The following is a 50,601-nucleotide window of genomic DNA, read 5'->3' as shown; positions in this document are numbered from 1 at the left end:
GCCGCGCTGGCGGCGCTGGCGGCGAGCTGGGAATCGCGGCTGGAAGCGGCCGGTCCGGCGGAGGCCGGCGCGCTGGCCCGCGGCGCTGCCCGGCACCGGGACCTGCACCCGCACCGGTTGGTGCTGCGCGGGCCCGATGGTCCGGCGCTCGCCGCCGGCCTGGCCGATTGGCGGCATGCGGCGCCGAAGGCGCGGGCGGTCTCGGGCCTGGCCGCGGCCTCCGGCGGGTTGTGTTTCGTGTTCAGCGGCAATGGCGCGCAGTTCGCCGGCATGGGGCGCATCGCGCTGGCCCATTCGGTGCCGTTCCGCGCCGGGATGGCCGCTGCCGATGCCGCGCTGGCGCCGCTGCTCGGCTGGTCGCCGCTGGACATGGTCGAGGGCGGCGTGACGGCGGAGCAGCTGGCGGCGACGGATATCGCCCAGCCGCTGCTGTTCGCCATCCAGGTGGCCAGTCTTCAGGCGCTGGCGGCGGAAGGCCTGCGGCCGGATCTGGTTCTCGGCCATTCGGTCGGTGAGGTCGCCGCCGCCCATGCCGCGGGGTTGCTGGATCTGGCCGCCGCCGCGCGGCTGGTCGTGGCACGTTCGCGCCAGCAGCACCGCACCCGCGGCCGGGGCCGCATGGCCGCGCTGGGCGCCACCGCGGCCGAGGCCAAGGCGCTGATCGCCGCCGCCGGCCTGGAAGGCCGCGTCGAGATCGGCGCGCTGAACGGCCCCGCCGCGGTCACGCTGGCCGGGCCGGAATCCGACCTCGCCGTGCTGCGGCAGGCGGCGGAGGCACGGCGGCATGCCTATGTCGCGCTCGACCTGGATTATGCCTTCCACAGCGCCGCCATGGATGCGGTGCGGGATGGGCTGCTGGAGGAGCTGATCGGCCTCACCGGCCAGCCCGGCAGCCTGCCGATGATCTCGACGGTCACCGGCGAAGCCCTGACCGGCGACGCACTCGGCCCGGTCTATTGGTGGCGCAACCTGCGCCAGCCGGTGAAGTTCGAGCCGGCACTGCGCAATGCCATCGCCCAGGGCACCCGGCTGTTCCTGGAAATCGGCCCCAACCCGGTGCTGCAATCCTATCTGCGCGAGACCGCCCGTGCGGCGGGGGTGGAGGCGGCGAATCTCGTCAGCCTCAGCAAGCGCGATGTGGAAGGCGCGGACCCGTTCCCGGCCATCGCCGATCGCGCCTTCGCCGCTGGCGCAGATTTGCGCGGCGGCCCGGCCTTCGCCGGCCCCGCCACCACCCGCCTGCCGCTGACCCCCTTCGACCGCAAGCCGGTCTGGCAGCCGGAGACGGTGGAAGCGATCCGGCTGGTGGATGCGGTGCAGGATCACCCGCTGCTCGGCTTCCGCCGGGGCGCGGAGCCAGGCGTCTGGACCGTGTCGCTGGATACCGAGCAATCGCCCTGGCTGGCCGACCACCGGCTCGGCCCGGATGCGGTGCTGCCGGCCTCGGGCATGCTCGACATGGCGCTCGCCGCAGCCCGCGCCCGCACGCCCGACGCGGTGGCGCTGGAGGTGGGGGAATTCCGCATCCTCCGCGCCGTGCAGCTGGAACACGGCCGGGCACGGGAATTGCGCTGCACGCTGGATGCCGCCACCGGCCTGTTCCGCATCGAGGGCCGCCGTCGCCTCTCGGAGGAAGCCTGGGCGCTGCACGCGGAAGGCGAGCTGCGGGTTGCCACCGCCGCGGCGCTGGACCCGCCCGGCCTGCCATCCGGCCCGCGTGGCAGCCTGGGCGGCAGCCCCGCCGCGCTGGATGGCGCGGCATTGCGGGCCTTCGCGGCGCGTCTCGGCCTGACCTATGGCGCGGCCTTCGCCGCGGTGGACAGCGTGGCGCCGACCGCCGTGCCCGGCCAGGTGCGGGTGCGGCTTTCGCTGCCCGAATCCGCGCCGCCGGATGCGGGCTACCTGTTGCATCCCTCGCGCCTCGATGGCGCCATGCAGGGGCTGTTCGCGCTGCTGGCGGAGACACCGCCGCCGCCCGGCACGGGCCTGGTGCCGGTGCGCTTCGGCCGGCTGGTGGCGCTGGCCGGCGCTGCGCCCGCGGTGAGTGCCGATGTCACGCTGACCCGTCGCGGCGTGCGCTCCGCCACCGCGCGGATGGTGCTGCGCGATGCGGTGGGGCGCATCGTCGCACGCATCGAGGATGCGGTGTTCCAGCGCTTTGCCCTGCCGGGCGCGGCCAGCGCGGAGGATGCGGTCTATCGCATCGGCCTGGCACCTGCCGCGGATGGCGCGCCGCCCGCCCCGGCACTGGCGCCCGCGCTGGAGGCCGCCCGCGCCGCCGCCGCCGCGCTGGACCTGACCGAGGCGTCCCTGCTGCTGGAGGCGCATGTCGCCGCCGCCGCCCAGGGCCTCTACGCCGCCGAGCCGTCGCTGCACGAAGCCGCGCCCGAGGCTTCCGCCTACGAAGCGTTCCTGCGCCGCGCGCTGGTGGAGGATGGCGCGGCGGAGCCGGTGCAGAAGGGCAGGCCGGGCGGCATCCGCCTGCTGCCCGACAATGCGCTGCCCGACGCCGCCGAGATCTGGCGATCGGTCCTGGCCGAACAGCCGGCGCTGGCGCTCGACCTCGCCTGGATCGCCGAAGCCGCCGAACGCCTGCCGGATGCGCTGCATGGCTGCCTGCGCGACCCGGCGCCGCCCCCGGCGCAGGGGGAGGGCATGGCCCGGCTGGCGGAGGCGCTGGCCGCGGCCGTCGGCGCATTGGCCGCCGCCTGGCCGGAAACCCGGCCGCTGCGCATCCTGGAAGTGGGCGCCGCTGGCGGCGTGCTGGCGCGGCGCGTGCTGGCGCGGCTGGCGCCGATGGGCCGTGCGCTGGTCTATGTCGCGGCCGGGGAAGGGCGGGTGCCGCTGCCCGAATTGCCGGAGGGCATGCCGGCGGGCAGCGAGATCCGTGGTGTGATCTGGGACCCGCTGGGCGATGCGCCGCCGCCGCTGGTGGCGGACCTGGTCATCGGCCTGGCGCCGGCCGCCCGCGCCAAGGCCGGCACCACGCTGGCCACCGCGCTGCGCCCGGCGCTGGCGGAAGGCGGCGCGCTGCTGCTGGTGGAACCGCTGCCGGGCCGCGTCTGGACTTTCGTCTGTGGCCAGGACCCCGCCTGGTGGACCGGCCTCGGGCCGGATGCGGCGGGTGGCTCGGCGGGTGGGGCGCTGCCGGATGCGGCGCTCTGGCTCGGCCGGCTGGCGGAGGGTGGTTTTCGCGCCTCCGTCGCCGAACCGCTGTCCTGCGCCCCCTGGCCGGCGCTGCTGCTGGCCGCGGAACAGCCGCCGCCCTCCGCCGCCGCGCCGCCCGCGCCGCCGCGCAGCCTGCTGCTGGCCGATGCCGAATCCGCGCCTCTGGCCGATGCGCTGGCCGCCAAGCTGCGGCGTCGTGGCGCGGTGGTGGAGCGGGCCGGGCTGGACGAGGTGCCCGATACGTCCCGCCTGCGCGGCGCAAGGCTGCTGGTGCTCGCGGCGCCGGAGGAACCGGCGCTGGCCGCGACGCTCGCCGCCGTGACCCGGCTGGCGGAAGCCGCCACCGGTATCGCCGCCGGTTTCGTGCTGGTGACGCAGGGCGGGCTGCAACCGCCGGAGGGCTGCCACGTGCCGCAGGCCGCCGCCTTGCTCGGCCTGGCCCGCGTGCTGACGAACGAGATGCCGGCGCTGCGCCCGCGGCGGATCGACCTTGCCCCCGGCCTGGCGCCGGAGGCCGCGGCGCGGCGCCTGGCGGCGGAACTGGCCCAGATGGAGTCGGTGACGGTGCCGGAGCCGGAGGTGACGCTCGGCCCGGATGCGCGGCTGGTGCCCCGCCTGCAACGCGGCCTGACCACGCCCGCGCCCGGCGGGCCGCTCGCGCTCGGCATCGGCCAGCCCGGCCGCCTCGGCACCCTGCGCTGGGAAGCCGCGCCGCCGCGCGCGCCCGGGCCGGGTGAGGTGGCGCTGCGCGTCGAAGCCGCGGGGCTGAATTTCCGCGACCTGATGTGGGCGCAGGGGCTGCTGCCGGAGGAAGTGCTGGAGGCAGGCTTCGCCGGCCCGACGCTTGGCATGGAATGCGCCGGCATCGTCGAACAGGCCGGGCCGGGCGTCGCGCTGCGCCCCGGCACCCGCGTCTTCGGCTTCGCGCCGGGCGCGCTGGCTGCCCGCGTCATCACCCGGGTGGAGGCGATCGCGCCGCTGCCGGAGGGGCTGGACCCGGTGCAGGCCGCGACCATCCCGGTCGCCTTCATGACCGCGCTGCATGCGCTGGAGACCTGCGCCGACCTGCAACAGGGCGAGACGGTGCTGATCCATGGCGGCGCCGGTGCCGTCGGGCTCGCCGCCTTGCAGGTGGCACAGTCCATCGGCGCGCGCATCGCGATGACCGCCGGCAGCGCCGCCAAGCGCGCCTTCCTGCGCGCCGCCGGCGCCGACCTGGTGCTGGACAGCCGCGACCCCGGCTTCGCCGATGCGCTGCGTGCCGCCTGGCCGGAGGGTGTAGATGTGGTGCTGAACTCCCTGGCCGGCGAGGCGATGGAGAGGTCGCTCGGCCTCGTGAAGCCGTTCGGGCGCTTCGTCGAGCTGGGCAAGCGCGACTATGTCGAGAACCGCCGCGCGCCGATCCGCCCGCTGCGGCGCAATGCCAGCTACTTCGCCGTGGATGTGGATGAACTGCCGCGCGCCCGCCCGGGCCAGGCCTCCCGCCTGCTGGGCCAGGTGCGCGACCGGCTGCAGGACGGCACGCTGCGGCCGCTGCCGCATGCGCTGTTCGGGCCGGAGGAGGTGGAGGCCGCCTTCCGCACGCTGCAGGCCTCCGCCCATATCGGCAAGCTGGTGATCCGCCCGCCGGCAGAACGCCCCGCCACCGCCGCGCCCTGGGCGCCGCCGGCCGGCCAGACCATCATCGTGGTCGGCGGCACGCGTGGCTTCGGCCTGGCCACCGCGCGCTGGCTGGTCGGGCAGGGGGCGAAGCACCTGGCGCTGATCGGCCGCAGCGGCGGGGAGGAGGCGGCCGCCGCGCTGCGCGAGCTTTCGGCGCTCGGCGCCCGCCCCGCGTTGCATCAATGCGATGCGGCGGATGCCGAAGCCCTGGCGGCGACACTGACAAAAATCCGGGCGGCGCGGCCGATCGGCGGCGTGGTGCATTGCGCGGCGGTGCTGGATGACGGCGCCGCCACGGCGATGGATGCCGCCCGTTTCCGCCGTGTGCTGGCGCCGAAGCTGCGGGCGGCGGAGAATCTGGACCGGCTGACCTCGGGCGACAAGCTGACGCTGTTCCTGCTGTTCAGCTCCGCCACCACCACCTTCGGCAATCCCGGCCAGGCCAATTACGTCGCCGCCAATGCGGCGCTGGAGGCGTTGGCGCGACGCCGCCGTGCCGCCGGCCGCCCGGCGCTGGCCATCGGCTGGGGGCCGATCGCCGATGTCGGCATGCTGGCCGATGACCGGGAGAAGGCGGAGAAGCTGAACCGCCGCCTGGGCGTGACGGGCATGACGGCCGCCGAATCGCTGGCCGTGCTGCCGGCGCTGCTGGCCGCCTCGGATGCCGCGCCCCTGCTGGTGCGCCTGTCCAGTGGCGAGGGCCGCATCGCCCTGCCGATCATGGCGGAGCCGATGCTGGGGGCGCTGGCCGGCGTCGAGGCGCCCGCTTCCGCCGACGATCTGCGCGCCCGCCTGCCCAGCCTGCCGCGGCCGGAGGCGGAGGCGCTGATCCTGCGCCTGGTGACGGAGGAGATCGCCCGCATCCTGCGCCTGCCGGCGGAGGCGGTGGCGGCGGATGCCGCGGTCACCGGTTTGGGGCTCGACAGCCTCGGCGCGCTGGAGTTGCGCGGGGGGCTGGAACAGCGCCTCGGCGTGCAGGTGGCACTCGCCGCACTCACGGAGGAGTTGACGGTGGGGGCCTTGGCGCGGCAGATCGCAGATGCGGCCTTGGCGCCGGCGGGCGACGAGGCGACCATCTCCACCCTGATGGAATCCTTCGAGCCCAGCGCCGGGGCCATACGCGCGGCCGAATAGTGGCCGGCGGAGCAGTCAGGGATCAGCACGTCAGCATGAGTCGCGGTCAGGGATTCGGCCTCTCCAACGCCGCACGGCTTGCTCTGGTGCAACGCCTGGCGCGGCGGCGGGAGGGGCAGGATGCGCAGGCAGCCTCCGACCAGAAGGGCTTCGGCGCCATCCAGGGCCTGCGCGATTTCGGCCTGATGCAGGAAGCGATGGGCGCGCTGTCCATCGAAAGCCCCTTCTTCCGGGCGCATGAGGGCAGGGCCGGCGCGCACAGCCTGGTCGGCAATCGCGAGGTCATCAATTTCGGCTCCTACGACTATCTCGGCCTGAATGGCGACCCGCGCCTGCACAAGGCGGCCGCCGATGCCATGGCGCGCTACGGCATCTCGGCCAGCGCCTCCCGCCTGGTCTCCGGCGAAAGGCCGGTGCATGGCGAACTGGAACGGCGGCTGGCGGCGCATTACGGCCAGCAGGCGGCGCTGGCCTTCGTCAGCGGCCACGCCACCAATGTCACGGTCATCGGGCACCTGATGGGGCCGCGCGATGTCATCGTGCACGACGCTGCCATCCATAATTCCTGCGTCGAGGGCGCCAGGCTTTCGGGCGCGCGGCGCGTTTCCTTCGCCCATAACGACGTTCGCGCGGCGGAACGCGAGATGGCCGCCGTGCGGCGCAGCGCCGGGCGCGCGCTGCTGCTGGTGGAGGGGCATTACTCGATGGATGGCGACGTGCCGGACCTGGCCGCGCTGGTCCGCATCGCCCGCAAGCATGATGCCTGGCTGATGGTGGATGACGCGCATGGCCTGGGCTGCGTCGGCGCCACCGGCAAGGGGGTGTTCGAGGCCGCGGGCGTCGATCCGGCCGAGGTCGACATCTGGATGGGCACCCTGTCCAAGACGCTGTGCGCCGCCGGGGGCTACATCGCTGCCCGCGGCGACCTGATCGACTGGATGCGCCACACCGTGCCGGGCTTCGTCTATTCGGTGGGCCTCGCCCCGCCGCTTGCCGCATCCGCCGCCGCGGCGATGGATGTGATGGCGGCGGAGCCCTGGCGGGTGACCAAGCTCCAGGCCAATTCGACGCTGTTCCGCGACCTGTGCCGGGCGCGCGGCTTCGATACCGGCAGTTCGGAGGGGTTGGGCATCGTGCCCGTGGTGCTCGGCAGTTCCGTGCGCGCCATCCGCGTCTCGGCGGCGCTGCTGGAGCATGGGGTGAACGCGCTGCCCATCGTCTTCCCGGCCGTGCCGGAGAAGCTGGCGCGGCTGCGCTTCTTCATCTCGGCCGAACACTCCGAGCAGGATGTGCGGGACGCCGTGGCGGCGCTGGTGGCGGCGACGGATGGCGTGGCGCCGGCCGATCTGGCCGGGTGAGCCTGCACACCCGACCTGTCGCCACCACCGCCGAGGCGCGCGCCTTCCACGCCCTGCCGGCGCGGCTGCGCCACCTCGGCTGGTCCGTGCCGCTGCGGTGGGAGGAGGCGCGGATGTTCGATCCGGGCTTCTTCAAATTCCTCGCCGATCATCACGTGGCGCGCTTCCTGGCCTGGCGCGATGGCACGCCGGTCGGGCGCATCGCCGCCTGCGTGCCGCACGATGCCACCGCGCCCGCCAGCTTCGGCTTTCTTTGCGCGGAGCGTGACCCGGCGGTGCTGGCGGCGCTGCTGGAGGCCGCGCGCGGCTTCATCCGCGGGCAGGGCCGGGATTCCATGACCGGGCCGCTGTCCTTCACCATCAACCATGAGGTCGGCGCGCAGGTCGGCTTCCACGACCGGCCGCCGATGCTCCGCATGCCCGGCACGCCCGCGTGGCTGCCGGCGATGCTGGACGCCGCCGGGCTGGACCCGGTGCAGGATGTGCTGGCCTGCACCCTGGATGTGGTGGCGGAGCGCCATTCGGCGCGTTTCGCGGCGCTGGCGCTGAAGCGCCCGGCCGATATGGCGCGGCTGCGGCTGCGGGTGATGGACCGGCGCGATTTCGCGGGCGAGGTCCGCCGGATCGCCGATCTCTACAACGATGCCTGGGGCGCCAATTGGGGCGCGGTGAAGCTGCGCCCGGCGGAGGTGGAAAGCCTCGGCCAGCTGCTGCGCCCATTGCTGTGGTCGGGGGAGGTGATCTTCGCCGACTGGGACCGCACCCCGGTCGGCCTGGTCGCCGTGGTGCCGAACCTGGCCGCTTCCATGCCGGCGGATGGCAGGTTGCTGCCATTGGGCTGGCCGCGCCTGGCGGGCGCGCTGGCCGGCCGGGTGGGCTCCGCACGGGTGCCGATGCTCGGCATCACCCAGGCCTTTCGTGGCCACCCGGCCAGTGCGCTCGCGATGGGCGCGCTGCTGCGGGAGGCGATTGGCCTGGCCGGGCGGCGCGGCTGGCGGCAGCTGGAGATTTCCTGGATTCTCGAAGCCAATGCGGCGATGCGGAACGCCATGGCGCGGCTGCCGGCACCGGTCACCGGGCGCTGGCGGTTGTGGCAGGGCACGGTGGTGTGAAACCGGTTGAAACCGTCCCGGGTCCCGGCGGCATTGACAGTTTCGGCACTGGTGGTGGCTATGGGACGCACATGCCGCCGCCTCACTCTCATGCGACTCCTCCGGATCGGATTGTGGTTCCCCAGGCCGGGTCCGGACCCCGGTCAGGTCCCCGCCGCTTCCTGTTCCTCCAGGGGCCGATCAGCCCGGTCTTCTACGAGGTTGCGGGTGGGCTCGCACAGCGCGGCCATGTGGTGCATCGCATCAACCTCTCGCTCGGGGATCGGCTGTTCTGGCGGCAGATGCCCGGCGTGCGGCCGGCCGTGGACTACCAGGGCACGCCGGCCGCCTGGCCGGATTTCATCGCTGGCTACCTCGATGCCCATGGCATCACCGACATCCTGCTGCTGGGTGAACAGCGCGCCTACCACCGTGCCGCGATCGCCGCGGCGCATCGGCGCGGCGTTGCCGTGGCGGTGACGGATTTCGGCTATTTCCGGCCGGATTGGGTGACGCTGGAACGCGACGGCATGGGCGGGGACAGCCATTTCCCGCGCGACCCGGCCGCAATCCGCGCCCTGGCCGCGGGCCTGCCGCCAGCCGACCTGACCGAGCGCTTCCGCGACGATTTCCGCCTCCAGGCCCAGTGGGACGTGGCCTACCACCTGGCGAATCTCGCCCCCTGGCCCTTCCCCCGCTACGCCAGCCACCAGCTGCACCACCCGGTCTCCACCTATCTCGGCATCGCCCTGCGGCTGCTGCGGCGGCGCGCGGAGCACCGGGAGGGTCTGCGCGCGCTGGAGGCCATCGGCACCGCGCCCTTCTGGTTGTTCGCCATGCAGATGGAGACGGATTTTTCCGTCCGCGCCTATTCGCCCTATCCCGACCTCGACACCCCGATCGCGGAGGTGCTGGACAGCTTTTCCCGCCTCGCGCCGCCGGAGGCGCATCTGCTGGTGAAGGTGCATCCGCTGGACCCCTGCGTGAAGCGCTGGGGCCGGCGCGTCGGTGCCATGGCGCGGCGCGGCGGGCTGCAGGGCCGGGTGCATGTGGCGCATCACGGGCCGCTGGACGCCATGCTGCTGCGGGCGCGCGGGCTGATCACCATCAACAGCACGGTGGGGCTGCGCGCCCTGGCGCTTGGCCGCCCCTGCAAGGCGCTGGGGCAGGCGGTGTGGAACGTGCCGGGCCTGGCCCATCAAGGCCCGCTCGACCGCTTCTGGAGCGAAGCCGCGCTGCCGGATCTGGAACTGCGCGACGCCTTCCTGGCCGCGCTGCAAGCCACCACGCAGCTTCGCGGCGTGTTCTATGGCACCGAGGGCCGCGCCGCCGCCGTGCAGGCCATCGTCCAGGCGCTGCACGCCGACCGGGTCGGCCCCGCCATGCCGGCGGCGGCGCTGCCCGGATTGCGGGCCGGGTAGGCCGGCACGGCCGGTTCGCGGAAGGCGGCGCTGCCGCCTGCATCCTACCCCTCGGGACTGACCCGGAAGCGCATCCGCCGGCTGGCCCAGTCGCCGAGGCGGGGTGGCAGCAGGGCCAACAGGCGCAGCGTCAGGGCCAGCGGCCAGGGGAAGGCGGCGGCGGGCTGGCCGGCGCGGAGCGCCTTGTGGACGCGGTCGGCGGCCTGGTCCTGGCTCAGCAGGAACAGGCGCGGGCCGTGGAATCGTTCGCCCATGGCGCTTTCGAAGAAGCCGGGGGTGATGAGGGTGACGCGCAGGCCACGCGGGCCTTCCGCCGCGCGCATCCCCTGGCCCCAGGCGATCAGCCCGGCCTTGCTGGCGCAATAGGCCGGGAAGTCGGGCAGGCCGCGAAAGCCGGCGACGGAGGCGATCAGGCCGATGCGCCCGGCCCCGCGCGCCCGCATGCCGGGCAGCAGCGGGCCGATCAGGTTGATGGCGCCGATCAGGTTCACCGCGACCTGGCGGGTGGCGGCGGCGGTGTCTTCCGGGGTGCCATCCGGCGCGGTACCGGCGGAGGTGCCGGCATTGGCGATGACGAGGTCGACCGGCCCCGTGGCCTCAAAGGCGGCCAGGGCTGCGGCAATTCCGGGTGCGTCGGTGATGTCGAGGGGGGCGGTGGTCACGCCGGCGCCGCGCGCCCGGCATTCCTCGGCCACCGCCTCCAGCGCGGCGGCGGAACGCGCGGTCAGCAGCAGCCGCGTGCCGGGCGCGGCGAAGCGCCGGGCGAGCGCCGCGCCGAGGCCGCGGGAGGCGCCGCTGATGACGATGCTGTGGATCGGGGCAGCGGTCATCGCCAGCCGCGCAGCCAGGCGATGCCGCGGGTGACGAAGCCCTGGACTGCGCGGAGCCGGGCGCGGCGGCCGGGGGGAAACAGATCGGGGCGGTCCATGCGCTCCAATAGCACCTCCGGCGGGCAGGGCAGGCGGGTCAGCGGGTCGATGCAGCGCGGATAGAGGATCAGCGCGCCGGCCACCATCTCGTCCAGAGTCAGCTTGCGGGTGCGGGGCGGGGTGGCGGGGGGGCCGCGATCCTCGGTCAGGCCCCAGCCGGCATAGAAGGGGGTGCCCCAGCAGGTGACGGGCAGGCCGCGCAGCAGGGCCTCGAAGCCGGTGAGGGACGTGATGGTATGGACCTCGTCCACCAGCCCGAACAGCGGGGCCATCGGCACGCCGCGCAGCACCTGGTCGGCGAGGCCCGCAAGCTCCGCCCCGGCGATGCGGCCGCGGCGGAAGCCTGCCTCGATGTCCGGGTGCGGCTTGTACAGGATGAAGGCGTCCGGCGCCGCGGCCCGCACGGCGCGCAGCAGGTCCAGGTTGCGGCGGACGTGCCCGGCGCCGTGGCGGATCGAGGCATCATCCTCCACCTGGCCCGGCACCAGGATGCGGCGGCGGCCGGGCGGGGCGGCGATCTCCGGCACATTGCCGCCGAGATTGTATTTGGTGACCCCGCGCGCGACCACGGCCTGGCGCAGGGCGCGGGCGCGGGCCAGCAGGGCGGGGGGGAATTCCGCGGTGGCGAGCAGCCGGGCGAGATCACTCTCCCGCGCCGGATCGTAGTAGGGGCCGCGCTGATCGAGGGCGAAGGACGCCCCGGCACGAAAGGCGGCGCCGAGGCCGGCGGAGCGGATGAAGCCATCCTCCAGCCAATGCAGGGGCACGCCCGCGGCGGCGCAGCGGGCCGGCAGATCCTCCGGCGCGCTGGCCGACCAGGCGAGCAGCGCGCCGCCGCGCTGGGCGGCCCGCACCACGGCGCGGCCAGGGCTGCCGAGGAAGGCGGGCGGCGGCGCATCGGAGGCCAGCAACTCCCGCACCCGTTCCCGCTTGTAGGGATGGATGCCGAGGCAGGCGGCGAAGGAACGTCCCTCCGCCTGCCGCGCGCACCACAGCGCCAGGATCTCCACGCCCTGTTCGATGCCGCAGGGCGCGCCGCGAAACGGGTCGGCGGCGCGGGTCGCGGCGAGGAGCGCGGCCCAGGTCGCCGCGGCATCCGCACCGGCCAGCGGGCCATCGGCGATCGGCACGCCGGCGGCCAGGGCCAGCAGCGCAAGGTCGCGGCTGGCGCCGTGCAGCGTCAGGCCAAGGTCGAGCAGGCACCAGGGGTCGGTTGCCGGCAGGCTGCCGGGCAGGACCGGGGCACCCTCGGCGAAAGGGTCCTGCATCAGCAGTACCGGCGCGCCCGCCACCTGCAAGGCATGCAGCGTGGCGAGCGCGGCGCCGCGCCGCGCCGGGTCGCAGGGGTCGAGCAGGATGTGGCGCGCGGCGCCGGACGCAGGATGCTGCCGGGGCAGGCCCGCCGGGGCGCCGATGCGGCCAGCCGCGATCGCCGCCATCACCTGGCGCGCCCGCTTCAGGTCCAGCGCCGGTGGCGGCGCCGCGAGCGCCATGCCCACGGGGTCCGGCCCGCTGGCCACCACCAGCAGCACGGGCACCTGCCGCGGGCCGAGGCGCGGTGAGCGGAAGGGACCCTGGGCGTAGTACAGCACCCCGGCCTCCGCCGTTCCGTCGCTTGCGCCAGTCAGCAGCCGGGTGCCCGGGAAGAACGCCTGCAGATCCGGCAGGGTCGCCAGTGAGGCCTGCGGCAGCCGGATCGGCGGCAGCGCGGCATCAGCCGATGGGGGCGTGAGGTGCCCGGCTTGCATGGGTCGCTGCATACATTTGCATTTTGCCTAAGCCGGGGCCTTCGGCTAGTGTCCGAGGCCATGATGCATCGCACACAGGCGCCGGCCATGCCGGCCGGCTCGTTTTCCGGTCCCCTGCTCCGGCGCGCCATGGTTGTGCTGGTTGGCGTGCTTGCCCTGTCTGGTTGCGCCCGACTCGGGGCGGATGGGCTGGGCAGCCGCCCGGCGCCGCCGGCAGGCGCCGCGGCTTCGACGGACCCGCTGGTGGTCTGGGCCGGCCGCGCACAGCCCGGCGCGGTGGAGCGGGTGACACTGGCGGATGGGCAGACGGCACAGGTGCGGATGGTGCGCGCCTACAACGCCGCCAGCGGCCGCGAATGCCGTGAGTTGCTGGTCGGCTCCGGCATGGTGGAGCGTGCCCGGCTGGTCTGCGCGGTTCCCGGTGGCTGGGTCGAGGCCCGGCCGCTGCTTCGCGGTGGCGGGGCAGCCAGGCCGTGAGTGCCGCGACCGGCGGCCCCGGCGGGCTGCCCAAGGGGCTGCCGGATGGCATGCCGGCACCGCGGAGCCAGTTCGAGCAGACCATGGAAGGGCTGCGGGTGCAGGGGCGGGTCATCCACGCCCTGCTGCTGCGCGAATTGCAGACGCGCTTCGGCCGCGGGCATCTGGGCTTCCTGTGGCTGTTCCTGGAGCCTTTGCTCCTGGCCAGCGCGATCGGCATCCTGAAGTCGTTGTTCAGCCCGGGTGGGACGGGCGCCGTGCCGACCTTCCTGTTCGTGGTTGTCGGCTATGCGCCGTATTTCGCGTTTCGCGCCATCATCAACCGCGCCACGACTGCATTCCAGGCGAACATGACGCTGATGTACCATCGGCAGGTGCGGCTGTTGGACATCATGGTGGCGCGCAATCTGCTGGAAATGTCAGCCGTCACCTGCGTGCTGTTGCTTGTGATTGCCAGCACGTCCTGGCTCACCAGCTTCGCGCCACATAATCTGCCGACGATGATGTTGGCGCTTCTGCTGCTGTTCGGCTTTGCCAACGGCCTGGCGCTGCTGATTGCCGCCGGCGCCGCGCGGTGGGAGGTGGTGGACCGGATCGTCCCTCCCATGACCTACATTTCCCTGCCCTTCTCAGGCGCGCTCTTCGCCCTGCATTACCTGCCGCGGGGGTGGCGGGAACTGCTGCTTTGGAACCCGCAGGTTCATATGCATGAGATGCTGCGCGACGGCATGTTCGGCGACCTGATACCTGCCTATTACAGCACGCCCTATCTTCTCGCCTGGGTGCTCGGCCTGAACCTGCTCGGCCTGGCGGCGGTCCGTGCGGTTCGCACACGGCTTGAATTCTGATGATCTACTTCGACCGGGTCTCCAAGCACTACGATCTGCGCGGTGGCACCAAGAAGCACGTTCTGCGCAACGTGTCCGGCATCATCCGGCCGGGCGATGCGCTGGGCATCCTCGGCCGCAACGGCGCCGGAAAATCCACGCTGGTGCGGATGCTGGCCGGGGTGGAGCATCCCAATTCCGGGCGCATCGAGCGCCGCATGACCGTATCCTGGCCGTTGGCGCATGGCGTGGGCCTGCAGAATTCGATGTCGGGTGCGGACAATGCCCGCTTCATCGCCCGCATCTACAACCAGCCGATCAAGAAGGTGCTCGATTTCGTCGAGGATTTCGCCGAACTCGGGCCGTACATGAACATGCCCGCCAAGACCTATTCGGTCGGCATGATGGGGCGGTTGCTGCTCGGGCTGTCCTTCGCGGTCGATTTCGACTGCTACCTGATCGATGAGGTGACGGCGACCGGCGACCAGCGCTTCGTGCAGCGCGCGCAGGCCCTGCTGGCGGAAAAGACCCGCGGCCGATCCCTGGTGCTGGTCAGCCATGTGCCGGAACACCTGAAAATGTATTGCCGCTCCGCCGCGGTGCTGAATGAAGGCAGCCTGACCTTCTTCGAGGATGTCGATGAAGCTGTCGCCACCTATAAGGCCCTCTGAGGCCGCCACCACCTCCGGCATGGACGCGCCGTTGCCGCAGGCGCGGCAGCGGCCGAAGCGCAGCCTGTTGGCAAGGCTGCGGCCGAAAGGCGTGCTGGGCTGGTATGTCCTGCTGGTGCTGCTGCCGACGGCGATCGTCGCCGGCTACTACATGACCTATGCGGCGGACATGTATGAGGCGGAGGCCCGCATCCTGGTGCGCGGTCGCCCCGGTGCCAGCGGCGGTGGCGGTGCCGGCGGGATCGCCAGCATCCTCGGCGGCTCGGCCGGTGCGCTTCGGCCGGGAGCGGAGGAGGCGCAGGCGGTGACATCCTTTGTCGACAGCCTGGATGCCGTGGCCGGACTGAGCCGCCAGTTCAACCTTGCCGAGATCTGGCGCCGTCCGGAAGCCGACCGTTTCTCCCGCCTTTGGTACGAGGAGCCGGAAGCCGAGCGGCTGCTGCGCTACTACCGCCGCCGCGTCACCGCCACCTTCGACCTGGAGACCAGCATCGTCACGCTGAAGGTGCTGGCCTTCCGGCCCGAGGATGCGCGCGGGATTGCCGAGGCGCTGCTGGGGCTGTCCGAGGACCTGGTGAACCGCTTCTCCGCCCGCACCTCCGAGGACACGCTGCGTGTCGGGCGGGAGGAGGTTGCAATCGCGGAGCGGCGCGTGGTCGAGGCGCGGGCGGCACTGACCGCCTTCCGTGAGCGCGAGCAGACGCTGGACCCGACCGCGGCCGTCGGCTCCGCCGTGCAGACGATCGGCCGGCTGGAGGCAACGCTGTCAGCGGCGCGGACGGAGCTGCAGGAAAAGCAGGCCTTCATGCGGCGCGACAATCCGCAGATCCAGGTGCTGAACAACCGCATCGCGGCGCTTCAGGCGCAGATCGCGACGGAACGGCAGCGGCGGACCAGCGGCGAGGAGACGCTGACCCAGCAGCTTTCGGGCTATGAACGCCTGCAGCTCGAGCGGGAGTTTGCCGAGCGGGTCTATTCCTCGGCCATCGGATCGATGGAAGCCGCCCGCGCGGATGCCCAGCGCCAGCAGGTCTTCCTGATGCGGGTGGTCGAGCCGAACATGCCGGAACGCGCCACATTCCCGAAGGCGATGTTCAACACCATCACGCTGCTGGTGGCGCTGACGGTGCTGTTCGCAATCGGCTGGCTGATCATGGCAGGCGCCCGCGAGCACGCCAGTTGAGGCGGCCGCGGCGGCATGGCCTTTTCCGTCCGGCCAGGACAATCTGACCACTGGGTTTAATCGCTGGCCGGCCTCGCGCCGGCCCATTCCACGGATTCCGCCCGATATGCCAGACTTCGCCCGCCGCCTGACCCGATACTGCTTCCGCCGGATGGCGCCCCGGCTGGTTCTGCTGGCGGGGCTGCTGCTGCCGGGGCTGGCGAGTGCACAGATCCAGGCACCCGGGATGCCCAATGCGGGGCAGTCCCTGCGCGGCCCGGCGATTGGCAGCCTGCCCGCGCTGCTCGGCAATACCGGTGACACCATCAGCACCGCCCGCGCCGGCACCGCCACCGCGGCGGAGGGCGGACCGGTTGCCGTTGGCCCGATCGGCGACCCGGCGCGCGCCGCAGGCCCCGCCACCGTGGTGTTCGGCGCGGCGTTGTTCACCCGGGCGCCACCCTCGGCCACCGATTCGCCCAACCCGAACTATGTGATCCGGGCGGGCGACCGCGTCTCCGTCACCATCTGGGGTTTCATCGAGGCCTCGGTCGTCGGCGTGGTGGACCCCGAGGGCAACCTGTTCCTGCCGCAGATCGGCCCGGTCCGGCTGGCCGGCACCCGCGCCGGCGATGTGCAGCGCGTGGTGGAAGCCGAGGTGCGGCGCGTCTATTCGCAGCAGGTGCAGGTCTATGCCGTGCTGCTGAACGCCAGCCAGGTGGGCGTTTTCGTCACCGGCTATGTGCGCCTGCCGGGCCGGCACATGGGTGCCGGTTCCGACAGCATCCTGGACTACCTGACCCGCGCCGGCGGCGTGGATCCGGGCCGCGGGTCCTATCGCGACATCGTGGTGAACCGCGGTGGCCGCACCGTGGCGCGGGTGGACCTGTACCGCTTCCTGCTGACCGGGCAGCTGCCCAACATCACGATGCAGGAGGGTGACACCGTGGTGGTGGCGCCGCAGGGTGCCATGGTCGGCGCCGATGGCGCGGTCCGCAACAACTTCCTGTTCGAGGTCAGCGGCCGTTCGATGCCGGGGCGCGAATTGCTGAACCTCGCCTCGCCCTTGCCGGCCGCGACCAATGTGGTGGTGCGCGGCACCCGCGGCGGCCAGCCCTTCGCCCGCTACGTCACGGTGCGCGAGTTGGCCGGCCTGCCGATGATGGACCAGGACACCGTCACCTTCATCACGGATGCTCCGGCGCCCACCGTGCGGGTTTCCGTCGAGGGCAGCCGCATCGGTCCCTCCGTGCTGATCGCGGATCGTGACACCTCGCTGTGCACCTTGCTGGATCATGTCGCGGTGGACCCGGTGCTGGCCAATCCGGCCGGTGTGTTCCTGCTGCGCCCCTCGGTCGCGGCACAGCAGGTGCGCGTGATCAATGAGGCGATGGACCGGCTGGAGCGGCAGCTTTTCATGACCGTCTCCTCCACCACCGGTGTCGCCGAGATTCGCGCGGTGGAGGCCAACCTGGTTGCCTCCTACATCCAGCGCGCCCGCCGCACCCGGCCGGAAGGCCGGCTGGTGGTGATGGACCGCACCGGCCGCTGCGCCGATGTGCGGCTGGAGGATGGCGATGTCATCGTCATCCCGGAACGGGTGCAGACCGTGCTGGTCTCCGGCGAGGTGTCGGTGCCACAGGCGGTGGTCTGGCGCCCGGACATGCGGGTCGCGGATTATGTGCGCGCGGCCGGCGGCTTCGCCGAGCGTGGCGTGGAAAGCCAGGTGATGATCCGCAAGGCCTCCGGCGAGTTGATCCTGGAGCCGACGGAAGGCCCGGCACCGGGCGATGAGCTGATCGCGCTGCCGCGGCTGGACCCGAAGAACTTCCAGATCGCCCGCGACCTGCTGAACCTGATCTTCCAGTCGGCACTGTCCGCGCGCGTCTTCATGAACTGAGGACACGCGCGGGCGTGACTTCACAGGTGATGCCGCGCCGCGCCGCAGAGATTGCGGCGCGGCGCGGGGCGCGATACCTGTTCAGGTGATGACCGGCCGAAGGCCGGCAACTGGCAGGGAGGCCGCAGCACAGTGACCAAGACAATGATTCCGTCCATCGGCCGCCGCACCGCACTCGGCCTCGGTGCCGCGCTGCTTTCGGCACCCACCGTCTGGGCGCAGGACCGCTACCCGAACCGGCCGATCCGCCTGCTGGTGCCCTGGGCCGCCGGCGGCACCACCGATATCCAGATGCGCGCCTTGGCCGACCAGGCCTCGAAGCGCCTCGGCCAGCCGATCGTGGTGGAGAACCGCGCCGGCGCCGGTGGCATCCTGGCGCCGCAGCAACTGCTGAATGAACGGCCGGATGGCTACGTGCTGTCGCAGATGCCGATCAGCGTGTTCCGCCACCCGCAGATGGCGCCGCGGGCGCTGTTCAACCCGCTGGAGGATTTCACCTACGTCATTCACCTGACCGGCTACCTGTTCGGCATCGTGGTGAATGCGGAAAGCCCCTGGCAGACGCTGGAACAGTTCCTGGACTATGCGAAGGCCAATCCGGGCAAGGTGAACTACGGCACCCCCGGCGTCGGCACCTCGCTGCACATCACCATGGAACAGATCGCAGGCCAGCGCGGCATCGACTGGACGCATGTGCCGTTCCGCGGCTGGGCGGAGAACGGCCAGTCGCTGCTCGGCAACCAGATCCAGGCGAGCGCCGACAGCTCCGGCTGGGCGGAATTGGTGCTGGCCGGCCGCCTGCGGCTGCTGACGACCTGGACGGCGGAGCGCGCCAAGCGCTTCCCCAACGTCCCGACGCTGCGGGAAAGCGGCATCAACATCGTCTCGGCCTCGCCCTACGGGCTGGCCGGGCCGAAGGGGATGAACCCGGACCATGTGAAGGTGCTGCACGATGCGTTCCGGGAGGCGCTGTTCGATCCCGCGCATATCGCCATCCTGGATCGCTTCGACATGGCGCCCTTCCACCTCGGCCCCGAGGAATACGCCGCCTTCGCCCGCCGGCAATTCGCCGAGGAAGGCGAGATGATCCGCCGCCTCGGCCTGCGCCTGTGATGTGACGCACCGCCCCCCGCCCATCTGTTCGGATGGGCGGGGCTGTGGCATCGGGGGCCATGACCTCAACCGCCCATATCCGCTGCGGCGACGATCTGCGGGACCTGCTGCCCCGCGCCGGTCATGACGGGGCCTACCTGCCGATCGTCGATCCGGTCTGCGTCGGCGCCGTCTCCGATGCTGAGCTGATGGCCTATCTCGGCCTGCGCGCCCGCGTCATCGCGCTGCATGCCGGGGTGGATGGGCAGGAGGCGCGGCTGCGGCTCGGCCGGGAATACATGGCGCTGAATGCGCTCGCGCAGTTCGACCGGGTGCTGCTGTGGTTCGAGCATGACCTGTGGGACCAGGCCTGCCTGATCCGCGTGCTGTCGCTGCTGGCGGACCGGGCGCCGCTGGCCGGAAAGCTGTTCCTGATGCCGGCGGATGGCAGGCGCCCCTTCGCCCATCTGCCGGCCGAGGAATTGGCCGCGCTGCAGCCGGCTCCGCTCGGGCCCTTGCAGCTTGCGGCCGGCGCGGAGGCCTGGGCCGCCTTCGCCAGCCCCGACCCGACGGCGCTGGACCGGCTGACCCGCCGCGCTTCCCCCTTGCCGCATCTGGCCACGGCGATGCGCCGGCACCTGCAGGACCTGCCCTGGCGCGCGGATGGGCTGGCGCTGACCGAAAGGCGGCTGCTGCATGCGGTGGCCGATGGCGCGGCCGATGACGCGGCGGCGCTGCACGCCATGCTGGCGGCGGACCCGGTGTTCCACGTGACTGACCTGATCGTGCGGGAGGTGGCGCAGCGCCTGGCCACCGGCCCGCACCGGCTGATGTCCCGCACGACACCCTGGACCCTGACGGAGCGCGGCGCGGCGGTGCTGGCGGGCCAGGCCAAGCACCGCCCGGCGCCGCGCTTCCAGGCGGGGGTGATGGTGGGGCCGGAGCCGGTGTGGTGGTGGGACCCGCGCGCGGCGGGGGTGCACGCCGCCGCCCTACCGTAGCCCTGCGAAGAACTGCCGCAGCAGCGCCGCCGCATCACGCTCCCGCACCCCGCCGATCACCTCCGGCGCGTGGTGGCAGGTGGGCTGGGTGTAGATGCGGGGGCCGTGCTCCACGCCGCCACCCTTCGGGTCATAGGCGCCGAAGACCAGGCGCTTCACCCGGAAGAAGGCGATGGCCTGGGCGCACATGGCGCAGGGCTCCAGCGTCACCCACAGGGTCGCGTCCCTCAGCAGCTTTTCGCCAGTGGTTGCCGCGGCGGCACGCAGCGCCAGCATCTCGGCATGGGCGGAGGGGTCGCGGCGGGCCTCAACCTCATTGCCCGCACGGGACAGCACAAGACCGGCGGCATCCGTCACCACGGCGCCGACCGGCACTTCTCCCCGCGCGGCGGCGGCGCGGGCTTCCTCGAGCGCGATCTGCATGGGCGACATGCCGCCCGCTTTGCCCCGGCCGCCGCGGGCGGTCGAGTGGTATTTCGTGATCTGCGGGCGTGGCGGGCGGCGCGGAAGTGCTATAGCGGGCTGATGAACAGACGCCCGGTCATCGGCGTGACCCTGGATGCGGAACCGGCCGGCGGCTGGTCCAAACTGCCCTGGTACGCGCTTCGCCAGAATTATTTCTCCAGCATCATCGCCGCGGGTGGCCTGCCCGTGGCGCTGCCGCATCATCCCGAGCTGGCGGTCGAGTACCTCGATGCGATCGATGGGCTGCTGGTGACCGGCGGCGCCTTCGACGTGGACCCCGCCTTGTGGGGCGGCGGCGCGCCGCATCCGAAGGTGACGCTGAAGCCCGGCCGGACGGATTTCGAACTGGCCGCGACGCGCGCCGCGCTGAACCGGGACATGCCCGTGCTCGGCATCTGCGGCGGCCAGCAATTGCTGGCTGTGGCGCTGGGCGGCACGCTGATCCAGCACATTCCGGATGAGGTTCCCGGCGCGCTGACGCATGAGCAGCCCAATCCGCGCACGGAGCCGGGGCATGAGGTGGCGATCACGCCGGATACGCTGCTGGCCCGCATCGTCGGCGGCACCCGCATGGCGGTGAATTCCGCGCATCACCAGGCGGTGGCGACACCCGGCCAGGGCGCCGTGGTCAACGCCGTGGCGCCGGATGGCGTGGTGGAGGGCATCGAACTGCCCGGCCATCGCTTCGCCCTCGGTGTGCAGTGGCATCCGGAATACGGCGTGGACCCGCGCGATGCGGATATCCTCGCGGCTTTTGTCGAGGCGGCCCGCCGATGAGCGACGAACAGGAAGATTTCGCCCCCGAGGCGACCGATGCCGGCGAGGACAATGCGGAGCGCGGCGAGCGCATCGCGAAATACCTGGCGCGTGCCGGCATCGCCTCCCGCCGTGATGCGGAAAAGCTGATCGCGGAAGGCGTGGTCAAGCTGAACGGCAAGAAGGTGGATGGCCCCGCCACCTTCGTGAAGCCGGGCGACCGCGTTTCCGTCTCCGGCAAGACGGTGGCCACCGCGGAGCGCACGCGGCTGTTCCGCCACCACAAGCCGGATGGCGTGGTCACCACCCACAAGGACCCGCAGGGCCGCCCTACGGTGTTCGAGCGGCTGCCGCCCGCCATCGGCCGCGTGGTGTCCATCGGCCGGCTGGATTTGACGAGCGAGGGCCTGCTGCTGCTCACCAATGACGGCGCGCTGGCCCGCAAGCTGGAACTGCCGAGCAATGGCTGGCTGCGCCGCTACCGCGTGCGGGTGTTCGGCCATGTCGATGAACGCGCCTTCGCGGCGCTGTCGCGCGGCGTGACGATCGAGGGCGTGGCCTATGGCCCGATCGAATGTGGGCTGGACAGCCGCCAGGGCGGCATCGCCTGGCTCACCGTCAGCCTGAAGGAAGGCAAGAACCGGGAGATCAGGCGCGTGATGGCGCATCTCGGCCTGCAGGTCACAAGGCTGATCCGCACTGCCTACGGCCCCTTCCAGCTCGGCACCCTGCCCAAGGGCGCGGTGGAGGAGGTGCATCCGAAGGTGATGCGCGAACAGCTCGGCATCGGCGAGGCCCCGGCCAAGCGAAGGCGGCGGGAGGAGGTGGCGGCCGAGGCCGCCGCGGCCGCCGCCCCGCCGGTGGAGCCGGAAGCCCCGGTCAGCAAGCGCCCGCCCCGCCCGGGCAATATTCCGCGCGCCCGCAACGCCGAACCGAAGAGGCACCCGCGTGCTGCGACTCGTCGCCGGACTCCACCGCGGGCGTAGACTGGCCGCGCCGCCGGGGGATACCACGCGGCCGACCAGCGACCGCGTGCGCCAGGCGGTGTTCGACATGCTGCTGCACGCCCCCTGGGCGGGTGAAAGCGCGGTCGAGGGCCAGCGCGTGCTGGATGCCTTCGCCGGTTCCGGCGCGCTGGGGCTGGAGGCGCTGTCGCGGGGCGCCGCGCATGCCTGCTTCCTGGAGCAGGACCGCGTGGCGCTGGCGGTGCTGCGGCAGAATGTTGCGGCCCTGAAGGAGGAAGCCCGCTGCACCGTGCTGGGCGGTGACGTGCTGCGCCCACGTGCGGCGCCCGCCCCCTGCGGCCTGGTGCTGCTCGACCCCCCCTATGGACGCGACCTGGTGCCGAAGGCGCTGGTGGCGCTCGCTTCCGTAGGCTGGATCGCCCCCGGCGCGCTGGTGGTGGCGGAGACGGGGCGGGAGGAGGCGCTCGCGGCCCCCGGCTTCACCGAGGTGGCCGCGCGCGAGCACGGGGCGGCGCGGGTGGTGTTCCTGCGCGCGGCCTGACGCTGGACAGCCGGGCTTCGTTCCGCTTTGCCGCCGGCGGCCGCGGAGTCTGCGATGACCTATGTCCTGACGCACCACAAATGTGCCAGCGCCTGGCTGGCCCGCTATCTCGGCGCCTATGCGCGGATGAATGGGCTGGCGCTGTTCGCCACCCATCTCAGCGCGCATCTGCCAGAGGATGCGCCGGAGGTGCGGCTGCTGGCCAATGCGTCCTATCCCTTTCTGGCAGGGCGCATCCCGGGCGGCCTCCACACCATCCGCAATCCGCTGGACCTGGTGGTCTCCGCCTATCATTCGCACCGCAACACCCACCCCACCGAAGGCTGGCCGCAACTGGCGGCGCAGCAGGCGCTGCTGCGCCAAGTGCCGGTGGAGGAGGGGCTGCTGCTGACCATCGCCTTTCTGGAACGGGCGGATTTCCACCCCGGCTCGGTCGGCCCGCTGCACGCGCTGCGGCACTGGGATTTCGACGATGCGCGCTTCGAGACCCTGCGGATGGAAGATGTGGTGCAGTGGCCGACGCAGCGCCTGGGCGCGCGGCTGAAGGCGCCCAACCCCGGCCATCTGCTGCCACCGGCGGACCAGCACAGCTTCGCCGCCGTCGCCGGCCGGCCGGCGGGGCAGGTGGACGCTGCCTCCCACTACCGCGCCGGCACGGCGGGGCAATGGCGGGATGAACTGCCGGCCGCGGCCATCCTGTATCTGCGCGGCCATCTGGCGCCGCTGCTGCGCCGATTCTACCCGGAGGTTCTGGACCTGTCGCCCTGATGCGGCCTCCGTGGCCGGAATCATGATCTATCCCGCGGGTTGTGACCGGCGCCTGGCCAGGCGAAGCGCCGGTTCGCCTTCGGGGGTGCGCGCGGCACGGGCGAGGACGAAGCGGTCACGATACGGGGGGATTCGCAATCATCCCCCGCATTTAGAATTTCGATGCCTATGTCGCGTATCCCCTCAGACCGGCGACAGATTGGCAAACCGCATGTCTCTCCAGACCACAGCCTGTTCCGCCTGCCGGGCGGAGGTTGGCCTGTTCCCCTTCACCATGGCCTTCCAGCCTGTGGTGGACGTGGTCGCGGGCCGCATCGTGGCGCAGGAGGCTCTGGTGCGCGGGCCGGCGGGGCAGGGGGCGTGCCATGTGCTGGGCCAGCTCAATGACCAGAACCTCTATGCCTTCGACCAGGCCTGCCGGGTGCGGGCGATCGAGATGGCGGCGCGGCTCCGCGTGGATTGCGAGCTCAACATCAATTTCCTGCCCAATGCGGTGTATGAGCCGCGTGCCTGCATCCGCCGCACCCTGGAAACCGCGCGCCGCACCGGCTTCCCGCTGAACCGCCTGACCTTCGAGATCGTCGAGAGCGAGCGGATCGCCGATACCGACCACATGCGCAACATCATCCAGGAATACCGCCGGCACGGCTTCAAGATCGCGCTGGACGATTTCGCCACCGGCTATTCCGGCCTCGCCCGGCTGGCCGAATTGCGGCCGGACATCATCAAGATCGACCGCGTGCTGGTGCAGGGCTGCGACCGGGACCGCGTGCGGCTGGCCATCATCGCCGCCCTGGTCGGGCTGGGGGCGGAGCTGGGCATCAAGGTGGTGGGCGAGGGCGTGGAGCGGGCGGAGGAGGTCGCGGCCCTGCGCGGCACCGGCCTGCGCTTCATGCAGGGCTTCCTGTTCGCGCGCCCCGTCCTGGAAGGGCTGGCCGACCCGGCCGAGGTACTTGCGCCGTTGCGGCTGGCCTGATCCCCGAGGCCTGAGAGCCTGTCCGGCGCGCCAGGGTCGGCGCTTTAGATGTAGCCCAGCGTGGCCAACCCCTTGAACACCACATAGACGCCGACGACGGCGACGATGGCGGCGAAGACCTGCGACAGCAATTGCTTCTTCCCGGCCAGGAAGCCGGCGAGACGGCTGCCGAACACGCCGCCCACCAGGCCACCGGCGATGAACAGGCCGACCAGGGGCCAATCCACCAGGCCCGACAGCGCGTAGTTGGCCGCTGTCGTCACCCCGAAGGCGGTGACCGCGACGAGGGAGGAGCCGATCGCGAAGATCAGCGACATGCCGGTTGCCGCCATCAGCCCCGGCACGATGAGGAAGCCCCCGCCAATGCCGAAAAAGCCGGACATCGCGCCGGCCACGAAGCCGATGCCGAGCAGCCGCGGCAGCAGGTGCCGCGCGCTCGCCCGCGTCAGCGCCACTTCCGGGTTTCCCAGGCCACGCTTCGGCCGCAGCATCAGCAGGGCGATGGCGATCATCAGGATGCCGAACAGCACCAGCAGCTTCTGCCCGTCCATCTGCTTGCCGAGCGTGGAGCCGAAGGCGGCGCCGGCGATACCCGCCGCCGCGAAGACCAGGGCGCAGTTCCACTTGATGTTCCCGGCACGCGCATGGCCGACGACATTGCCGAGCGCGCTGACCGCCACCGCCACGGCGCTGGTGCCGATCGCGATATGCGGCGAACTGACGCCGACCACGTACATCAGCAGCGGCACGGCCAGAATTGAGCCGCCACCGCCGATCAGGCCGAGCACGAAGCCGACCAGCCCGCCCGAGCCGGTGGCGAGTGCGGCGACGCCATAGGTCATGGCGTCAGCCCCAGGCGCGCCGTGGCAGGGCGATCATGCCGGTGGCCGGCGGGGCAGGCGTGTGCGTCGGCCATGGTGGTGTCTTCCGTCAGGTCAGAGCGCGTTCACGGGCAGCTTCAGGAAGACCCGGCCATTCGGCTCCGCCGGCGGCAGCGCGCCGGCCCGCATGTTGACCTGAAGCGAGGGCAGGATGAGGCGCGGCATATCCAGCGTGCGGTCGCGCGCCTCGCGCATCGCGACGAACTCATCCTCCGTCACGCCATCACGGACATGGATGTTGTGGGCACGTTCCTCGCCCACCGTGGTTTCCCAGCGGATCTCGCGGCCATTCGGGGCATAGTCGTGGCACATGAACAGCCGCGTCTCCGGCGGCAGGTCCAGCACGCGGCGGATCGAGCGGTACAGGGTGCGCGCATCGCCACCCGGGAAATCGGCGCGGGCGGAGCCGCCATCGGGCATGAACAGCGTATCGCCGACGAAGGCGGCATCGCCGATGACATGCGTCATGCAGGCCGGCGTATGGCCTGGCGTGTGCATCGCGAAGGCTTGCAGGCCGCCGATGGTGTAGCGGTCGCCATCCCGGAACAGCCGGTCGAACTGGCTGCCGTCGCGGCGGAACTCGGTGCCTTCGTTGAAGACCTTGCCGAACACCTCCTGCACCACGGTGATCTGCTCACCGATGCCGATCTTCCCGCCGAGCGCGTTCTGGATGTAGGGCGCGGCCGAGAGATGGTCGGCATGCACATGCGTCTCGATCAGCCATTCCAGCTGCAGGCCGTGGGCGCGGATATGGGCGATGATGGCATCCGCGCCTTGATGGCTGATGCGGCCGGCGGCGTAGTCGATGTCCATGACCGAATCGACCACGGCGCAGGCGGTGGAGGCCGGGTCCTTGACCACATAGCTGATGGTGTTGGTGGGCGCGTCGAAGAAGGCCGTCACCTCCGGCTTCACGGACAGGTCCACGCGATGCGGAATGGCGTTCATGGGGCGTCTCCGTTTCCTGCTTCGGATCAGCTGCGGTGCAGCGCCGGGGTGGGGGCGGGGGTGCGGGCGGCGAGCCGGCTCGCGGCGGCCATGCCGGCGAACATGGTGAGGAGGAACAGCCATGCCGGCGCGCCGCCCGTGGTCAGCGCGGTCAGCGCCGGGCCAGGGCAGAAGCCCGCCAGGCCCCAGCCGATGCCGAAGATGGCAGGACCGACGAGGATCCGCGCATCGATGGCGGTGGCCGTGGGCAGGTGGAAGCGCGTGTCGAAGACCGGGCGGTCGCGGCGCAGCACAAGCCGGTAGCCGAGGAAGGTCACCGCGATGGCGCCCGCCATCACGAAGGCCAGGCTGGCATCCCAGCCGCCGGTCGGGATGGCGGCGAGGTCGAGGAAGTTCAGCACCTTCGCCGGATCGGACATGCCGGCGATGACCAGGCCGAGGCCGAGCAGCAGGCCGATGGCGAATTGCGCGAGGATGACCATGGGGCGCCTCAGATCAGGTGGCGGGTGACGAAGACGGTGGCAAATGCCGCCGCCATGAAGACCGCGGTGGCGACCACCGACCGCATCGAAAGCCGCGACAGGCCGCAGACGCCATGGCCCGAGGTGCAGCCATTGCCCCAGACCGCGCCAAAGCCGACGAGCAGCCCGGCCAGCAGCAGTACGGGCGTCGACGCCTCGATCTGCGGCAGCGGCAGCGTGCCGGTGGCCAGCCCGACCAGCAGCGGGGCCAGGACGATGCCGAGCACGAAGGCCACCCGCCCGGCCAGGCCGGAATCGGCATAGGGCGGCAGCAGGCGGGCGGCGATGCCGCTGATGCCGGCGATGCGCCCGGTGGCCGCCATCAGCGCCACGGCGGCGGCGCCGATCAGCGCGCCGCCGAGCAGCGAGGCGACCGGCGTGAATTCGGTCGCGATCATGTCAGGCCTTGCCCGCCGCGCAGGTGCGGATGCCGAACAGCATGTAGGCCGGGCAGATGCGGAAGGCGGCCGTGGCGACCAGCACCCCGCCGACCGCGACCACGACGAAGCGCCAGGCGCCGAGCGGCGCGAAGCTGTCCGCCAGCAGGAAGGGCGCCAGCGCAAGAACCGCGCCGAAGACGAAGCGGAGTGTGCGATCGAGCGATCCGACATTGACCATGATGTGTGTCCTCCTGCATGTTGGCGCTGGATTTATATCTGCGCAGGTTCTAAGATGTCAAGATGAAAACCGGCACCGAACATGATGCATTGACCGCCATGGCAACCCGGGCGGAGGGCGCGGCCCGGCTGCTGGGCACGCTGGCCCATGCGCAGCGGCTGCTGGCGCTGTGCCACCTGCTGCAGGGCGAACGCCCGGTCGGGCAGCTCGCGGAACTGGTCGGGCTATCGCCGAGCGCGCTGTCGCAGCATCTGGCGCGGCTGCGCGACCTCGGCCTGGTGGCCACGCGGCGGCAGGGGCGGGTCATCTTCTACCAGCTGGCCAGCGCCGAAGTGGCGGCGATCCTGGCGACGCTGCACGGGCTTTATTGCGCCCCGCCGGCCATCGGCAGCGCCGCCTCCGGCCCCGCCAGTTCCAGCCGCGCCAGCAGCGCGCCGCGGTTGTAGGCGATGTCGGCGATGGTGAGGTCATCAAGCACCGAGAGAAAGGCACGCAGCGCCCGCTGCAACCCGCGCGAGAGGTGGCAGGCCCCCAGCAGCGGGCAGGTGTTGGTGGCCGGGTCGAAGCATTCCACCAGATCCAGCGGCGCCTCGGTCCAGCGGATGATCTCGCCCACCGTGATCTCCGCCGCCGGGCGCGCCAGGCGCATGCCGCCATTGCGGCCGCGGATGCTCTCCACATACCCGCGGCGGGCCAGTTCGGCGGCGACCTTCACGAGATGCGCCTTTGAGATGCGATGCGCGCGGGCGACCTCATCCACCGTGACGATGGCCGGGGCGCGCAGGGCGGCGAACTGCAGGGTTCGCAGAGTGAAGTTCGAATACTGGGTCAGGCGCAAGGCTCAGCTTTCATCGTATATTCAGCATTCGTCATATTGCTTTTTCGGCGCGAGCACAATAATCAACATCTCAGATGACGATTAACGGGGATCCCCCATGTTCGACCTCGACGCCCTCACCCTGGCCCGTATCCAATTCGCCTTCACGGTCAGCGCCCACATCATCTTCCCCGCCTTCACCATCGGGCTGGCCAGCTACCTGGCGGTGCTGAACGCGCTGGCGCTGCGGACCGGGCGGCCGGTCTTCATCGACCTGTTCAACTACTGGAAGAAGATCTTCGCCGTCAGCTTCGGCATGGGCGTCGTCTCCGGCATCGTCATGAGCTACCAGTTCGGCACGAACTGGAGCGTCTTCTCCGACAAGGCCGGCCCGGTGATCGGCCCGCTGATGGGCTATGAGGTGCTCTCGGCCTTCTTCCTCGAAGCCGGCTTCCTCGGTGTCATGCTGTTCGGGCGAGAGCGGGTCGGGCCGAAGCTGCATTTCGTGGCGACGCTGATGGTCGCGCTCGGCACCTTCATGTCCGCCTTCTGGATCCTGTCCGTGAACAGCTGGATGCAGACGCCCGCGGGCTATGGCATCAACGAAGTGGGCCAGTTCATCGCGACCGATTGGTGGGCGGTGGTGTTCAACCCATCCTTCCCCTATCGTCTGGTGCACATGCTGCTGGCCGCCTACCTGACCACCGCCTTCGTGGTCGGCGCGGTCGGCGCGCTGCACCTGCTGCGCGATCGCGGCAATCAGGCGGCGCGGATCATGTTCTCCATGGCGATGTGGATGGCGGCGATCGTCGCACCGATGCAGATCGCTGCTGGTGACTTCCACGGGCTGAACACGCTGGAATACCAGCCGGCCAAGGTCGCCGCGATGGAGGGGCATTTCGAGACCCATGCCGGCGCGCCGCTGATCCTGTTCGGCATCCCGAACGCCGCCGAGGGACGCATCGACTACAAGGTGCAGATCCCACTGCTCGGCTCCTTCATCCTGACGCATGACTGGAACGGCGTGGTGCGCGGCTTGAACGAATGGCCGGCGGAGGAACGCCCGCCGGTCGGCATCGTGTTCTGGAGCTTCCGCATCATGGTGGGCATCGGCTTCCTGATGCTCGGCATCGGGGCATGGAGCCTGTGGGCGCGCTATCGCCGCAGGCTGTACGACGCCCCCTGGCTGCACCGCGCGGCGCTGGTGATGGGTCCCTCCGGCTTTGCCGCCGTGCTCGCCGGCTGGATCACCACCGAGGTCGGCCGCCAGCCCTGGACCGTCTATGGCCTGCTGACCACGGCGCAATCCGCCTCACCGATCGATGCGGCGGCGATCGGCGCCTCCCTCATCGCCTTCGTCATCGTCTACTTCGCGCTGTTCGGTGCCGGCACCTTCTACATCCTGCGCCTGATGAACCACGCGCCGCGCCCCGCCGAGCCGGGCCTGCCGGCGGAGGAGCCGATCCGCGCCGGCGGCATCATGCCCGGGCCGGTGATGGCGGCGAAGAACGCCCTGCCGGCAGCGGAATAGGAGGCTTCCATGACACTCGATCTTCCACTGATCTGGGCCGGGCTGATCGCCTTTGCGGTGCTCGCCTATGTGGTGCTGGACGGTTTCGATCTCGGCGTCGGCATCCTGTTCCCGCTGATCCGTGGCGAGGCGGATCGCGACGAGGCGATGAATTCCGTGGCGCCGGTGTGGGACGGCAATGAGACCTGGCTGGTGCTGGGGGGTGGCGGGCTGCTGGCGGTGTTTCCGCTGGCCTACGCCATCATCATGTCGGCGCTGTACGTGCCGATCATCGTCATGCTTCTGGCGCTGGTTTTCCGCGGCGTCGCCTTCGAGTTCCGCTGGCGCACGAAGCGCGGCCAGTTCCTGTGGGACTGGTCCTTCGCCTTCGGCTCCATCCTCGCCGCCTTCGCGCAGGGGGTGACGCTGGGCGCGCTGGTGCAGGGCATCGCGGTGGAGGGCCGCGCCTATGGCGGCGGATGGTGGGACTGGCTGTCGGCCTTCAGCCTGCTGACGGGCGTGGCGCTGGTGATTGGCTATGGCCTGCTCGGCGCCACCTGGCTGATCTGGAAGACCGAAGGCCAGGTGCAGCGCCGCGCCTATGCCCTCGCCCTGTGGGCGGCGCCGGCCACGCTGCTGCTGATCGGCGTGGTCAGCCTGTGGACCCCCTTCCTCAACAGCCTGTATGCCGCGCGCTGGTTCGGCTGGCCGCAGGTGCTGCTGGTGGGGCCGGTGCCGCTCGCGGTGCTTGGCGCCGGGTTCCTGCTGCTGAAGGGGCTGCGGAAGCGGCAGGAACTGGCGCCCTTCCTGGCTTCGCTGTCGCTGTTCGTGCTGTGCTTCATCGGGCTCGGGATCAGCTTCTTTCCCTACATGGTCCCGCATGCGGTGACGATCCATGCCGCCGCGGCGCCGGATAACAGCCTGGCCTTCCTGCTGGTTGGCGCGGCGGTCCTGGTGCCGATGATCCTGGCCTACACCGCCTACGCCTATTGGGTGTTTCGCGGCAAGGTGAAGGCGGTGGGGGGCTACCATTGATGGTCCAGCCCCGCGCGGCCGCGCCCCGCGTCGCAAAGCGCCTGCTGTGGTTTGCACTGATCTGGGCGGCGAGTGTGCTCGCCCTCGGCGTGGTCGGCCTCGCCATCAAGGCGGCGCTGCGATGACCCGTTGCGTCTTCCCCCCATACGAGAAGGTATCCGACATGACACGTTTGAAGCTGGCTGGCGCCACCATGCTGCTGCTGGGCGGCCTTGCCGTGGCACCCCCGGCCCAGGCGCAGGACGCGCCGCGCATCCTGGCCCTGGTGACCACGGCGGAGCCGCAGGTGCAGGGCATGGCCTTCGTGCTGCTCAACGCCATGCGCGCGCAGGGCGCCACGGTGGAGGTGATGCTGTGCGGCCCGGCCGCCGATCTCGCGCGGCGTGAGCCGCCCGGCCCGGCCGCGACGCCGCTGCGGCCGATGAACGCAACGCCGGCGCAGATGCTGGCCGGCATGGTTGCCGCCGGCGTGCGCACCGAAGTCTGCGCCCTGTACCTGCCCAATGCAGGCGTCGGGCCGGAGGCGCTGGTGGAGGGTGTGCGCCCGGCGCAGCCGCCGGAGATGGCGCGCCGCATGACCGCGCAGGGCACCACCGTCCTGCCCTTCTGAGGAGACCCAGCCGGCTCAGCCCATCTGCTACGGCTCCGCGGGCGCCAGCCTGCGGTGCCGCAGCCAGTGGGCCGCGCCGACGATCGCCGTCAGGCCGACGCCCAGCACATCCGTCAGCCCGCCCGGATACATCAGCGTCAGCGCCGCCGCGCCAAGCGCCAGGCGCTCAACCAGATGCAGCGGGCGCAGCAGGAAGCCGCAGAAGGCGGCAGCCAGGGCGGAGACGCCCACCGCACAGGTCGCCGTCGCCAACACGATCTCCATCGTCGTGCCGATCAGCAGCAATTGCGGCCCGAAGACGAACATGAAGGGCAGCAGGAAGCCCGCCGCGCCGAGCCGCACCGCGGACAGCCCCGTCATCAGCGGGTTCGACCCGGCAATGCCGGCGGCGGCGTAGGCGGCGGTGGCGACCGGCGGCGTGATATTCGCCATGGTGCCGAACCAGTAGGCGAACATATGCGCGGCGAGTGGCGCGACGCCGAGCGCCACGATGGCCGGCGCGATCAGCACCGCGACCAGGATATAGACCGCCGTGCTCGGCAGCCCCATGCTCATGATCAGCGCCGCGATCATGGCGAAGACCAGCAGCACCAGCAGGTTCGCACCGGCCGCATTGACCAGGATATCGGCCAGCTTCGGCCCGAGGCCGGACAGGAAGATCGGCCCGATGATGAGGCCGGCGGCGGCGCAGGCGACACCGACCTGCAGGCTCATCAACGCGCCTTCGCGCGCAGCCTCCAGCAGCTGGCGCGGGCCAGGCCGGGTGTGGCGCCGCAGCATGCCGGCCAGCAGGGCGGCGAACAGGCCCATGAAGGCGGCGCTCAGCACCGTGGTCTTCATCACCGCAAGCTGGAACACCAGTACGGTCGGCCCGATCAGCAGGTGGCCGCCATGCAGCATCACCGCGCGCATCCGCGGCAGTTGATCTCGCCGCAGCCCGACCAGGCCGAGCTTCGCGGCCTCCAGATGCACCGTCACCAGCAGCATCACGTAGAACAGGATGGCCGGGATCAGCGCGGCGGCGGCAATCTGCCGGTAGGGCAGTTGCAGATACTCCGCCATGATGAAGGCGGCGGAGCCCATCACCGGCGGCGTCAATTGCCCGCCTGTCGAGGCCACCGCCTCCACCGCCCCGGCGAAGCGTGGCGAATAGCCGAGGCGCTTCATCAGCGGGATGGTGAACATGCCGGTGGAAACGGCATTCGCCGTGGCGCTGCCGCTGAGCGTGCCGAGCAGCGCGCTCGCCGCGACGGCGACCTTGGCCGGCCCGCCACGTACGGTGCCGAGTGCGCTATGCGCGATGTCGATGATGAACTGCCCGGTGCCCGTCACCTTGGCCACCGCGCCGAACAGGATGAACAGCGCGATGAAGCTGGCGGAGGCGCCGAGCGTCGGCCCGAAGATGCCTTCCTGCGACAGATACAGCGTCGAAATCGCGCGCCTCAGCGAAAAACCGGCATGGCCGCCCATATCCATCGGCAGATGCGCGCCGATCCACAGATAGCTGACGAAGACGGCGATGATGACCACCATGGTCAGCCCGATGGTGCGCCGCGTCGCCTCCACCACCAGCAATGCGGTGGCCACGCCGAGCCATTGCTCCAGCGCCGTCGGGAAGCCCATGCGCTCCGAGATCTCGGCATGGTTCAGCACCGGATACAGGCATAGCGCGGCGCCGGCGGCGGAGAGCAGCACATCGTGCCACGGCACGCCGCCCACATCGCCGCGCCGCGCGGGCACCACCAGGAAGACCAGCGCCAGGATCATCGCCAGGTGGATGCCGCGCTGCTGGAGGTCCGGCAGCACGCCCACCCATCCGGTGCGGATGTGGAAGACGGCGAAGACGACCGACAGCAGGGTGACCGCGGCATAGGGCGCGGCACCGCGCCAGCGCCCGGGAGGGGCCGCGACCTCCTCGCGATCGATCGTCGCGGACATCAGCCGGCCTGCATCTTGATGCCCTTGGCGGTGTAATAGGCCGCGGCACCGGGGTGGAAGGGAATGAAGCCGGCATCGGCCACGGCACGACCATCCCAGGCCACGCCGGTCGGGTGGGCGCGGGCGATATCGGCGTTGTGCTCGATCAGCACGCGCGCCATCTCATGCGCCTGGATATCCGGCACCGTATCGCGCGTCACCAGCACCACCTTCACGCCGATCGTCGTCACATCCTCATCCGTGCCGCGATAGGTGCCGCCCTTGATCACTTCCGGCACGTAGAAGGGCAGGCGCGCATTCAGCGCCGCCATCTTGTCCGGCGCGATGCCGAGGAAGCGCAGCGGGTGGTCGTTGGCGACGCCGAGCCAGGTGCCGGAAGGCAGGCCGGAAAGCTGGAAGCCGGCATCGATGGTGCCGTCGCGCAGCGCATCCACCGTGGCGCTGGTGGAGATGTAGCGAAGCTGCACGTCGCCCTGTTCCACGCCATAGGTCTTCAGCCATTCGATCGCGGTCTGCGCGTTCGAGCTGCCGGCGGCACCGACGGCGATGCTCTTGCCCTTCAAATCGGAGATGTCGCGGATCGGGCTTTCGGCGCGCACCGCCATGTGGCCGGCGGAGGAATGGCCGGCGGTGACGGCGCGGATATTCGGCAGCGGCGCACGGAATTCACGGCCGCCATTGAAGGCGTAGTAGACGACATCGGCGGCGGCCAGCCGAAATCGGCCTCTCCCAGGCTGATCAGGCGCACATTCTCGGTGGAGCCGCTGGTCGGCGTCGAGGCTGCGCGGGCGCCGCGCGTATGCGTGTTCATGGCCCGCGCGGCGCCCTCCCCGAGCGGGAAATAGGCGCCGCCGGTGGGGCCGCTGACGAAGCGCAGCGTGCCGACGGGGTGGCTGGTATCGACCTGCGCGGCTGCACCGCGCGGCAGGGCAGGGGCGGCCAGCAGGGCGGCGCCGGCGGTCAGCAGAAAACGACGGGTGGTCATGGCGTATCTCCTTCGGAGCGGTTGTGTTGCAGCCAGTTGAGATAGTCGGTCAGGGCTTCCTCCAGGCCGAAGCGGGCGCGGAAACCGAGGTCCTGCAGGGCACGGCTGGTGGACAAAGGCGGGCGGTCATCCGGGCCGTGGAAGTCGATCGTCGCGGCCTCACCTGGCTGGGCCAGGCGCCAATCGATCTTCTGCCGCAGGGCCAGCGCGGCACACCATTCGGCGACGGACCAGATGACGGGGGATGAGAGGTTGTAGACCGGGAAGGCCGGCGCCTCCGCCAGCAGGATCGCGGCCACGCCGTCTGCGATGTCGGGCGCATAGATCCAGTCCCGCGCGCCGGGGCGCGGCAGGATGATGGGAAGGCCCTGGCGCGCCGCCCGCATCACCTGGTGCATCGGGCTGAGCGTGTCGCGCAGCCCGCTGTCACGCTCGAAGCGGCCGAACACACCGCCGAGCCGCGCGGCAAAGACCTGCACGCCACGCAGCGGCCCGGCGCGCAGCAGCAGTCGCTCCGCGGCGAGCTTGGTGATGCCATAGACGGCGCCGGGCTGCGGCAGGCTTGACGCCTCATCCAGCATTCCCTGGGCGGGCGTGGCGGCGCCATAGACGGAGGCGGAGCTGAGGACCACCAGGCGCTGCACGCCCTGCGCCACGGCGGCATCCAGCACGTTCAGCGAACCCATGATGTTGACCGCGGCCGTCGCCGTCGCCGCCTCCCCATCGCAGCCGGCGGCGGTGGTGACGGCGGCGCCATGCACCACGCGATCCGGCTTGGCCTGCGCGAACAGCGCCTGCACGGCGTCAGCATCACGCAGATCCGTGATGTGCCAGGCGACGCGCCGATGCCCCGGCAGCGCTGCGAGTGCCGCGTCCGGTGGCGGGGCATGGCCGACGCCCACCACCTCCTGCCCCTGCGCCAGCAGCGTGGAGACGATGTTCAGGCCGACGAAGCCGGTGGCGCCGGTGACGAGGACCTTCATGGTCAGTAGGCCATCCAGCCACCATCGACCATCAGATTATGGCCGGTGATGTAAGTGGCGTCGTCACTCGCGAGGAACAGCGCGGCGCTGGCGATGTCACCGGGCCGGCCGAGGCGCGGCATCGGTGTGCGCGCCTTCGAATAGTCGAGCGAATCCGAACCTGGCCCCCCGAGAGGCTTGCCCGTCAGGATACGACCGGGGGCCACGGCATTGCAGATGATGTTGTCCTCGGCATAGTCCACCGCGACCTGCCGCGTGATGTAGACGGCGGCCGCCTTGCCGGTGCCATAGGCGATCTTGCCCGGCGCGCAGACCATGCCGTGCTGGGAGGAGATATTGACGATGCGACCGCGCGCATCACCCACTACAGGCTGCGTCAGGAATTGCTGGATCGCGCGCTTGCAGCCGAAGAACACGCCCTTGGCGTTCACCGCCATCACATGGTCCCAATCCGCCTCGCTGGTCTCCAGCAGCTTGGTGCCGCTGCCGAGCGTCGCGGCATTGTTGACGATGACGTCGAGCTTGCCGAATTCCGTGACGGTCTTCGTCACCAGCGCGTCGATATCGTCCCATTTCGAGACGTCGCAGCGGTGGAAGCGCGCCGTGCCGCCGGCCTCCTCGATCAGTTTGCGGGTCGGCGCGCCGCCTTCCTTCACATCCTCCGTCAGGTCGCCGATGGCGACCGTCGCACCCTCCCTCGCGAACAGCATGGATATGGCGCGGCCGATGCCCGATGCGCCGCCGGTGACGACGACAACCTTGTCCTTCAGGCGCATGGTGCATTCCCTCCCTCGTTCAGTCATGCAGATGGGCTGCGCCATGTCCTGGTGATCTGGCACCAGCCCGGATCGGGGCGGTGCGACGGTCGCTTGCGGCGCGGCGCATCGGCATGGAATCCTTGGCGAAGATGGTGGATCTTGGACGCCGCCGGAACACCAGAATAGTCTTGCCACCATTTTCCCGTAAGGATAGCCGGGTCTCTCGGCAGAATGACCTTCGAGGAACGTTTCTGCCCGTTCGGCAGACATTGCCTGCGGCGGGCTGCGCGCATCCTGGGCAGTGATCCTGGTCGGACGGGTCGAATTGGTTCTGACGTGATCGATTTCCTACTTCAACAACCGAGGCTGATGCATGCGCCTGATCGCCAAACCCCTGACCAGCGAGGCCTTCGCCGCATTCGGCGAGGTGTTGAGCGCGCCGCGGGACCCGGGGCGGGTCTATACCGAAGCCGCGTTGTCCAGCCGCCGGACACAGGCCGCCCCCAGCCTGTCCTTCACCTGCAAGGTGCCGAGTCTGCTGCCGTTGCGATCCACCACGATGGAGCGGCACCAATTCTCCTCGCAATCCTTCGTGCCAATGGGCGGCGGGCGCTGGATTGCTGTCGTCGCGCCGCATGGCGCGAATGGCGGGCCGGATATGGCGCGCGCGCAGGCCTTCGTCGCGCAGCCGGACCAGGGCGTCACCTATGGCGCCGATGTCTGGCACCACCCTTTCACCGTCATCGACCAGCCCGGTCGCTTCGCGGTGTTCATGTGGAAGGATGGCACCGCGACGGATGAGGAATTCGTCGAGGTGGCGCCCTTCGAAGTCGAGCTGGAAGGAGATGCGGCATGACCTATCAGGTGAAGCGCGACTACATCGGCTATGGCGCCAATCCGCCTGATCCGAAATGGCCGGGGGGCGCGCGGCTCGCGGTGAATTTCGTCATCAACTACGAGGAAGGCTCCGAGCCTTCCGTGCAGGATGGCGAGGGCTACACGGAAAACGGCCACACCGAATCACACGGCACCACGCCCGTTCCCAAGGGCCGCGACCTGGCGGCGGAAGGCATGTTCGAATATGGCAGCCGCGTCGGCTTCTGGCGGCTGCACCGGCTGTTCCAGGAACGCGGCCTGCCAGTGACGATCTTCGCCTGCGCCCTGGCGCTGGAACGCAACCCGGAAGCGGCGGCGGCCATCCGGGACGCCGGCTACGACATCTGCTGCCATGGCTGGCGCTGGGTGAAGCATTATGAACTGACGGAGGCGGAGGAACGCGAGCATATTGCGCGCGCCGTCACCAGCCTGGAACGCACGCTCGGCCAGAAGCCGGATGGCTGGTATTGCCGCTACGGACCCTCGGTGAATACGCGCCGCCTGGTCACCGAACATGGCGGCTTCCTGTATGACAGCGACTATTACGGCGAGGAACTGCCCTTCTGGGTGACGGTGGAAGGCCAGGGGCGGCTGGTGGTGCCCTATTCGCTGACCAACAATGACGGCAAGTACAATGGCGTGACCGGCAATGCGGACCAGTGGTTCGCCTTCGTGCGCGATGCCTTCGACATGCTGTATGCGGAAGGCGCGCACACGCCGAAGATGATGTCGGTTGGCCTGCATATGCGGCTGATCGGCCACCCGGCCCGCGCGGCCGGCCTGCAGCGCCTGCTGGACTACATGATGCAGCGCCGCGACGTGTGGATCGCGAAGCGCGTGGATATCGCGAAGCACTGGGCGGCGACGCACCCCTACACCGGCAAGGGCCTCAACGAGTAGCGCCCGTCACGCAGCGCGCAAGCGCTGCGCTGCCGGCCGCGCCAGGTATTCCGTGATGCCGACGAACAGCGCGATGCCCACGGCGGCGAAATTGGCGATGCCGGCCGGGTGCATCACCAACACGATGGCCACCGCCAGCAAGCCCATCTTCCAGATCGGCAGCGGGCGCGTCAGGTAACGCTCACCCAGCGCGCCCATGCAGAACACGCCGACCAGGCCGCCCATCACCGCCAGCAGCACCGACAGCACCGGCATTTCGTGCCACAGCACCAGTGCCGGCCAATAGACGAAGATGAACGGCACCAGATAGGCCGCCATGCCGAGCCGCATCGCGGTGAAGCCGGTTTTCATCACCGGCGCATTGGCGATGCCCGCGGCCACATAGGCGGCGAGTGCGACCGGCGGCGTGATGGCCGAAACACCGCCCCAGTAATAGCAGAACAAATGCGCCACCAGCGGCGGCACGCCGAGCTGGATCAGGCTCGGCGCCACCAGCGTCGCGGTGATGATGTAGACCGAGGTGGTGGGCAGGCCGAAGCTGAGGAACAGCGAACAGGCCGCCGCCAGCAGCAGCGCCGGCAGCAGCATGCCCGCGGCGAGGCCGATGATGGATTGCGTGAACAGCAGCCCCACCCCGGTCAGCCCGACGCTGCCGACGATGAAGCCCACCGCGGCGCAGGCAATGGCGGTGGAGATGCTGTTGCGCGCGCCGATCTCCAGCGCCTCCAGAATGTCGCGCAGGCTCATGCGGGAGGAGCGGCGGAGCGAGCTGACCACCACGACGGCGACGATGGAGAAGAAGGCGGCGAACAGCGCCGTATAGCCCATCATCAACATGCCGATCAGCACGAAGATCGGCAGCACCAGATGGCCCTGCTGCAGCAGCACCGCCTTCACCTTCGGCAGGCGGTCCCGCGGCAGACCCTCCATGCCCACCTTGCGGGCGCGCAGATGCACCTGGAGATAGACCGCGCCGTAATACAGCAGCGCCGGCAGCAGCGCCCCGGCGGCCACGGCGGCGTAGGGCATCTGCAGGTATTCGGCCATGATGAAGGCGGAAGCGCCCATCACCGGCGGCAGGAACTGCCCGCCGCAGGACGCCACCGCCTCCACCGCCCCGGCATAGTAGCCGCTGAAGCCGAGCCGCTTCATCAGCGGAATGGTGAAGACGCCGGTGGAGGCGACGTTGGCGGCGGAGGAGCCCTGGATGGTGCCCATCAGCGCGCTCGCCAACACGCCGACCTTGGCAGGTCCCCCGGGGGAATGGCCGGCGGCGGCGAAGGCGATGTTGGTGAAGAAGGTGGTGGTGCCGGATTTCTGCAGGAAGGCACCGAACAGGATGAACAGATAGACGTAGGTGGCAGACACGCCGATGGCGATGCCGAAGACACCCTCCGTCGTCATGTACATCTGGCGGATGACACGGTCATAGGTGAAGCCGCCATGGCCCAGTATGCCCGGCATCCAGGGGCCGACGAACAGGTAGCCCAGGAAGATCGCCGCCAGCACGATCAGGAACATGCCCATGGTGCGCCGCGCCGCTTCCAGGATCATCACGCAGAAGATGCTGCCGACGATGATGTCCGTCTGCGTCGGGAAGCCGCCGCGATCGACGATGTCCTGGTAGGTATAGGCGACATAGAAGGCGGAGGCGCCGCCGAGGATGCTGAATACCAGGTCCATCACGCCAGGCTGGCGGCTTCGCCCCGCCTTCGTGGCTGGGTAGATCAGGAAGCACAGGAACAGCATCAGCGCGACATGCACCGGCCGCTGCTCCATCGCGGGCAGCGGCCGGTAGCCGGCCGTGTAGAAGTGGAACAGGGAGGAACCGATGGCCACCACGGCAAACAGCAGCGCCCAGCGGCCCACCAGCCGGCGTGTCTCGCTGTGGACCTCCGACTGGGCGCTGATGGCGTTGACGTCGATGATGCCCTCGCCTTCCAGCGTCGGGCGCCGCCATTCCGTTTCCCGTTCCTTCCGGGCACCAGGCGTCACAGCCATCCTGTCAGTTCCTCAACCAGCCTGGATTCAGGTACGGCTGGATTCCTGGTAGAAACGCTCGGCGCCCGGATGCAGCGGGAAGGGCAGGCCGTCGCGCGCATTGGCCAGCGTCATGAAATCCGCCAGCGGATGCACCTGAAGCAGGCGCGGCTTGTTGTCGAACATCGTCTTCACCAGCGCATGCGCCACGTCATCCGGCACGCGGTCATGCACCGCCAGCGTGGTCGGCGCGGCGAAGGTCTTGAACGGGCGGTCGCTGCCCGGGACGTGCCGCGCCTCGACCGTGTAGGGATAGTCCAGCCCCTGGGCTGCCATGAAGGCGATGACATCCTCGTCGATGTCGATGATGCGGGCGAAGCCGGTGTCCATCATCTGCTGGACGGAGGATGACCCGGGCGCATCGGGCCAGACCACCGCATCGATCTGGCGGTTGCGGACCTGGTCGATGGTGGCGCCGTGGACGGTGAATTCCGCGCGGATGTCGCGGTAGGTCCAGCCCATATGGCCCATCATGATGCGCCACCAGGCCTCGCCCTGGCTGCCCTGCATGCCGACCGAGACGCGCTTGCCCTTCAGGTCGCGCAGCGTCTTGATCTCCGGTGCCCAGTTCATCGCGAGGAACCATTGCGGGTTCGGATAGACGGTCGCGAGTGAACGCAGCCCCTGGTAGCGGCCACGCGGGCGATTGGCGAAGACGCCTTCGTTCTTGTAGGCGAGCTCGCCGATGCTGCCCGCGAGATAGGCGACCTCCACCTCGCGGTCCGCCAGCAGGTCGAGGTTCTGCACGGTGCCGCCGGTGGCCTGGATGGAGGCGCGGATGCCGGGGACGGTGTCGTTCCAGATGGCGGCGAGACCGCTGCCGAGGCGGTAGTAGTTGCCGCCGGAGCCGGCGGTGGCGATCCGCACGAAGCGGGTCTGCGCGATCGCTGGCGAAGCCAGGCCCGCCAGGGACGCGGCGGCCATCGGAACGGTTGCAGCCAGGCGCACCAGATTCCTGCGATGCATTGCATCCTCCCATTCTTGGTTTGTTGATGCGGAGCGCAGCATGGGCCGGGATGAACGTCAAGTAATCCGGGCGCAACCTATCAAGGCGGCTCGGCAGGGCCGCGGCCCTGGCGGCCTTGTGTCGTCAACCGGCGATTGCTACATCGCCCTTCGACGATACTGAGGGTCCCGCAGGATGAGCACGCTTGCCGACCCATCCTTGATGCCCGCCGCGGAGGCGGACGCCATCGCCGCGGTCGCCAAGGCGCTGGCGCATCCGGCGCGGGTGCGGATCATCGGCTTCCTGCTGTCACGGCCGGGATGCATCGGCGGTGATATCGTGGGCGAGGTCGGCCTCGCCCAATCCACCGTCTCCGAGCATCTGCGCATCCTCAAGGCCTCGGGGCTGGTGGTCGGCACCATCGAGCATCCGCGCATCTGCTACGCGCTCGACCCCGCCGCGCTGGCCCCGTTGCAGGGCCTTATCGGCGCGATCGCGTCGCGTGGGCCGGAGCATGGGGATGCGGGCTGCTACACGCCGGCAGGGATGACGAAATAGATGTCCGCATTTGAACGCTACCTCTCGATCTGGGTCGCGCTGGCCATCCTCGCCGGCGTGGTGCTCGGCCAGGCCGCACCTGGGCTTGTCGGCGTTCTGGCCGGGCTGGAATACGGCTCGGTCAATTTCGTCGTCGCCGTGCTGATCTGGTTCATGGTCTATCCGATGATGGTGGCGGTGGATTTCCGCGCCCTCGCCCGGGTGCATGAGCGGCCGAAGGGAATGATCATCACGCTGGTGGTGAACTGGCTGATCAAGCCCTTCACCATGGCGGCCCTCGGCCTGCTGTTCTTCGAGGTTATCTTCGCACCCTTCATCGAGCCGGGAACCGCCGGGCAGTACATTGCCGGCATGATCCTGCTGGGCACGGCGCCCTGCACGGCGATGGTGTTCGTCTGGTCGCAGATGACGAAGGGCGATCCGAACTACACGCTGGCGCAGGTCTCGCTGAATGATGCGGTGATGGTGTTTGCCTACGCACCCATCGTGGCGCTGCTGCTGGGGGTGACCGACATTGTGGTGCCGTGGGAAACGCTGGTGCTGTCGGTTGTGCTCTATGTCGTGATCCCGCTGGCGGCGGGGGTGCTGACGCGGGTGCAGATGACGCGCGGCGCCGCCGATCCTGCCGAGGCGGAGGCGCTGGTTGGCGGCTTCACCGCCCGGATCAAGCCGTTCTCCGTGGTGGGGCTGCTGGCGACGGTGGCGCTGCTATTCGCCTTCCAGGGCGAGGTGATCCTGCGCCAGCCGCTGGTGATCGCGATGATTGCCGTGCCGCTGCTGATCCAGTCCTACGGCATGTTCGCGGTGGCCTATTGGGCGGCCAAGGCGTGGCGCGTGCCGCACAAGGTGGCCGCCCCCTGCGCCATGATCGGCACCTCCAACTTCTTCGAACTGGCGGTGGCGGTGGCGATCGGGTTGTTCGGGCTGAACTCGATCGCGGCGCTGGTCACCGTGGTGGGCGTGCTGGTGGAAGTGCCGGTGATGCTGTCGCTGGTCTGGTTCGCCAACCGCACCACCCACTGGTTTCCGGCGGAGGAGGTGCGCGCCGCCGGTCACGCCCCGGTTCGGTCTCGATAGGCCAGAAGCCGCAGGGCGTTCGCCACCACCAGCAGCGTCGATCCCTCGTGGAACACCACCGCGGCGCCGAGTTGCAGGCCGGATAGCGTGGCTGGCACCAGCACCGCCACCATGCCCAGGCTGATCCACAGATTCTGCCGGATGATGCGGTTGGTGGCCCGGCTCAGCCCGATGACGAAGGGCAGGTGCGTCAGGTCATCGCCCATCAGCGCCACATCGGCGGTCTCCAGCGCCACCGCGGACCCCGCTGCACCCATGGCGATGCCGACCGTCGCATGGGCCATGGCGGGCGCATCGTTCACGCCATCGCCCACCATGGCGACCTCCTGTTCCGCCCGGAAGCGCTGGATGGCGGCGACCTTGTCCTCCGGCATCAGGTCGCCCCAGGCCTCATCCAGCCCGACCTGCTGCGCCACCGCCTGCGCCACGCGGCTGTTGTCGCCGGACATCATGACCATGTGGGAGATGCCGAGCTGGCGCAGGCGCCGGATCACCCCGGCGGCGGCTTCGCGCGGCGTGTCCATCAGGCCGATGGCGCCGAGGTAGTCCTCGCCCCGCCGCACCACCATGATGGTACGGCCCTGCGCCTCCAGCTCCGCGATGGCGGCCTGGACCGCGGCCGGTATCGGCGGCCCCTCGATTTCCGCGAACAGCGCGGCCTTGCCGACAAAGACAGGCGCCTCGCCAATCCGCGCCGCCAGGCCGCGTCCGATGAGGCTTCGCACATCGTCAGCCGCCGGCACCGTCACCGCCGCCCCGAGCCTGGCATGCCCGTCGCGGACGACGGCCGCGGCGAGCGGGTGGTCGCTGAGCGTCTCGACGGCGATGGCGACCGCCAGCAGATCCCGTTCATCGACGCCCGGCGCGGGCAGCACATCCGTCATGCGCGGCTTGCCGATGGTCAGCGTGCCCGTCTTGTCGAAGGCGATGGCGCCCAGCTTGCCGAGGCTCTCCAGCGGCCCGCCACCCTTCACCAGCACGCCGCCGCGCGCGGCGCGTGCGATGCCGGACAGCACCGCGCTCGGCGTCGAGATCGCCAGCGCGCAGGGGCTGGCGGCGACCAGCACCGCCATGGCGCGGTAGAAGCTCGCGCCGAAGCTTTCGTCGATGATGACCCAGGCAAACAGCAGCAGGAAAACCGCGACCAGGACGATCGGCACGAAGATGCGCTCGAACCGGTCGGTGAAGCGCTGCGTCGGGGATTTCTGCGCCTCGGCCTCATTCACCATGCGCACGAGCCGCGCGAGCGAGGTATCCGCCGCCAGCCGGGTGACCTGCATCTCCAGCGCGCCGGTGCCGTTGATGGTGCCGGCATAGACGCGGTTCTCCGCCGGAACAGCCTCCGGCCGCGCTGCGGCGCGGGCGGCATCGGCCACCGCGCGCTTGTCCACGGGCACGCTTTCCCCGGTGATCGGCGCCTGGTCGACGCTGCTTTCGCCGAGCGTCACGAAGCCATCGGCCGGAATGCGCGTATTCGGCCGCAGGATAACCGTGTCACCGATCAGCAGTTCGGCAACGGGCACCCTCTGGGTCACACCGTCGCGGCGGCGTTCGGCGTTGGGGGGCGCGAGGTCGGCCAGCGCCTCGATCGCGCGCCGGGCGCGCCCCATGGCGTAATGCTCGAGCGCATGGCCGATGCTGAACAGGAACAGCAGCAGCGCGCCCTCGGCCCATTTGTCGAGCGCGGCCGCGCCGGCGGCGGCGACCAGCATCAGCGTGTCGATCTCGAAGCGGCCGAGGCGCAGGCTGTCCATCGCCTGTCGCAGCGCGAAATAGCCGCCGAAGCCATAGGCACCGAGATACAGCGCGAGCGGCAGCCAGGCCGGCGCGGCGGGCAGCCAGGAGGCCAGGAAGCCGGCCAGCAACAGCGCGCCGCCGAGCAGCGCGAAAATCAGCTCCGAATTGGCGCCGAAGGGGCCGGGATGGGTGTGCGTGTGCTCGTGCGTTTGCCCGTGCGCGTCATCGTGGGCAGGCGCGGGCGTGTCGGCCGGTGCCGAGACGCCCATGCCGCCCAGCGCGCGCCGCAGCGCTTCCTCCGAGGTGAGCGTGCGGTCGAACTCGATCCGCACCGGGCCGCCCGGCGAGGCATTGGCCTCCAGCACACCCGGAAGCCGGGACAGCAGGCCGGTGACGGTGCGGGCGCGGCGGGCATTCGGCAGGCCCTGCACATCCCACAGCACATGGCCGAAGCGTTGCGTCACATCGGCGCCGACGCTGCGGGCGATCTCCCGCACCCGGGCCAGGTGCGCCACGGCCGGGTCGTAGTGGATACACAGTTGGGCGGCCTGCCCGCCCACCGCCGGAATCACATGGGCCTGGTCAATCCCGTCATGGCCCACCAGCAGGCTGACCAGGCGCCCGACGCAGGCATCGGCTTCCCCGGCCACATCAGGCAGGAGAATCCCGAGGTCGAGCCGCAGGCGCTGCGGCTGCATCCGGCTCATCGGCATGCGACCTTTGCGCGCCGCACCGCCTGGTACGTCACGCCGCGATCCAGCGCGCGATATCGGCGGCCTTCGGCAAGCCACCGGCATGCACAACCTTGCCATCCACCACCAGGCCGGGGGTGGAGGCGATGCCGTAGCCGGCGATCTCGGCGTAGTCCGTCACCTTCTCGATGGTCACCTCCACGCCGGCCTGGGCCGCCGCATCCCGCACCATCTGCACCGCCGCATCGCAGCGCTTGCAGCCCGGGCCGAGGACCTTGACGTTCTTCATGATCGGTTTCCTTCAGGCGAAAAGCAGGTTGAACAGGAAGCCCACGACCAGGATGCCGCTGGCGACGACGCCGACGAAGACGGCGATCAGCTTCACCGACAGCACCTTGCGCAGGATGATCATCTCCGGCAGCGACAGCGCGATGACGGACATCATGAAGGCCAGCACGGTGCCGAGCGCAGCACCCTTGCCGAGCAGCGCATCGACCACCGGAATGATGCCCGCCGCGTTGGAGTACATCGGCACGCCCACGATGACGGCGGCCGGCACCGACCACCATGCGTCCTTGCCCATGATGGAAGCGAGCAATTCCTCCGGCGCATAGCCATGGATCAGCGCGCCCATGGCGATGCCTGCCACGATCCAATACCAGACGCGGCCGACGATTTCCTTCACCGAATCGAGGCCGGCGCGGATGCGGTCGGGCCAGGTTACGTTCACGTCCGGCAACTCCGCGGTGCCGGCATGGATCTTCAGCACCCAGGGTTCCAGCCAGGATTCCAGCCGCAGCTTGCCGATCACCCAGCCGGCCACGATGGCGATGCCGAGGCCAAGGACCAGATAGGTCAGCGCCACCTTCCAGCCGAGCATCGCAAACAACAGCCCGAGCGCCACCTCATTCACCATCGGCGCCGCGATCAGGAAGGAGAACGTCACGCCCAGCGGCACGCCGGCGGAGACGAAGCCGATGAACAGCGGCACCGCGGAGCAGGAGCAGAAGGGCGTGACGATGCCGAGCGATGCGGCCATGGCATTGCCCACACCCTCGCGCCGCCCAGCCAGCAGGGCGCGCGTGCGCTCCGGCGAGAAGAAGGACCGCACCACGCCCATGGCGAAGACCACCAGCGTCAGCAGCAGCAGCACCTTGGGCGTGTCATACAGGAAGAAGGTGATCGCCTGGCCGAGATGGCTCGCCGGATCCACCGGCAGCAGCGACACCGCCCATTCGGAGAACGGCACCAGCTGGCTGTAGAGCGCAGCCCAGACCAGCAGGCCAGCCAGGGTGCCGCCCAGCCAGGGCAGTGGCGAGGGGGGAGGCAGGGTGGTGACGCTCATGCGGCGAGGCTTTCCGTGTGCGGGGGAAGTTCGAGCGCGGCCCGGACCAGGCGCTGGACCGGCGCGGGCATGGCGGGGTTGAGGCGGTAGCGAACCCATTGCGCATCGCGCCGGTCCACCACCAGGCCGGCCTGGCGCAGCGCCAGCATGTGGCGGGACATGCGGGACTGGCTTGCGCCGAGCAGCGCCATCAGCTCGCAGACACAATGCTCGCGCCCATCGTTCAGATGGCGCAGCGCCGCGAGGCGGGTGGGTTCGGCCAGGGCGGCCAGCAGGGTCACGGGGTCGTGCATGGGCGTTATTCATGCGCCTATTCGAATATGCGCCCAGACGCATTTATCGTATGGCGGCCATGCGTCCGGCGCCTCCAGGCGCGCATGAGGGCAGGCAGTGCATGTCCAACCGGCTGGCTCGGTCGTTATTGACAATGCGAATGATTCGCATTTGCATGACGTCGATTTCATCGGGGGTCACCGCACATGCCGCGCACGCCATGCATCGCCGTCTTTCGTCCCTGGGGCTGGCGAGCCCTTCTGCTCGCCTCCGCTGCCCTCCTCTCCGCCATCCCCGCGCAGGCGCAGGACCCCGCGCCCACCGCGCAGGATGCGGTGCGCCTGCCGCCGCTGACCCTGCTGCCGCCGGTCAACACCACCGGCCTGCGCAATGCGCGCCGCCTGATGGACACGCACGCGACGGTCGATGTCATCCCCGGCGCCGATCTGGACCGGCAGATGGTCCGCAATGCGGAGGATGTGTTCCGCTACACCCCCGGCATCACCGTGAACCGCCAGACCACCGGCACGGACCCCTTCGCCAGCCTCGGCGGCATCACCGTGCGCGGTGTCGGCGGCAACCGCGTGCTGACCGTGGTGGATGGCTTCCGCACCATCGAACGCATCACCGACAATACGCGCGACGTGGTCGATCCCTGGAACCTGAGCCGGGTGGAGGTTGTGCGCGGCCCGGGTTCGGTCCTTTACGGCTCGGATGCGCTGGGTGGCGTGGTGAACTACATCACGCGCAATCCCTCGGACTTCATCCAGCCCGGCCAGGTCTGGGGCGGCGAGGCGAGCACCAGCTTCGGCTCCGTCGACAACAGCCTGCAAAGCCGACTGACCGTCGCGGCGCGGGCCGAGGAGTTCTCGGCCATGTTCTCCTACCAGCGGCGTGACGCCAACGAGCCCTCGCGCAACAACTCCCGCTCGCCGGACGGCATCTGGAACTGCACCCGCAACCTCGCCTTCGGCGCCACGCCCTGCAACCGATTCAACCCCAGCGACATCGCCGCCGACAACTACTTCGCCCGCGTGGTCTGGGACCCGCTGCCGAATTTCCGCATGCGCTTCACCGCGGATGTGCTGCAGCGCGCGACGGATGTGGACCAGCGCTACGACCTCGGCCCGACCTCGGCCACCAGCGGCATCACCAACCTCGACTACCAGCGCCGCCAGGCGATCCAGCGCGGCCTGTTCTCGACCGATGCGGAGTGGCGGCCCGAGTATGGCTGGCTCGACAGCGTGCGCGTCATGGCCGGCTATTCGCCGCAGGAGATCGAGCGGACAGGCACGCGGCTGCGGCAGATCGCCAATGGCCAGCGCACCAGCACCTATGATCGCCTGACCTATTCCGAGAATGTACTGCAGGGCGAAATCCAGCTCGGCTCCAGCTTCAACCTGCTCGGCGCGCGCCATGTGCTGACCTATGGCGTGTCCGGCAGCACGACGGAAACGGATTACGAGCGCGAGGACATCGCCACCAACCTGACCACCGGCGTGCGCACGGTGACGCGCGCCGGCGGCTTCAACTTCGCCAGTGCGGATACGCGCCGCCTCGATGGCTTCGTGCAGGATGAGATCACGCTGTTCGGCGGCCGGCTGACCCTGGTGCCGGGAATGCGCTATTCCACCACGCGCATCTCGCCGCGCCCGGATGGCGACTACAAGCCGGTGGCGGGGGCGGAGCCGCGGAACCAGGATGACAGCAACCTCTCGCTCGGCCTCGGCGCGATCTGGCGGCTGGATGAGGTGTTCTCGCTCTATGCGAATTACGGCGAGGGCTTCAAGCAGCCGACCGCGGAACAACTCTATACCTCGCTGCCCGGGACCACCTTCAACCTGGTGCCGAATTCCAGCCTGCGGCCAGAGGAGGTGACGAGCGTGGAGGGCGGCATCCGCATGCAGCTGCCCAACGCCTATGCCAGCCTCGGCGTGTTCCGCGCCGACTACACCGATTTCATCCAGAGCTTCGTCAGCATCCCCGGCACCATCGACATCACCTACCAGAACCTCAGCGAGGTGACGGTGCAGGGTGTCGAATTCGCCGGCGGCTGGCGCTTCGCGCGGGAGTGGACGCTGAACGGCGCGGCTTCCTGGCAGGAAGGCCGGCAGCGCGCCACGCCGGGTGCGGCGCGCACCGCATTCGACGGCGCCAGGCCGCTGACCGCGACCGCCGGCGTGACCTATGAGAACCGGGATCTGCGCACCAGCGTGACGCTGAACGGCACCTATGCGGCGGAGGTGACGCAGGCCAGTTCCTCGCAGCTCTATATGCCGAAATCCTATCAGGTCTTCGACCTGCTGGCCTCGTGGCGGCCGCTGCCGAATGTCGAGCTGAATGGCGGCATCCTGAACCTGCTGGATACGCGCTACCTGCCGCTGGCGCCGGGCGGCACCAGCTACAACCGATCCGAATTCGCCACCGATGCGACCAAGGCTGCCAACCCGATCGAGTTGCAGGTGGCGCCGGGCCGCAATTTCCGGGTGGGCGCGCGCATCACCTTCTGATTTCGTGCCTCACGGTGCCGCGGCGTCGCGGCACCACCATGCGTCGTCGCCATAGCCGTAGCGCGGTGGCTGCGGCGGCGACGTGAAGCGGGCAGATACCGCCAGGCGGCGCATCGGGTTGTAATGGGATGGCACCACCAGCCATTGCCATTGCAGTGCGCGGTCCAGCACGCGGGCCGTGGTCTGCAAGGCGGCGCGGTCCGGCGCCGCCACCAGCCGGTCCAGCAGCGCATCCAGCGCCGGGTCCGCCAGGCCGCCCAGGTTGCCGCTGCCGGGCCGTTCCGCGGCCTCGGAGGACCACAGATTGCGCTGCTCCGCACCCGGCCAGTCGGGCGGGATGGTGAAGCGGTAGGCGAGGTCGAAATCCCGCGCGCGGGTGCGTTGCGCGAAGGTGGAGGCGTCCAGCATCTCGAAGCGCGGCGTGATGCCGATGCGGCGCAGCGCGCGGAACCAGACGGTGATCATCGGCTGCTGCGCGTTGCTCTGCGCCAGGACGGACAGGCTGAAGACCTCGCCGGTTTCCTTGTGCACCAGCTTGCCGTCAGCTTCCCGCGGCGCCCAGCCGGCGGCATCGAGCAAGGCGAGGGCGCGTTCCAGCGTGGCTCGGTTGCGGCCGCTGCCATCGCTGACCGGCGGCTGCCAGGCGCGGTGGAAGGCCTCGGGCGGGAACAGGCCGGGGAATTGCGCCATCAGCGCGCGCTCCGCCGCATCCGGGGCATCCGTCGCCGCCATTTCCGAATTCTCGAAGAAGCTGGCGGTGCGGCGATACACGCCATGGAACAGCGCGGCATTGGCCCATTCGAAATCCAGCAGCAGGGCCAACGCCTCCCGCACCCTGGCGTCGGCGAAGCGGGCGCGGCGCAGGTTGAAGGCGAAGCCGTTCATGCCGGTGATGTACCAATGCGGCTGCTCGATGCGCTGGATGCGGCCCTCGCGCACCGCCGGCGTGTCGTAGCCCACGGCCCAGCGGCGCGAATCATTCTCCACCATCCAGTCGGCGCGGCCAGCGAGGAGCGATTCGAAGGCGGCGATGCGGTCGCGGTGGTAGGTCATCTCGATACGGTCGAAATTCCAGCGGCCGCGCGCCGTGGGCAGGTCGCGTGCCCACCAGTCCCGGTTGCGCTCGAACACCACGCGTCGGCCGGGTTCCACCTCCACCACCCGATAGGGGCCGCTGCCGAGCGGCAGGTCCATGGTCAGCGCGCCGAAATCGCGGCCCTGCCAGTGATGGCGCGGAAGGATCTGCACGGCGCCGAGGCGCAGCACCATGCGGGCCAGGTCGCCTTCGGGCAGGCGGAAGCGCACCACATGCGCGGATTCCGCCACCGCCTCCACATGCTCGAACAGCGCGCGGTGATGCGGCCTTCCCTCCCGGCCCAGGATCTGCGCGGTGAAGACCACATCCTCCGCGGTCAGTGGCGCGCCATCCGTGAAACGCGCTTCCGGCCGCAGGGTGAAGCGCACCACCCGCGCCGTCGCGTCGATCTCGAAGCGCTCGGCCAGATGGCCATAGGCGGCCCCGGTTTCGTCCGGATTCTCCATCAGCAGCGAATCATAGACCCAGTTCCACACCCCCATCACCATGCGGCCGCGCAGCGTGAAGGGGTTCAGCGTGTCGAAGGTGCCGGGCTGCACCATGCGGATGGTGCAGCCCTTCGGTGCCGCCGGGTTCACATGCGGGAAATGCGCGAAGCCGGGCGGCAGGGCAGGGGGGCCATGTGCGGCCAGCGCATCGGTCCGGGCGGGTTGCGCCACAGCCGCGCTGAAAAGCAGCGGCAGGGCGGCGAGGGCATATATGCAATTGAGAGGCATTCGCATATAACAGATGCAACGCCGCCCAAGGGCAAGATGCATCTGCACCGCTACATCCTCCGTCGCCTGCTGCTGCTGCCGCCGACGCTGCTGGCCATCGTCGCGCTGAACTTCGCGGT

General features: G+C 70.3%; 46 protein-coding genes and 1 pseudogene. 27 read left to right on the top strand and 20 right to left on the bottom strand.

All coding sequences use genetic code 11. From position 1 onward, the window contains the following. The 4 genes from Q8S40_RS07260 to Q8S40_RS07245 all read left to right on the top strand — a co-directional run. Nucleotides 1-5,964, top strand: a 5,964-nt coding sequence (locus Q8S40_RS07260; protein WP_305669848.1) for an SDR family NAD(P)-dependent oxidoreductase, incomplete at its 5' end; no start/stop codon positions are given. A 35-nt stretch (nt 5,965-5,999) separates the two neighbouring features. Further along, nucleotides 6,000-7,322 carry an aminotransferase class I/II-fold pyridoxal phosphate-dependent enzyme gene (locus tag Q8S40_RS07255; protein ID WP_305669847.1) on the top strand — a complete coding sequence of 441 codons (1,323 nt, stop codon included), beginning with the start codon at nt 6,000-6,002 and terminating at the stop codon, nt 7,320-7,322. Then, nucleotides 7,319-8,434, top strand: a complete 1,116-nt coding sequence (locus tag Q8S40_RS07250; protein ID WP_305669846.1) for a hypothetical protein — start codon at nt 7,319-7,321, stop codon at nt 8,432-8,434. The genes Q8S40_RS07255 and Q8S40_RS07250 overlap by 4 nt, the downstream gene beginning before the upstream one ends. A 113-nt stretch (nt 8,435-8,547) precedes the next feature. Further along, on the top strand, nt 8,548-9,834 hold the full coding sequence (locus tag Q8S40_RS07245) for a capsule biosynthesis protein (RefSeq protein WP_305669845.1): 1,287 nt from the start codon (nt 8,548-8,550) through the stop codon (nt 9,832-9,834). A 44-nt stretch (nt 9,835-9,878) separates the two neighbouring features. Here Q8S40_RS07245 and Q8S40_RS07240 read toward each other — a convergent pair whose 3' ends face one another. Continuing rightward, nucleotides 9,879-10,664, bottom strand: a complete 786-nt coding sequence (locus Q8S40_RS07240; RefSeq protein WP_305669844.1) for an SDR family oxidoreductase — start codon at nt 10,662-10,664, stop codon at nt 9,879-9,881. Beyond that, entirely contained in the window at nt 10,661-12,511 is a 1,851-nt protein-coding gene (locus Q8S40_RS07235; RefSeq protein ID WP_305669843.1) for a capsule biosynthesis protein, read from the bottom strand. Before Q8S40_RS07235 ends, Q8S40_RS07240 begins: the two co-directional genes overlap by 4 nt. A gap of 60 nt (nt 12,512-12,571) precedes the next feature. Between Q8S40_RS07235 and Q8S40_RS07230 the strand changes: the two genes are divergently transcribed. From Q8S40_RS07230 to Q8S40_RS07200, 7 genes are all read left to right on the top strand, one after another. Then, nucleotides 12,572-12,988 (top strand): hypothetical protein, encoded by a 417-nt coding sequence (locus tag Q8S40_RS07230; RefSeq protein ID WP_305669842.1) that lies wholly within the window; start codon nt 12,572-12,574, stop codon nt 12,986-12,988. Continuing rightward, the gene (locus Q8S40_RS07225; protein WP_305669841.1) at nt 12,985-13,836 is read left to right on the top strand and encodes an ABC transporter permease; all 852 of its coding nucleotides are present in this window, start codon (nt 12,985-12,987) and stop codon (nt 13,834-13,836) included. The genes Q8S40_RS07230 and Q8S40_RS07225 overlap by 4 nt, the downstream gene beginning before the upstream one ends. Further along, a complete protein-coding gene (locus Q8S40_RS07220; RefSeq protein WP_305669840.1) occupies nt 13,836-14,486 on the top strand; it encodes an ABC transporter ATP-binding protein in 651 nt (216 codons plus the stop codon). Before Q8S40_RS07225 ends, Q8S40_RS07220 begins: the two co-directional genes overlap by 1 nt. Then, nucleotides 14,449-15,669, top strand: coding sequence for a capsule biosynthesis protein (locus tag Q8S40_RS07215; protein WP_305669839.1), 1,221 nt, complete (start codon nt 14,449-14,451; stop codon nt 15,667-15,669). Before Q8S40_RS07220 ends, Q8S40_RS07215 begins: the two co-directional genes overlap by 38 nt. Nucleotides 15,670-15,775: 106 nt before the next feature. Beyond that, entirely contained in the window at nt 15,776-17,548 is a 1,773-nt protein-coding gene (locus Q8S40_RS07210; RefSeq protein ID WP_305669838.1) for a polysaccharide biosynthesis/export family protein, read from the top strand. 132 nt (nt 17,549-17,680) lie between these two features. Beyond that, on the top strand, nt 17,681-18,661 hold the full coding sequence (locus Q8S40_RS07205) for a tripartite tricarboxylate transporter substrate binding protein (RefSeq protein ID WP_305669837.1): 981 nt from the start codon (nt 17,681-17,683) through the stop codon (nt 18,659-18,661). 59 nt (nt 18,662-18,720) lie between these two features. Then, complete coding sequence (locus Q8S40_RS07200) at nt 18,721-19,641, top strand: hypothetical protein (protein ID WP_305669836.1); 921 nt, start codon at nt 18,721-18,723, stop codon at nt 19,639-19,641. Here the strand turns inward: Q8S40_RS07200 and Q8S40_RS07195 are convergent. Beyond that, a complete protein-coding gene (locus Q8S40_RS07195; RefSeq protein WP_305669835.1) occupies nt 19,633-20,064 on the bottom strand; it encodes a nucleoside deaminase in 432 nt (143 codons plus the stop codon). The genes Q8S40_RS07200 and Q8S40_RS07195 overlap by 9 nt on opposite strands. A 102-nt stretch (nt 20,065-20,166) precedes the next feature. On the opposite strand from Q8S40_RS07195, the gene Q8S40_RS07190 reads away from it, so the two are divergent. The 5 genes from Q8S40_RS07190 to Q8S40_RS07170 all read left to right on the top strand — a co-directional run bounded on the left by Q8S40_RS07190 (nt 20,167) and on the right by Q8S40_RS07170 (nt 24,112). Then, nucleotides 20,167-20,883: a gamma-glutamyl-gamma-aminobutyrate hydrolase family protein gene (locus Q8S40_RS07190; protein ID WP_305669834.1), complete on the top strand. Its 717-nt coding sequence runs from the start codon at nt 20,167-20,169 to the stop codon at nt 20,881-20,883. After that, the gene (locus tag Q8S40_RS07185) at nt 20,880-21,848 is read left to right on the top strand and encodes a pseudouridine synthase (protein WP_304813457.1); all 969 of its coding nucleotides are present in this window, start codon (nt 20,880-20,882) and stop codon (nt 21,846-21,848) included. The genes Q8S40_RS07190 and Q8S40_RS07185 overlap by 4 nt, the downstream gene beginning before the upstream one ends. Further along, nucleotides 21,811-22,368 (top strand): 16S rRNA (guanine(966)-N(2))-methyltransferase RsmD, encoded by a 558-nt coding sequence (gene rsmD, locus Q8S40_RS07180; protein ID WP_305669833.1) that lies wholly within the window; start codon nt 21,811-21,813, stop codon nt 22,366-22,368. The genes Q8S40_RS07185 and rsmD overlap by 38 nt, the downstream gene beginning before the upstream one ends. Before the next feature lie 54 nt (nt 22,369-22,422). Continuing rightward, a complete protein-coding gene (locus tag Q8S40_RS07175) occupies nt 22,423-23,136 on the top strand; it encodes a hypothetical protein (protein ID WP_305669832.1) in 714 nt (237 codons plus the stop codon). A 211-nt stretch (nt 23,137-23,347) separates the two neighbouring features. After that, the gene (locus Q8S40_RS07170; RefSeq protein WP_305669831.1) at nt 23,348-24,112 is read left to right on the top strand and encodes an EAL domain-containing protein; all 765 of its coding nucleotides are present in this window, start codon (nt 23,348-23,350) and stop codon (nt 24,110-24,112) included. Nucleotides 24,113-24,156: 44 nt separating this feature from the next. On the opposite strand, the gene Q8S40_RS07165 is transcribed toward Q8S40_RS07170, so the two are convergent. The 5 genes from Q8S40_RS07165 to Q8S40_RS07145 form a co-directional block, all read right to left on the bottom strand. Then, entirely contained in the window at nt 24,157-24,954 is a 798-nt protein-coding gene (locus Q8S40_RS07165; RefSeq protein ID WP_304813462.1) for a sulfite exporter TauE/SafE family protein, read from the bottom strand. A gap of 93 nt (nt 24,955-25,047) precedes the next feature. Further along, nucleotides 25,048-25,941 carry an MBL fold metallo-hydrolase gene (locus Q8S40_RS07160; protein WP_305669830.1) on the bottom strand — a complete coding sequence of 298 codons (894 nt, stop codon included), beginning with the start codon at nt 25,939-25,941 and terminating at the stop codon, nt 25,048-25,050. Between the two features lie 26 nt (nt 25,942-25,967). Further along, nucleotides 25,968-26,423: a YeeE/YedE family protein gene (locus Q8S40_RS07155; protein ID WP_305669829.1), complete on the bottom strand. Its 456-nt coding sequence runs from the start codon at nt 26,421-26,423 to the stop codon at nt 25,968-25,970. Between the two features lie 8 nt (nt 26,424-26,431). After that, entirely contained in the window at nt 26,432-26,860 is a 429-nt protein-coding gene (locus Q8S40_RS07150; protein ID WP_304813466.1) for a YeeE/YedE family protein, read from the bottom strand. 1 nt (nt 26,861) lies between these two features. Further along, nucleotides 26,862-27,080 carry a DUF2892 domain-containing protein gene (locus tag Q8S40_RS07145; RefSeq protein ID WP_305669828.1) on the bottom strand — a complete coding sequence of 73 codons (219 nt, stop codon included), beginning with the start codon at nt 27,078-27,080 and terminating at the stop codon, nt 26,862-26,864. Between the two features lie 98 nt (nt 27,081-27,178). On the opposite strand from Q8S40_RS07145, the gene Q8S40_RS07140 reads away from it, so the two are divergent. After that, nucleotides 27,179-27,526, top strand: coding sequence for a helix-turn-helix transcriptional regulator (locus Q8S40_RS07140; RefSeq protein ID WP_305669827.1), 348 nt, complete (start codon nt 27,179-27,181; stop codon nt 27,524-27,526). On the opposite strand, the gene Q8S40_RS07135 is transcribed toward Q8S40_RS07140, so the two are convergent. Continuing rightward, nucleotides 27,445-27,918 (bottom strand): Rrf2 family transcriptional regulator, encoded by a 474-nt coding sequence (locus tag Q8S40_RS07135; RefSeq protein WP_305669826.1) that lies wholly within the window; start codon nt 27,916-27,918, stop codon nt 27,445-27,447. The two genes, Q8S40_RS07140 and Q8S40_RS07135, sit on opposite strands and share 82 nt — an antisense overlap. Before the next feature lie 97 nt (nt 27,919-28,015). Here Q8S40_RS07135 and Q8S40_RS07130 point away from each other — a divergent pair, with 97 nt between their 5' ends. The 4 genes from Q8S40_RS07130 to Q8S40_RS07115 are packed head-to-tail and all read left to right on the top strand — an operon-like array spanning nt 28,016 to nt 31,052. Further along, on the top strand, nt 28,016-29,428 hold the full coding sequence (locus tag Q8S40_RS07130) for a cytochrome ubiquinol oxidase subunit I (protein ID WP_305669825.1): 1,413 nt from the start codon (nt 28,016-28,018) through the stop codon (nt 29,426-29,428). Nucleotides 29,429-29,437: 9 nt separating this feature from the next. Then, nucleotides 29,438-30,442, top strand: a complete 1,005-nt coding sequence (gene cydB / locus Q8S40_RS07125) for a cytochrome d ubiquinol oxidase subunit II (RefSeq protein WP_304813472.1) — start codon at nt 29,438-29,440, stop codon at nt 30,440-30,442. Then, nucleotides 30,442-30,567, top strand: a complete 126-nt coding sequence (locus Q8S40_RS07120) for a DUF2474 family protein (protein ID WP_304813473.1) — start codon at nt 30,442-30,444, stop codon at nt 30,565-30,567. Before cydB ends, Q8S40_RS07120 begins: the two co-directional genes overlap by 1 nt. A 38-nt stretch (nt 30,568-30,605) precedes the next feature. After that, nucleotides 30,606-31,052, top strand: a complete 447-nt coding sequence (locus Q8S40_RS07115) for a DsrE family protein (protein WP_305669824.1) — start codon at nt 30,606-30,608, stop codon at nt 31,050-31,052. 27 nt (nt 31,053-31,079) lie between these two features. Here Q8S40_RS07115 and Q8S40_RS07110 read toward each other — a convergent pair whose 3' ends face one another. The 4 genes and pseudogenes from Q8S40_RS07110 to Q8S40_RS07095 form a co-directional block, all read right to left on the bottom strand. Beyond that, a complete protein-coding gene (locus Q8S40_RS07110) occupies nt 31,080-32,990 on the bottom strand; it encodes a TRAP transporter fused permease subunit (RefSeq protein ID WP_305669823.1) in 1,911 nt (636 codons plus the stop codon). Then, nucleotides 32,990-33,801, bottom strand: a pseudogene (locus tag Q8S40_RS07105) (TAXI family TRAP transporter solute-binding subunit). The gene Q8S40_RS07110 and the pseudogene Q8S40_RS07105 overlap by 1 nt, the downstream one beginning before the upstream one ends. 170 nt (nt 33,802-33,971) lie before the next feature. After that, nucleotides 33,972-34,958: an NAD(P)-dependent oxidoreductase gene (locus Q8S40_RS07100; protein ID WP_305669822.1), complete on the bottom strand. Its 987-nt coding sequence runs from the start codon at nt 34,956-34,958 to the stop codon at nt 33,972-33,974. Between the two features lie 2 nt (nt 34,959-34,960). After that, nucleotides 34,961-35,734: an SDR family NAD(P)-dependent oxidoreductase gene (locus Q8S40_RS07095; RefSeq protein ID WP_305669821.1), complete on the bottom strand. Its 774-nt coding sequence runs from the start codon at nt 35,732-35,734 to the stop codon at nt 34,961-34,963. A 355-nt stretch (nt 35,735-36,089) separates the two neighbouring features. On the opposite strand from Q8S40_RS07095, the gene Q8S40_RS07090 reads away from it, so the two are divergent. Then, nucleotides 36,090-36,572, top strand: a complete 483-nt coding sequence (locus Q8S40_RS07090) for an ureidoglycolate lyase (RefSeq protein ID WP_305669820.1) — start codon at nt 36,090-36,092, stop codon at nt 36,570-36,572. Beyond that, nucleotides 36,569-37,492, top strand: a complete 924-nt coding sequence (locus tag Q8S40_RS07085) for a polysaccharide deacetylase family protein (RefSeq protein ID WP_305669819.1) — start codon at nt 36,569-36,571, stop codon at nt 37,490-37,492. Before Q8S40_RS07090 ends, Q8S40_RS07085 begins: the two co-directional genes overlap by 4 nt. Before the next feature lie 6 nt (nt 37,493-37,498). Here Q8S40_RS07085 and Q8S40_RS07080 read toward each other — a convergent pair whose 3' ends face one another. Beyond that, entirely contained in the window at nt 37,499-39,493 is a 1,995-nt protein-coding gene (locus Q8S40_RS07080) for a TRAP transporter permease (protein ID WP_304813484.1), read from the bottom strand. Nucleotides 39,494-39,520: 27 nt separating this feature from the next. Continuing rightward, the gene (locus Q8S40_RS07075; protein WP_304813485.1) at nt 39,521-40,498 is read right to left on the bottom strand and encodes a TAXI family TRAP transporter solute-binding subunit; all 978 of its coding nucleotides are present in this window, start codon (nt 40,496-40,498) and stop codon (nt 39,521-39,523) included. 175 nt (nt 40,499-40,673) lie between these two features. Here Q8S40_RS07075 and Q8S40_RS07070 point away from each other — a divergent pair, with 175 nt between their 5' ends. Further along, a complete protein-coding gene (locus tag Q8S40_RS07070; protein ID WP_304813486.1) occupies nt 40,674-41,036 on the top strand; it encodes a helix-turn-helix transcriptional regulator in 363 nt (120 codons plus the stop codon). Further along, on the top strand, nt 41,037-42,113 hold the full coding sequence (gene arsB, locus Q8S40_RS07065) for an ACR3 family arsenite efflux transporter (RefSeq protein WP_305669818.1): 1,077 nt from the start codon (nt 41,037-41,039) through the stop codon (nt 42,111-42,113). Here arsB and Q8S40_RS07060 read toward each other — a convergent pair. From Q8S40_RS07060 to Q8S40_RS07045, 4 genes are read right to left on the bottom strand one after another with little or no spacing between them, the layout of a single operon-like run. After that, nucleotides 42,089-44,557: a heavy metal translocating P-type ATPase gene (locus Q8S40_RS07060; RefSeq protein WP_305669817.1), complete on the bottom strand. Its 2,469-nt coding sequence runs from the start codon at nt 44,555-44,557 to the stop codon at nt 42,089-42,091. The two genes, arsB and Q8S40_RS07060, sit on opposite strands and share 25 nt — an antisense overlap. A gap of 37 nt (nt 44,558-44,594) precedes the next feature. Further along, nucleotides 44,595-44,831 carry a thioredoxin family protein gene (locus Q8S40_RS07055; protein ID WP_304813490.1) on the bottom strand — a complete coding sequence of 79 codons (237 nt, stop codon included), beginning with the start codon at nt 44,829-44,831 and terminating at the stop codon, nt 44,595-44,597. A gap of 12 nt (nt 44,832-44,843) precedes the next feature. Then, nucleotides 44,844-45,887 carry a permease gene (locus Q8S40_RS07050; protein ID WP_305669816.1) on the bottom strand — a complete coding sequence of 348 codons (1,044 nt, stop codon included), beginning with the start codon at nt 45,885-45,887 and terminating at the stop codon, nt 44,844-44,846. After that, entirely contained in the window at nt 45,884-46,180 is a 297-nt protein-coding gene (locus Q8S40_RS07045) for a metalloregulator ArsR/SmtB family transcription factor (RefSeq protein WP_305669815.1), read from the bottom strand. Before Q8S40_RS07045 ends, Q8S40_RS07050 begins: the two co-directional genes overlap by 4 nt. Nucleotides 46,181-46,366: 186 nt before the next feature. Here Q8S40_RS07045 and Q8S40_RS07040 point away from each other — a divergent pair, with 186 nt between their 5' ends. Next, nucleotides 46,367-48,670, top strand: coding sequence for a TonB-dependent hemoglobin/transferrin/lactoferrin family receptor (locus tag Q8S40_RS07040; protein ID WP_305669814.1), 2,304 nt, complete (start codon nt 46,367-46,369; stop codon nt 48,668-48,670). Between the two features lie 9 nt (nt 48,671-48,679). Here Q8S40_RS07040 and Q8S40_RS07035 read toward each other — a convergent pair whose 3' ends face one another. Further along, nucleotides 48,680-50,344: an extracellular solute-binding protein gene (locus tag Q8S40_RS07035; protein WP_305669813.1), complete on the bottom strand. Its 1,665-nt coding sequence runs from the start codon at nt 50,342-50,344 to the stop codon at nt 48,680-48,682. A gap of 9 nt (nt 50,345-50,353) precedes the next feature. Between Q8S40_RS07035 and Q8S40_RS07030 the strand changes: the two genes are divergently transcribed. After that, a partial coding sequence (locus tag Q8S40_RS07030) for a hypothetical protein (protein ID WP_305669812.1) occupies nt 50,354-50,601 on the top strand: 248 nt, incomplete at its 3' end.

Origin of the sequence: Falsiroseomonas sp. (genome assembly GCF_030695085.1) — a bacterium.
Taxonomy (GTDB): Bacteria; Pseudomonadota; Alphaproteobacteria; order Acetobacterales; family Acetobacteraceae; genus Falsiroseomonas.
This window is presented reverse-complemented; position numbering and strand designations above follow the sequence as displayed.

Excerpts from the sequence above, each read along its gene's own strand:
- Q8S40_RS07220 (WP_305669840.1), top strand. The coding sequence starts at position 13,836 with ATGATCTACTTCGACCGGGTCTCCAAGCACTACGATCTGCGCGGTGGC.
- Q8S40_RS07095 (WP_305669821.1), bottom strand. The coding sequence starts at position 35,734 with ATGCGCCTGAAGGACAAGGTTGTCGTCGTCACCGGCGGCGCATCGGGC.
- arsB (WP_305669818.1), top strand. The coding sequence starts at position 41,037 with ATGTCCGCATTTGAACGCTACCTCTCGATCTGGGTCGCGCTGGCCATC.
- Q8S40_RS07110 (WP_305669823.1), bottom strand. The coding sequence starts at position 32,990 with ATGTCCGCGACGATCGATCGCGAGGAGGTCGCGGCCCCTCCCGGGCGC.
- cydB (WP_304813472.1), top strand. The coding sequence starts at position 29,438 with ATGACACTCGATCTTCCACTGATCTGGGCCGGGCTGATCGCCTTTGCG.
- Q8S40_RS07240 (WP_305669844.1), bottom strand. The coding sequence starts at position 10,664 with ATGACCGCTGCCCCGATCCACAGCATCGTCATCAGCGGCGCCTCCCGC.
- Q8S40_RS07175 (WP_305669832.1), top strand. The coding sequence starts at position 22,423 with ATGACCTATGTCCTGACGCACCACAAATGTGCCAGCGCCTGGCTGGCC.
- Q8S40_RS07115 (WP_305669824.1), top strand. The coding sequence starts at position 30,606 with ATGACACGTTTGAAGCTGGCTGGCGCCACCATGCTGCTGCTGGGCGGC.
- Q8S40_RS07045 (WP_305669815.1), bottom strand. The coding sequence starts at position 46,180 with ATGCACGACCCCGTGACCCTGCTGGCCGCCCTGGCCGAACCCACCCGC.
- Q8S40_RS07080 (WP_304813484.1), bottom strand. The coding sequence starts at position 39,493 with ATGGCTGTGACGCCTGGTGCCCGGAAGGAACGGGAAACGGAATGGCGG.
- Q8S40_RS07230 (WP_305669842.1), top strand. The coding sequence starts at position 12,572 with ATGATGCATCGCACACAGGCGCCGGCCATGCCGGCCGGCTCGTTTTCC.
- Q8S40_RS07100 (WP_305669822.1), bottom strand. The coding sequence starts at position 34,958 with ATGAAGGTCCTCGTCACCGGCGCCACCGGCTTCGTCGGCCTGAACATC.
- Q8S40_RS07050 (WP_305669816.1), bottom strand. The coding sequence starts at position 45,887 with ATGAGCGTCACCACCCTGCCTCCCCCCTCGCCACTGCCCTGGCTGGGC.
- Q8S40_RS07200 (WP_305669836.1), top strand. The coding sequence starts at position 18,721 with ATGACCTCAACCGCCCATATCCGCTGCGGCGACGATCTGCGGGACCTG.
- Q8S40_RS07195 (WP_305669835.1), bottom strand. The coding sequence starts at position 20,064 with ATGCAGATCGCGCTCGAGGAAGCCCGCGCCGCCGCCGCGCGGGGAGAA.
- Q8S40_RS07210 (WP_305669838.1), top strand. The coding sequence starts at position 15,776 with ATGCCAGACTTCGCCCGCCGCCTGACCCGATACTGCTTCCGCCGGATG.
- Q8S40_RS07185 (WP_304813457.1), top strand. The coding sequence starts at position 20,880 with ATGAGCGACGAACAGGAAGATTTCGCCCCCGAGGCGACCGATGCCGGC.
- Q8S40_RS07140 (WP_305669827.1), top strand. The coding sequence starts at position 27,179 with ATGGCAACCCGGGCGGAGGGCGCGGCCCGGCTGCTGGGCACGCTGGCC.
- Q8S40_RS07130 (WP_305669825.1), top strand. The coding sequence starts at position 28,016 with ATGTTCGACCTCGACGCCCTCACCCTGGCCCGTATCCAATTCGCCTTC.
- Q8S40_RS07055 (WP_304813490.1), bottom strand. The coding sequence starts at position 44,831 with ATGAAGAACGTCAAGGTCCTCGGCCCGGGCTGCAAGCGCTGCGATGCG.
- Q8S40_RS07120 (WP_304813473.1), top strand. The coding sequence starts at position 30,442 with ATGGTCCAGCCCCGCGCGGCCGCGCCCCGCGTCGCAAAGCGCCTGCTG.
- Q8S40_RS07215 (WP_305669839.1), top strand. The coding sequence starts at position 14,449 with ATGTCGATGAAGCTGTCGCCACCTATAAGGCCCTCTGAGGCCGCCACC.
- Q8S40_RS07040 (WP_305669814.1), top strand. The coding sequence starts at position 46,367 with ATGCCGCGCACGCCATGCATCGCCGTCTTTCGTCCCTGGGGCTGGCGA.
- Q8S40_RS07255 (WP_305669847.1), top strand. The coding sequence starts at position 6,000 with ATGAGTCGCGGTCAGGGATTCGGCCTCTCCAACGCCGCACGGCTTGCT.
- Q8S40_RS07190 (WP_305669834.1), top strand. The coding sequence starts at position 20,167 with ATGAACAGACGCCCGGTCATCGGCGTGACCCTGGATGCGGAACCGGCC.
- Q8S40_RS07235 (WP_305669843.1), bottom strand. The coding sequence starts at position 12,511 with ATGCAAGCCGGGCACCTCACGCCCCCATCGGCTGATGCCGCGCTGCCG.
- Q8S40_RS07070 (WP_304813486.1), top strand. The coding sequence starts at position 40,674 with ATGAGCACGCTTGCCGACCCATCCTTGATGCCCGCCGCGGAGGCGGAC.
- Q8S40_RS07165 (WP_304813462.1), bottom strand. The coding sequence starts at position 24,954 with ATGACCTATGGCGTCGCCGCACTCGCCACCGGCTCGGGCGGGCTGGTC.
- Q8S40_RS07075 (WP_304813485.1), bottom strand. The coding sequence starts at position 40,498 with ATGCATCGCAGGAATCTGGTGCGCCTGGCTGCAACCGTTCCGATGGCC.
- Q8S40_RS07145 (WP_305669828.1), bottom strand. The coding sequence starts at position 27,080 with ATGGTCAATGTCGGATCGCTCGATCGCACACTCCGCTTCGTCTTCGGC.
- Q8S40_RS07090 (WP_305669820.1), top strand. The coding sequence starts at position 36,090 with ATGCGCCTGATCGCCAAACCCCTGACCAGCGAGGCCTTCGCCGCATTC.
- Q8S40_RS07060 (WP_305669817.1), bottom strand. The coding sequence starts at position 44,557 with ATGAGCCGGATGCAGCCGCAGCGCCTGCGGCTCGACCTCGGGATTCTC.
- Q8S40_RS07170 (WP_305669831.1), top strand. The coding sequence starts at position 23,348 with ATGTCTCTCCAGACCACAGCCTGTTCCGCCTGCCGGGCGGAGGTTGGC.
- Q8S40_RS07160 (WP_305669830.1), bottom strand. The coding sequence starts at position 25,941 with ATGAACGCCATTCCGCATCGCGTGGACCTGTCCGTGAAGCCGGAGGTG.
- Q8S40_RS07085 (WP_305669819.1), top strand. The coding sequence starts at position 36,569 with ATGACCTATCAGGTGAAGCGCGACTACATCGGCTATGGCGCCAATCCG.
- Q8S40_RS07155 (WP_305669829.1), bottom strand. The coding sequence starts at position 26,423 with ATGGTCATCCTCGCGCAATTCGCCATCGGCCTGCTGCTCGGCCTCGGC.
- Q8S40_RS07150 (WP_304813466.1), bottom strand. The coding sequence starts at position 26,860 with ATGATCGCGACCGAATTCACGCCGGTCGCCTCGCTGCTCGGCGGCGCG.